Source organism: Methanolobus chelungpuianus, assembly GCF_024500045.1.
Lineage (GTDB): Archaea > Halobacteriota > Methanosarcinia > Methanosarcinales > Methanosarcinaceae > Methanolobus > Methanolobus chelungpuianus.
On record NZ_JTEO01000002.1, the window covers coordinates 228,695 to 286,365 of the forward strand.

A 57,671-nucleotide genomic window follows, 5' to 3' on the forward strand; every position below is an offset into this window, starting at 1 on the left:
GAGTCAATTATCTGTGATCATCTGTGCCACGTTGCGTTTAACAAGCACCTTAGCATTAAGGGCCGGCAGAACAACAACGTCTTCCGCACACAATGTATAATTGCGATTGTCCATAGCCTTGAAAGTAGGCACGTTTTCCAGTATTCGCACAACAACGAATTCCTTATTTATATTACTTTTGGCTATCTGTTCTCTTTCGTCCTTTTCCTGAACCTCGGGAGCAGTGTCCGCAGTGGTACCGGCTTTCCCAGTAAAGGCTTCCGCTGCTGCATCTGAAGCTTCAGGAACATGTGCTGCCCTGCTCTCCCCGGATAGTGTACTCCCTGATGGGATATGTCCTTTTCCCTTCTCCTCTGCCGGGGATATGTGAGGATTGATAACAGGCTCAAGCATCTGCCTGCGCGCTGTGTTGATTGCTGAGAGCACAGCCTCATATACTTCCTTCTCCTGCGGAAGCAATTTCCCTATATCCTGTATGGTGGACTTGCTGGAAAAAGCATTGGTTGTGGCGCTGCCAATTATCTTTTTTATGCGGCGCATGAAAATAAGTTCCACGGAGGTGATAGCGTTCTGGAGCTCGTCTTCCAGTATCTTAGCTTCCACTGAACGCGGGTTCTTCAGCCGTGATATCTCTTCCTCCAGTTCCTTGATGTATTCTTCCACCTTTTGATAGAAGTCTGTATTCATGGACTTAAGGGAAGAGCTTCTTTCCTCTCTCAGGGTATCGGTAAGCTCAGTGCGATCCATATTCAGCCACACCTCTGCATATCAGGTACACAGCCGCATATTCCGGCACTTCCTGCACGCCTTCCTCTACCATGAGATCCTTTCCTTTCATCTGCACAGCAAAAGGCTTGATTGCTTTTATCTTTACCGATTTGTCCCCGAACACCACAGCATCGTTCAGGGGCTCGAAACCTTCAAGCTCGTCCATCTTTAGGGCAGTCACTTTCATCCCTGACTTGCCGTGAAGGGACCCGGGAAGGCGTATGAGGCGCTTTATGTCTGCGGTGACCGGCTCGTCAACCTGAGTATTCCCAAAATTTACTTTTGATTGATCTACAGCTTGGCTTATTAATTGATGAATTACATCTTGAAAATCGTCAACGGGTCCAAAATCCAATCTCCCATATTTAATGATGTCTTGTAAAGCTGCTGAGCTTTTAGATATTCTCTTTAGTTCTTGAAATCTTTTGGATGTGCTTTTCCCAAATCCCTTTAAATCCCTCAGTTCTCGAAACATGTCCTTGTCAGGTTTCGTAGATTCAGATATCAGGTATTGGACAATATAATTTGCAATCCTTTTCCCCCACCCTGCTCCATTATTTCTTAAAATGTATTTATAAGGTACAGCTGTTTTACCTCTGAATGTTTCTGTACCACTTCCATGTTCTCCAACCATCCATTCTTTACTATAGTGCATTTCGGGGCTAATTTTTCCACTAATATAATCAACGATCTCACGCCTTTCAGGGCTTTCAAGGGACAGCACCGAAGGATCGCTGATATGAAAATGATATCCTCTCCCTCCTGAGAATACTGCATGTACGGCGCTCTCATCGAATCCGAAATCATTGATGAGGAAATCCAGCAGCTTGAGGGTTTCTTTTTTTCCTTTCTCCAGCATGTCGCCGTAGGAATTTATCTTGCCTGGGAGATGGTCCGAGTCTATATCGAATATCAGGTCTGCCTTAAGCCAGTTCTTCTCCTTCATCTTCGGGGCTCCCGGATACTCATAGTAGGCCACGGAGTAGTATGCATGGGCAGGCGCCATTCCCCTGAGGTAGTCATACAGTTCCCCCTCTGACCCGAAGTCCCTGTGCCTTTTCATGAAAACGTCGTCTGCACTTCCGAACTCGATGAATCCCCATTCCCTTGAAGTGAACTCCGGCGGCAGTGTGAGTTGCGCCTGTGAGTAATATTCCTGGAATTTCGATACAATGAAAGCCCGTGTTTTATCATCCATATGTACAGTTTTCTCCGGAAGTATGAAATTTTGCAGTAGTCCTAATTGACTTAATCCGTCATAAAACTTATAGTCTTCATTCGCATTATAGTTCCCGCATGAAGCAGGAAATGACAAGTGCAGATGTTGCTGCTCTGGTGTTTGAACTGAGTTCGGGAGAGAACTCTATCATCGATTCAAAGATAGGCAAGATATACCAGCCTGCGCCCGATGAGCTGCGTATCAACCTCTTTGTTTATAACAAGGGCAAGGACAATCTTGTCATTGAGGCAGGCAAACGTGCCCACATGAGCGAGCACATACTTGAGAGCCCCAAGATACCGCAGTCTTTTCCCATGCTTTTGAGAAAACATGTGATGGCAGGCCGCATCACCTATGTGAAACAGTACGATTTTGACAGGATCATTGAGATCGGCATGGTCCGCGGCGGCGTTGAGACAATACTCGTTGCAGAGCTCTTCTCCCCTGGCAATATAGTCCTGCTGGACTCGGAACGCAAGATCATCCTTCCCATGAGGCCAGTGACTTTCAGGGGCAGAAGGATAAGGAGTGGAGAGGTCTACCAGTATCCTGAGGCCCAGCTTAGCCCTGTGGATGCAGGCGAGAAGGACCTGGAGGCCGTGTTCTCGTCCTCGGATTCGGATGTGGTGCGCACCATAGCCACCAGGTTCAACCTGGGAGGCACCCTGGCAGAAGAGGTATGCCTCAGGGCCGGGATCGATAAGAACACTCCTGCGAGGGACATGGGCATTGAAGGTGTTGTACGCATTGCAGGCTCGATGCGGGAACTGTTCTCCCCGCTCACAAAGGGAGAGCTCAGCCCGTATATCGTTAAAAAGGAAATAAAGGGTGAGACCAGGCCGGTCGATGTAGCCCCGTTTGAACTCAGATCACATGCAGGTCTTGAGAAAGAAGCCTTCCCCTCCTTTAACAAAGCCCTTGATGCATTTTTCGGCAAAAGGTCTGCTGAGGGGGTCACCCAGGTAGTTGAGGCTGTAAAGAAGGAAAAGGTGGATGTTTTTGAAAGGCGCCTGAAAAAGCAGGAGGAAGCCATAGAGAACTTCGGCAGGGACGCTGAAAGACAGGTGGAAGTGGCCGAGAAGATCTATGCCCATTACCAGGCTATAGAAACTGTCACCGGTGTCCTCGAGAGCGCCCGGCAGAAGGGTTACTCGTGGGACGAGATAAGGTCCATTCTCAAGAAGGCAAAGGACACGGTCCCCGCGGCAAAGGCCATATCGAGCATCGACCCGGCCACGGGTAAGATGGTGCTTGACCTTGATGGCACGAAGGCCACCATTGACCTGAAGCTGACGATCCCGCAGAATGCCCAGTCATACTATGAGAAGGCCAAAAAGCTGGCCAGGAAGAAGGAAGGTGCATTGAAGGCTATTGAAGATACCAGGGCGGCCATGCAGAAGAGGGAAAAGAAGGCAGTTTCCGACGGCAGGCGCAAGGCCCACATGAAAAAGCACTGGTACGACCGCTTCAGATGGTTCTATTCATCCGAGGGTTTCCTTGTAGTGGGCGGAAGGGATGCGGAAACGAACGAGGAGCTCGTAAAGAAGTACATGGACAAGAGCGATATAGTCTTCCACACCCAGGACCCTGGCGCACCCATGACCGTAATAAAAGCTCAGGGCAAGCCTGTGACCGAACAGACCCTGACGGAGGCCGCACAGTTCGTAGTATCCTATTCCAGCATCTGGAAGTCCGGCCAGTTCAGCGGGGATTGCTACTGGGTCCTGCCCGGGCAGGTCTCAAAGACTCCCGAATCAGGCGAGTATGTGAAAAAGGGTGCTTTCATCATCCGCGGTGAGCGTAACTACTTCCGTGATGTCCCCGTGGGAGCGGCTGTTGCCCTGGAGCTTGGGGCGGAGACACGCGTCATAGGAGGTCCGGTGTCAGCAGTAAGGCAGCACGGGCAGCACGTCATAGAACTGACTCCCGGGAAGTTCAACCAGAACGATATAGCGAAAAAGATCTACAAGGTGTATGTTGATCGGCTCAAGGAAGTCAACTTCGTCAAGCAGATAGCTTCGCCTGACAGGATTGCCATGATGCTTCCCCCGGGTGAGTCCGATATTAAAGCATAATGTCTTTAATATCTCCCTTGCCCATTACTCTATGATTAGTTCTGAATGCCAGGATACTTGATACCAAATTGCTATAATATGATCAGCAGGTGCTGCGATGCGTGTCACAAACAGAAGTATGAGGGGCCGTGAAGGCGAAATATCCGTAACAGCTGAAACTCTTGATGACCTGTGGCATCTGAAGTACATAATAGAGAACGGTGACCTGGTATTTGCCCTGACGAAAAGGAAGGCTGACACCGCAAGTGATAAGCTGAGGCCGGAGAAGGCAGAGAAGGTGAATGTGCGGCTTGGCCTGAGGGTTGAGGGCCTGGAGTTCCACAGGTTTTCCAACAGGCTGAGGATACACGGGGTCATTGAGCAGGGCATGGATGCGGGGCAGCACCATACGTTCAATGTTGAGGAAGGCACGAACCTGTCCATTATCAAGACATGGAAAAAGGATCAGCTTGAGCGCATAGATGAGGCGGAGGCAGCCTCAAAGCGTCCCAAGGTTGTGCTGGTCGCTGTGGAGGAGGGTGATGCGGATATCGGTCTTGTGCGCCATTACGGTATAGAGATGTACTCCCACATCTGCCAGTCCTCAGGTAAGGGGGAGGGTTCCCTCAGGGATGTATTCTTCCACGAGATAGTGGAGAAGCTCGTGACTGCAGCTCCTGGTTCCGAGGCTATAGTCGTTTCGGGCCCCGGATTCACGAAAGAGGATTTCATCAAGTATCTGCAGTCCAAGCAGCCTGAACTTGCTTCAAGGGCACTGGTCGAGGATACCTCGTCCATCGGGATGTCCGGTTTCCAGGAGGTTCTCCGAAGAGGTGCTGTGGACAGGATAACCGAGGAATCCCGGATAGCCAGGGAGTCCACCCTTATGGATGAACTGCTCAGGGAGATCGCTGTACAGGGAAAGGCTGCCTATGGGATAGAAGAGGTCAGGGCTGCCCAGGATTACGGTTCAATAGAGACGCTGCTGGTGGCTGACGAGTTCCTGCGTGAGGAAAGGGAAAAAGGGGATATCGATTCTTTCCTGCAGTCGGTGGAGCATTCCCAGGGAAGGATAGTGATATTCAGTACGATTTTCGAGCCGGGTCACAAGCTTCTCGCACTCGGGGGCATTGCTGCGCTCCTGCGGTTCAGGATATGATCCGGTGTTCATAGCCAGTGGACATACTCACTGCCTGACGGGACTTCCATACTCTGTCTGGTCCCTCTGCATCGTCACCGAGACTTATGTATTTATTTAACAGTGCTTAATAAACTTTTCGGGTAGGTTGTGCATGAATCATTCACAAATGGCGCAGACAGAAGAATTTATCGATTTATATTTATCTCTCTATATTATCTTTTTATAATAAAGAGTTATATTGAGCTTTTTTTTAAATCAGAGCGGCTATTTCATCTTAAGGTCGTATTGAATCCCTATGGTGACTCAAATACGCAAAAGGGCTTATTAAGTCCGCTTCATGTTCAGGTAACGAACAAAAAGGATATATACTACTCTGCCAAAGTCCTTATCAGGAGGTGTAAATGGTAGAATTGGTGATAGACACTTAGTGATACTAATAAGCATAATAAAATTACAGCATTTGCAGGTTGTTTGTTTTACAGACCTTTGATGTCAGTTATATCTGAATTATCAGTAATTGATAGTAATTATTGAAAAATATGTTAGGGAAGTGATTAACTATGGATGGAGAAGTAATTATAAAAGACAGGACTGCAAGCCCGGCAGCAACAGGTTTCTACGGACTGGGTTTCGCAGCAACATTTGCAGGTCTTCTGAACATGGGCATGTTCAGTGACGCACTGGTAGTAATTGCAATGGCAATATTCCTCGGAGGATTCTCCGAACTGATCGCAGGCTGGCAGCTATGGAAGAAAGGAGACACCTTTGGTGGCACAGCGTTCACAATCTTCGGTCTCTGGTGGCTCGGTTTCTCATACATCAACCTTGCTCCTGCAGGTCTCTGGGGTGCTCCGTTGGAAGCTGCAAGTGCAACCTCTATGGGATTCTTCACCCTCATATGGGGCATTATTGCAACCTTACTGACAATAGTCACACTTAAGATCGGTGTAAAAGGGATCATCCTTGTATTCATACTGCTTGACCTGACTTTCTTCAGCCTTGCAGCTGTGTTCTTCGGAGTACTGCCACTGGTCGTTGCAGGAGCAATAACCCTCCTCGTCGGTCTTGCAGCACTCTACCTTGCAACTGCACTGGTCATGGACGAAGTCGGCAAGATCAAGATCTGGTACTAAAAGCAAAGAGCATTGTAAAAGTCCGGCATTCAGCCGGCAATTTTTTTCTTTTAAAATACTATACTGTTATTGGAAGCACTTTGCCCTTTCCGTTGACTCTATGGCCATGAGCTCCTTTCCGTCCATGTAGACGTGAATGACTCCGCCGGATTCCGAGACCGTGATAGCTATGGAGACGGTGTCCCTGCTTATGGCGGCTGCCGAGACGTGCCTCCCTCCAAGGCCCTTGTCCAGCCTGATGTCTCTGGCATCCACATCCAGGTACCTTCCTGCGGCCTCCATCTTCCCGTCCTCGGATATCACGAACACGCCGTCAAGCTGTGCAAACTCCTTTACGGATTCCCAGTTGTTGCGGTTAAGGACATCTCTGTCCTCGTCCCTGTGACCTGCATAAGGGTTGAGGATTATCTGGTGTGAACGGATCATGACTTCCTCTACGTCTCCCAGGATGAACGCCGTGCCCACCTGCTTTCCCTCTCTGCCCATGTTGGCTATATCAAAGGCGATCTTCAGCACTGCCTGCATCACATCAGGCTGAACTCTCTCCTCACAGGTCTTCAAAGCTTTCACCAACGGGTTCTCTCCCAGGTCATGAACGACAATGGCGCTGGAATCTGCAGTTTCTATAATCCCCACAACAAGACCCTCCTTCAGTTCGCCAAGCATATGCTCGACAGCAGATATATTCTCTATCTGGTCTATCCTGCCGGTAGCCTGCTGTGCTATCCTGTCAGTGATCTCTTTGAGCTTCTCTTCCCTGCCCTTACTGGTTGCGACCAGGTGATCTATGATGCTCTTTGGGCGGCGGGATGTAAAGAAGACAGGTACTTCCGTTCTGACATCGTTCTGGTCGACATCACCTGAAATTATAATGGCGGTGGATCCCAAATCCTCAGCAAGTCTGATTGCCGCTTTTACAACTGATCTGATATTGTCCATTTTTCCCCTCAGTGATGTCGTTTTGAACCACTTATATATAATATCTCCCATTATAAATAAAAACTTGTCTCCCAGCGCCAACAATTTAAGTCACTGCATCAAATGAATATAGGTGATTGGTTTGGTGAGGACCTTTATTGCAGTGGACCTTCCGGAGGAGTTGCGTTCAAGGATCGCGCAAATACAGTCCAGATTCGATGATTTCAAGTTTAAGCTAGTGGATCCCTCTCTTGTCCATATTACCATGAAGTTCCTTGGGGAAGTGCCCGAAGAACAGATAGGTGACATTGCAAAAGTTATGGATGGGATCTCATATGCTCCTTTTGAAGTATCCCTTCGTGGAGTGGGAGCGTTTCCCAAGCCAAAGTTCGCAAAAGTTGTCTGGATTGGCTGTGAAGGAAACTTCGATGGACTGCACCGTCTTGTCGAGGAGTCGCTATCGCCGTTTGGTTTCAGGAAAGACGCTCATGACTTTAATGCCCATGCAACTCTGGCAAGGGTAAAGTACCTTCCAAAAAAGAATAAGGAAAAGTTCCTTCAGTTGATCGAGGAGCTGAAGGACATCGAGATCGGAACCATGCAGGCGGATTCTATACGGCTCAAAAGGAGCACGCTTACCCCGGAAGGCCCTCTTTATGATACACTTCACGAGGTCCGGCTGAAGTAAGCTCTCCCAATTATATTCTCTTTCACTGGTTCTCGTATTGTGAGAATCCGCTTGAGCGGATTATCCTCTTATCTGCAGTGATTATAAGGCACTCCACTCCTTCAAGTTTTTCTATCATTTCCATTCCGTCCTCTTCGCCCATGACGAACAGTGCTGTCGCAAAGGCATCAGCATCCATGGCGCTGCCTGCAATAACAGTTGAGCTCATGAGGCTCTGTGAGGGATATCCTGTCCGCGGGTCGGATATATGGGAGACTTTTGCTGCCTCGTTGAAATAGCGTTCGTAGTTGCCGCTTGTTGCAACTGCCACGTCCTCAATGTCCATCACTGCGATCGCCTCTTCACTCTTCTCGGGATTCTGCAGTCCTACTTTCCAGGGAATGCCTCCTGCCTTTGTGCCTATATATCTCCCGTCTCCTCCGGCATTGACAAATCCTGACTCAATCCCATCCTCCAGGAGCGATTCAACCGCCAGGTCCACCGCATATCCCTTTGCCACTCCTCCCAGGGTAAGCTTCATGCCTTCCTCAAGACTTATGTTCCTGTTCTCTATAGTGATGGCAGAATGGTTGACAAGCTTCAGGGTCTCATTGATCTCTTCTTCAGTGGGCGGTGCATTAGTGCTCCCGGGAATGAACTTGCTCTTCCACAGGTCCAGCAGCGGCTGTATGGAAATGTCAAAGGCTCCCTGGCTGCTCTCTGAATAATAGGCAGACCTGTTTATCACATAGGCGAGGTCCGGATTTGCATCTGTGATATATCCCTGTCGGTTAAGCACGCTCAGATCGCTGCTATTATCATAGTTGTTCATAAGGGCATCCACATACTCTATTCTTCCAAATGCCTTGTCAATGGACTCATGTGCCAGCTCCTCGTCATGTCCGAGCACTGTGATAGTGACAGTCGTATCCATTATACTTCTGGTACTGCTATAGGTCTCCAGACTGCCCGGGCCCCCTTGGCCGGAAGAGGGTATATAGTTCATAATAAGTAATGCCATAAAAGCCACTACTATGACAATGGCAACTGTTTTATACTTCATGCCGTATGAAAAGTATAATTAATATATATGCACGACGGTACAGTAAGCTCAATCGAGTTTCTTACATATCGATATTTGTTATACGGTTTATCTGCAGGAAGTAATCATAATGAAGAGCCCGGATGAAAAAACAGGGACTGGTGGCAATTCAAGTAAGGACAGATACCTGATTGTTGCACTTCATCAGTTAATGGAAGAGTATGGCTGGAGAGGTATAGAGAAGCACTTCGCTTCTTCAAGGCACACTATCATATATGTCAAGCCTGGTTCGCCTCTTGATAAAATAGAACTCAGGGCGAATGTCCTTGGTAACCATCTGGATGTGGACTTTTATGGCTACACGCCTAAAAAGGGACTGATGGATAAATTCTTCGACTTCAATGTAAGGGTCGTCCGTAAGTCTTTCGAGATCAGCGCATACGTGTCAGATGAAATGAAAATAACCAGTGAACATAACCTGCGCAATGCAATTGGTATTGTTCTGAAGGAACTCGAGGAAGTGGCTCAAGCGAAAGAGCAGTGAGGTTATTTATGTCTAAATTGAACACGGTTTTAATTGCAATCCTTGTTTTCATGTTTGCCGCAGCCGGCGTATATGCGTACGTTGGTTATAATGGCAATGATGTAATGGCCGTCCATTATATGACACAACAGGAATGGTCTGACAGTTCCTGCGGAGGCTGTCATATTGGGATGTACGACGAGGTTTCCAGGTCATATCATGTGCAGCAAGATCTTGCCCAGTGGACCTCTATAATGGAATACGGAGTGGTTGCCGGAAGCATTCAGGGTGATGCCAGGGCAAGCACATACGGCCAGGTACATCCCGGAGGCGGGTACATGGCGGAATATGGTATGGACATCGACTGCATGGTATGCCATGAACAGAACGGCCTTTATGATTTCCATGCACGTGCAGGAGCTATCAGTGCCGGTAACATTGAAGTGGCGACTGATGCAGCTCTCGATGAGGCAAGAACCCATGCAGAACAGGATCCTCTTTATGTCCTGAGCTACATGCTTGACGTACTTACGCCGCTTCCCATAGTCACTGAGATACACGATCATGTGAACGGTGCTCCAAGGAAGGAACTGTGCGCCAACTGCCATGTAAGCGAGGTTTCCACAACTGCAGTTACATGGACTTCCCCTGATCATGCCCAGTATGATGTGCATGCGAATGTGAGCTGCTATGAGTGCCATGCCACTGAGGATCACCAGATAGGACGCAAGGAACTGCTCAACGCCCCCGAGGAAATGCATGAGGCATTCGAGGGAGAGGTACAGAGCTGTGATTCCGTCGGATGCCATGCAGGCATATCTCATGGTGCGATGACGGATGGGCATCTTGAAACCGTGAGCTGTGAGTCATGCCACATACCGGCTCTTCCCGGAGGTGAGATATCGGGCGAGTCCCCTATAAGGGAATTCAGCTGGGCTAACGGCACTCGTGAAGTGGTGACCCATGATTCTACTTTCACTCCGGTGCTTGCATGGTATGATGGCACTTACTATGACCGTCTTCCTGTTAACGGCAGCAGTGATTCCCCCAATGCCATGCTGAGGCCTTTCAGCGTGATAACCGGCACCTGGTGGGATGAAGGCAACAACCCCGCAGTGGTCGCAGATCCGGACAACAGTTCTGCAATAGGTAATCCGATACTGCCTGCACACGTGCAGAGAGCTGATGCAGATAATGACAGTGCAGTCACAGAGGGGGAGATAAGGTCCTTCGATGCAGACGGTGACGGCGAGGCCGACTATCCCAACGCAGTTCTCAGGACAGTGGAAATGTACTTCCCGGTGAGTCACAATGTTGCAAGCTCTACCACCGGACTCGCCCAGCCGCTCGGATGTGGTGACTGCCATGGCGTAACGGCAAGTGCAATCGACTGGCAGGCCCTGGGATACGAGGCCGATCCGGCAGGAGCTGACAATGATCTGTCCGGTACTGCAATCGATGTGGATATACCCGGCCAGAGACCCACAGAGGTTGAAAGGGAGCCGGCATTCTGAGGTGATCATCGTGGAAAGTAAAAGATTGAAGAAAATCCCGGAACAGGTAGTCATTCCATTAAAACAGCACCGTGGCACGGTCTGCAAGCCTCTGGTGAAGAAGGGCGATCAGGTGCTTATCGGCCAGAAGATAGGAGAGTCAGTCTCCTATAATTCTTCGGATGTACACTCCAGCATATGCGGAGAAGTAGTTGCCATTGAAGACGCCCCCAATCCTGACGGTAACAAGGTGCTAAGTGTAATAATAAAGACCACCGACTCGCAGGAAACGGTTGCTTTCGTGCCTAAGAAGAATCCTTCATCTGAAGACCTTCTCGCCATTATGCAGGATGCAGGCATTGTGGAGCACTACGGTGCACCTACCCACACAGTGATCAGGCCTGAAGGGAAGAAAATAGACCTTGTCCTCATAAATGCCACTGCATCCGAATGGATCGGTGGTAAATATGCAACTCCCAAGGAGTATGCCACCCAGATGCTGGATGCACTGAAGCTGCTGATCAAAGCCTCAGGGGCTGCAAAAGGTGCCGTCGTCCTGAGAAAAGATGATAAGGAATCCATTGAGGCTTTCGAGGGAGTCCAGGTTAATGGAAAGGCCCTCAAAGTAGCCCCTCTTCTTGGTACACGCCGTCTTGGCCACTATTTCAAGGACCAGGGCTCAAATATCATTGTTGCATCCCAGGAGCGGATATATGGTAAGAACATCCTTAGCTTCTTCACTCACAATGTCACAGGGCGCAAGGTTCCCGTGGGCTGCAACCCTACAGACGTAGGGGTTGCAGTATGCGGGGTCAAATCAGCAAAGGCTCTCTATGATGCTGTGCATGAAGGCAAGCCCTATTATGAGACAGTCATAACCCTTGAAGGTGACGTGGACTGTCCCAAGTTCATGCTGGTCAGGATAGGCACACCTTTCAAGGACATCATAGAGGAGTGTAATTTCAATGGAGAGATCGGCAAGATCATTGCGAACGGTGTCATTACAGGTGTTGCACAATATACGGATGAGGTCCCGGTAACCAAGGGAACCACCAGGATCACACTGCTGACCAAAGAACAGGTCCTTCGTGATGAGTCTCTGGCATGTATCCATTGTGCACGCTGCGTGGATGCCTGCCCTGTTTCCCTGCTGCCTACCAGGCTTGCCGTGATGGCTAACCAGGGCCGTTTTGATGAATGCCGCCAGATGCATATCCATTTCTGCATAGAATGCGGCAGGTGTTCGTTTGCCTGCCCCTCGAAGATACACATACTGCAGCTCATCAGGTACGCAAAGAGTGCAATTGATAATGCATACGAGGACGCCGTCCAGAAGGAGTCGTCCAACCTGAAGGTTGGATGCTGCGGAGGTGAGTAACATGGGCTACACAATTTCAGCCCCACCACACATAAAATCAGGTATTAGTTTCAGATCGATCAATACAGCCAAGATACTGGCCCTTGTCCCTGTATCCCTTGCATCAGTGTATTTCTTTGGCATACCGGCCCTTGGTATCATACTTGCGGCCGTGCTGGCTGCGGTCATTACTGAGTTCGGTATACAGAAGATATTCAAGCAGGATGTTACTATAAAGGATGGCCATGCGGCGCTTATCGGACTGATGTTCGCACTGCTGACACCTCCGGAAGCACCCATATGGATAGCGGTAATTGGCGCCTTTTTAGCAATCGCGATAGGTAAGCATGCCTTTGGTGGCATCGGTTCATACATATTCAACCCTGTGCTGGTTGCATGGGTGTTCGTCAGGAGTTCCTGGGGAGGCCACATGACCCCGGCTTCAATACCAAACCTGGGACAACTGTCTGATCTGCTGCTTGAAAATGGTGCCGGGCTGCTTGTAGATGTGTCTCCGGTCCTCATACTGATTGGCGGTGTTTACCTTGTCTATAAAAAGTATGTGGAATGGAGGGTTCCGCTTGTCTTTGCGGTGACAGTGTTCTTCTTCAACCAGACCATAGCATTCCTCAGTGCAGTATTCAGCCTTGTCCAGGAGGGTGTGCTGAACCCATTGATGTACCTGGCGACAATATTCACTTTCCTGCAGGTGACTGACGAGCTGTCCTACGTTATGGTAGGTGTCGTATTTTTCGGCATCCTGTTCCTTGCAACAGACTCCCCGACCTCGCCTGTGACAAAGAACGGGCGCCTCATTTATGGGTTTGCCTGTGGCCTGCTGGTCTCAATCTACGGTTACTTTGGTAACTACGTGGACGGGACACTGTATGGTATCTTCCTGGCAAACGCAATAGCAGCATATATCGAGACAAAGACACTCCCTGCAATGTATGGACGCGAGTCCCTGCTTGAGAAATCTTACAGGCGTGTTGTGAAAAGAATTCCTTCATCCCTGAAATTCGAGGTGATATCAGATGAGCGAATCTAATAAGGAAACAGTAGTCATCATAGGGAAGCTCTTCCTTATATCTGCCATTGCAGCTTTGCTTCTTGCGGTTACCTACATACCCACACAGGCACAGCTTGAAGAGAATATAATCGCTGCCCAGAAAGTGATTCTGGCGAACCTCGTACCGGGAGCTGACAACTTCGATCCGGTAGAGGGGCCTGCAAATGACGCAGGAGAGCGGGAAGTACTATACTACCGTGCAGTGGACGGGTCGGGTAATATCATTGCCTACGCTTTCTTCCAGCAGCAACAAGGTTCCCAGAGCAGGATTGTAGTGGCAGGGGCAGTAGATTCCTCTTTCTCCACTGTGCTGGGAATGGATGTATTGAGCCATGAAGAAACACCAGGTCTGGGTGCAAAGATAACAACACCTGCTTTTAAGGACCAGTTCAGGGGAGTTCCAATGGAACAGCTGTCTCTGTCACGATCTGGCGGCTCTATTGATGCCATTACCGGAGCTACTGTCTCTTCACAGGCTGTGGTCAGTGCACTGAATACCAAGATCAATCAGATAAAGGCTGCAGAGGCTTAGGTGATATAAATGAACGTTTTAGCTGAATTCATGCGTGGAATTACGAGGGATAATCCCATATTCGGACTTGTGCTGGGCCTCTGTCCGACACTGGCGGTCACAACTTCAGTTGAGAATGCAATAGGCATGTCTGCAGGCACGGCTTTTGTGCTGGTATGCTCTAATATCTTCATATCGGCCATGAGAAAACAGATACCATCGGCTGTCAGACTTCCCATATTCATTATAATCATAGCCACTTTTGTGTCTATTGTAAGAATGGTGATGGAAGCTTATATGCCTGCAATGTACGCGGCCCTGGGGGTTTTCATTCCTCTGATAGTCGTCAACTGTATTATTATTGGACGTGCAGAAGCGTATGCGAATAAGAACAGCATATTTCCTTCTTTCATAGATGCGCTTGGTATCAGTGCAGGTTTCCTGCTTGTTCTCATGCTCATCGGCGGTATACGTGAGATCCTTGGAACAGGGCAGATAGTTACCTTTGGTTACACGGTGCTGTCACTTCCGGCAAACCCTGCCGTGACAACCATGATACTGCCGCCGGGCGCATTCCTCACAATTGGTATTCTCATGGCGATAGTCAACTATCAGAGGGCTAAGAAGAGAGCAAGAGGTGGTTAAAAATGGTAGAAAAGGCTTTATTAGCGATATTTCTGGAAGGTGTGTTCATCAAGAACTTCCTGATCATCCAGTTCCTTGGTCTGTGCTCCTTCGTAGGCGTCACCAAAGATGTCAAGAGTGCAGCAGGAATGTCAGGTGCTGTCATTTTCGTTATGGCAATGGCAGCCACGGCATCCTATCTGCTCTATACATACATTCTTGTGCCCACAGGTATGACCTTCCTTGACCTGATTAGTTTCATCGTGGTCATTGCTGCGCTCGTCCAGCTTGTGGAATTCGTGGTAAGGAAGAACATTCCTTCCCTGTATCGTTCACTGGGTATCTATCTTCCACTCATCACGACCAACTGTGCAGTGCTTGGTGTAGTGCTGCTGAATGTGCAGTCCGAGTACAACTTCATGCAGAGCGTTGTATTCGGTATTGCTGCAGGTGTAGGATATACCATTGTCATGCTGATGATGGCCTCTATCAGGGAGCGTTCGACATTTGTAAGCATCCCTTCCTCGATCAGGGGACTTCCGCAGGCGTTCCTTATAGCTACAATGCTATCGCTTGCATTCGTTAATTACTTCTGGGTGATCCCAATATGAGCACTACCACTACTTTCATCATCGAATCAATGGCTATCCTTGGAGGTCTCGGACTTGCCGTAGGCCTGATGCTTATATTCGCATCAAAGAAATTCAAGGTTGAGACCAATCCGCTGGTAGAGGAAATAATAACCATCCTCCCGGGTGCGAACTGCGGAGCGTGCGGTTATGCAGGATGTGCGGACTTTGCTGACCGCGTGGTCAACGAGAACGCCCCTATCACAGGATGTCCTGTGGGCGGTTTCGAAGTTGCAAAAGGCATAGGGGGGATCCTCGGGCAGGATGTCTCGGAAAGCGAGAAACAGTATCCGTTCATCAGGTGCCATGGCGGTCTGAACTGTACCGACCGTTTTGAGTACGTCGGCTTTGAGGACTGCAAGGCGGTAATGATGCTCTCAGACGGTGAGAAAGGATGCAGCTACGGATGTATGGGACGCGGTACCTGTGTGCGTGCATGCCCGTTCGATGCTCTTACCATCGGAGAGGACAGGCTTCCTCATGTGAACAGGAACCTGTGTACAAGCTGTGGGCTCTGTATCAGTTCATGCCCCAATGACGTACTGGTCTTTGCGAAGGAATCCGAGAAGGTGCATGTACGCTGCGTATCCCACGACAAGGGCAAGACTGTAAAGGAAGTCTGTACTGTGGGCTGTATAGGATGTAAGATATGTGAGAAGAACTGCCCCGAGCAGGCCATCACTGTGACCAACTTCCTTGCTGTGATAGATCAGGATAAGTGTACCGGATGTGGGATTTGCGTGGAGAAATGCCCGCAGAATACCATTGAGATAAGGTGATATTGTGACATACGATACAAAACTGGGTATTGAGGAGAACAAGGTTGCAGCGTTGAGCTACGTAGGTATCTGGATAGCTGCTATAATCCTCCTGCTTATTGAAAAAGATAACAGGTTCGTCAGGTTCCACGCAATGCAGTCCCTCATGGTATTCCTGCCTCTGTCGCTGCTCGTGTTCTTCATAGCATGGATACCGTATGTGGGCTGGGTACTGGCTGATTTCATAGGCTTCCCCGCTATGTTCCTTGTAGTCATCTTTGCAATAATGGCCTACAGGGGAATGAAGTTCAAGATACCCTTCATCGGCAGATACGCTTACAGGCTTATCTACGGTTAAGGGCTTTAAAAGGGTGGTACTGCTGATACCAGTATCGCCCCAGTCCTGTTTTCATTTCTTGTCGCTTACGAAAGGTTAAAAAACAACATTCACCTATACATGTCGAAGACTATCTTTTTCTGCCGGAGGGTTTAGAAATTAAAGAAGAGATATGGATTGAGAAATACAGGCCCTTTAAGCTTGATGATGTGGTTGGCCAGACCGAGACCGTTGAAAGGTTGAAATCCTATATCAAGACCAGGAACCTGCCACATCTGCTGTTCTCGGGACCTCCAGGTGTTGGCAAGACCGCAACTTCGGTATCAATTGCCCGTGAGATTTTCGGTGATTCCTGGCGTGAGAACTTCACCGAACTGAATGCATCGGATGAGCGCGGCATAGATGTTGTAAGAACCAAGATCAAGAACTTTGCAAAAACAACTCCTATCGGAGGCGCTGACTTCAAGATAATCTTCCTTGATGAAGCGGATGCACTGACATCGGATGCCCAGTCCGCCCTCAGGCGGACCATGGAGCGCTATACCAACAACTGTCGCTTCATCCTGTCATGCAACTACTCTTCCAAGATAATAGAACCCATCCAGTCCCGCTGTGCAGTCTACAGGTTCCGCCCTCTCTCCGATGAGGCTGTTGCTGAACGTGTGCGTTTTGTGGCCCGCAACGAAGGGCTTGACATAGCCGATGATGGTGTGGACGCCATCAAGTATGTTGCCCAGGGCGACATGAGAAAGGCTATCAATGCCCTCCAGGCGGCTGCACTGATCGCTGATACCATCCACAGGGATGCCATCTACAAGATAACGGCAACCGCGCGTCCGGAACAGGTGCGTGAACTTATTGATACCGCCCTGTCGGGTAATTTCACTGCGGCAAGAAAGCTCCTGAATGCTTTCCTGCTTGAGCAGGGTCTGTCAGGTGAAGATGTTATCGGCCAGATATACAGGGCCATTTTCGAGACCGATATCCCCGAAAAAAAAATGGTGCAGCTTATAGACGTTATCGGTGAGATCGATTTCAGGCTCACAGAAGGAGCGAACGAGCGCATCCAGCTTGAATCCCTGCTGGCCCACTTCGCACTTTCCGGAAAGGAATGCTGATGTCACTGGAAGCACAGGTACTTGAGCTACTGAGCGCTGTACCCCCATGGCTCTCTACTATTATCATTAGCTGCCTGCCGATATTCGAGCTTAGGGGCGCCATCCCGATAGCCCTGGGGGTGTACGGTCTCTCCCCCGTACGTGCCTACATGCTGGCAGTACTCGGGAACATGCTTCCGGTCATCCCCCTGCTGTTATTCCTGGACCCGGTTTCCACACAACTGAGGCGCTATACAGTATTCGATCGTTTTTTTTCGTGGCTCTTTAACCGAACCCGTCGCAATCACGAAGAGCGATTTGAGAAGTACGGTCTGCTGGCGCTGACACTTTTCGTAGCAGTGCCTCTCCCTGTCACCGGTGCATGGACAGGCTGCGCTGCAGCATTCGTATTTGGGATCAAGTTCAAGCACGCCTTCCCTGCCATACTTGCAGGTGTCATGATAGCAGGTTTGATCGTCAGCATAGTAACGCTGACAGGCATAAGCCTGTACGACCTTCTCTGATGTGCGCAGTGTCAGGAACAGAAGGTCATAAGATGGTAAGATGGCTCTGCTATGTGCAGAGCCTGGGTCTCAGAAATAGCAACTAAATCTTTCAAAACGGAATTATTTTCCCAGCATTTCCCGGGCGAGCTTGATATCTTCCGCCTTGACGGTCTTTCTGCCGGCATGTTCTGCCAGCTTTATAGCTTCTCTGGAAACCTCCAGTCCGTAGGATTCAAGCATTTCAGTAAGGGCCATTGCTGCTGATTCGCTGACTCTCTGCGCGCCAGCATTCCTTATTACTCTTTCAATGGGTGCAAATGGTATTATTGTCATAAATATGCCTCAATAAAACTCACATCTTCTAACAAAGCATTCTATATATGTTAATTGGTAAATAAGGTATATAAATATGCTCAATAACCAAATCCTGTTGGATACTGCATTGAAGCCCTGTTTTGCCCGGGTGAAACTGCATCATGTCCGACAGAATAGTTTATTCCGGGAGATATGAAAAATGATATTTAGAGAGCGCCCGTAGCGTATTCAGGGTCGCCTCACAGAGCTTATCTGTTCTTTACTTTTTCGGCAAGATCTTTTCCCAGCCGGTTGCACTCGAACAGATCCTTTTCAGTAGGGGTGTACTGTATTCGCAGCACAGGGTCTATAATTATAACTCCTGCGTTGCGCAGTTTCTCTGCTATCTTTACCGGTGCTTCCCCGCTCCAGCCATAGGAGCCAAAAGCAGCACCTATCTTCCCGCTAACGCCCGCATCGATAAGGCGGTCAATGAATTTTGCGATGGGGTCAAGCATCGTGTAATAGAACGTAGATGAACCTACAGCGATGGCATCGTAAGATGCTGCTTCAACGGGGTCCCATTCATAGAAATTATTTACCTCTGCATCGACATGGCGCTCCCTGGCTCCCTCTGCGATGGCCTCGGCCATCATCCGTGTATTCCCCTGGGTACTAAGGTAAACTACTGCAAGTTTTGGCATGTATGCTCCTCCTCTGTGGAAACTATATCCGGATGACAGATCAGAATCCACTCCATATGAAAAATGTGGTATGATCGTTGATATATCTTTCTTTAGCCTGGCCTGGGGACGGGCGGTTTAACAGCGGGCCATGAACGAATGGCTGGAACAAGTCACTCAATAACAGCCTCATGTCCATAACGGGTTATATTTATTGCTGATAACCCTTATTCTAATACGACCTTCTAATACACCTTTACTTATAAAGGAGGCAACTTATGGATGAGAGAATTGCGCCCCATGTCGAGGAATTAAGCAGGGTGCTTGGAAACAGATATACAGAGGAGATCAGGGCGGAACTGGAGAAACTCCTGCAGTACAGGGTTCCGCTGGATGAGGCTAAGAGGACGATCCTGAACAGGTTCACTTCAAGGTCCCCTGCATCCGTGCAGGTGAAGGACCTTGTTGGAGGAATGAACGGTTTCGATATAATCGGCCGTGTAATCAGCATTGAGAAAAAGAACGTCACAGTGCAGGAAGACAAGAGGAGTGTTTTTACAGGCTCCTTTGGTGACGGAACTGGCATTTGTTCCTTTACCTGCTGGGATGACATGTCCCTTAAGGCAGGAGATGCTATCAGGATAAAGAATGCATACACCAGGATGTGGAATAACAGGCCTGAGCTTTACTTCGGGAAACGCTCGGTGATAGAGAAGCTTCCTGATGATCAGTTACAGGACATCGCGGAAATGTCCCATGCAAAACCCAAGAAGCTACAGGACATCGCGCCCGCGGATGTGATGGCCAGTTCCGAGGTTGTCATAGTTGAGATGTATCACAGGGACATTTCGCTCAAGGGCAAGATGCTGACGATCACCGAAGGGGTCATCGCGGACGAGACCGCAAAGCTACCTTTCACTTCATGGACTCCGCTCAGGGGGGCCGACATAGGGAGCTTTATACATTTTGAGGGTGCAAGTATCAGGATATTCAGGGGACTACCTTCCATCAACTTCAGTGACAATACCACCATAAGCCTGATAGCACAGCCTGAAAAGCTGCCGTTCACGCTGCATTCTGTAAGCAGTGCAGCGGACCCTGTACCTATACTGAACGTACTTGATAAGAGCGGCATCTTCGACGTGACCGTTGCAGGTAATATCATCTCGGTCAGGCCCGGTTCAGGCATCATTGAGCGCTGTCCGGTGTGTAACAGGGTGACGCAGAAAGCAAGCTGCAGGGCTCATGGGCCTGTGGAATGCGTGTCTGATATGCGTATAAAGTTCATCCTCGATGACGGGACTGGCTCCCTTCACGTGATGCTCAATTGCGAGCTTTCAGAGGCTGTTTACGGAAAGACAATGTACGAAGCGGAAAAGATGGCCCGTGAATCCATCTCGAAGGAAGTTGTGTTCGATGATATGAAACGCGTGCTGACCGGGAAGTATATCGCTATCAGGGGCAATTCCTCGAAGAACGAGTTCGGTGTCACACTTGTGGCAAAGTCTGCCTGGTGTCCCGATGCCGACCTGAAGGGGCGCATGGATATCCTGCTTAAAAGGATCGAAGGACAGGTGAGCAATAATGGCTGAGAGGGAAATGGCCTACAGGATATTTGCCTGCGAGTTCAATGATTCCAGGTTCCAGGTCAGTTCCGCTTCGGATGCTCCCGGTCAGGCGGATCTGCACGCCCCTAATTTCCTCGTGACAACAGCGGGTGCAAAGGTGAACCGTCTTTTCATAGCCGGAGTCATAACCGAGGTAGAGGATATCGGGAGCCAGAAAGGAGGCGAAAAGGAACTGTGGAGGGCAAGGGTATCGGACCCCACAGGTACCTTCACAATATATTCGGGCAATTACCAGCCTGAGGCATCGGTGTTCCTTTCCACTGTGGAGGTCCCGTCCTTTGTGACCATCGTTGGCAAGGTCCGCTCCTATGAGCCGGGGGATGGCTCGGTTTTCGTCTCCCTGCGTCCGGAGGAGATAAACCATGCAGATGAGAGCATACGTAACCGGTGGATGGTTGATACTGCGGAGCTGACCCTTGACCGGCTGGACATATTTGACGAGGCTCTGTCATCAGGGCTTAGCGGGACGGACCTGTTAGATCATCTCTCACTGAAGAACGTGCCTTCAAACATCGCAGAAGGAATATGCATAGCCCTTGATCACTATCATACGGACAGGGATTATATCCGCGGTCTGAAGATACAGGTAAGGGACGCCCTGCTATCTATCGGGAGCAGCCTGTCTGCGTCACCAGGTGGTGGCCTGGCTGACATTGAACAGTCCGTAATGGTCATGCTTCATGAAATGAACCAGGGCAAAGGCGTGGAATATGCCGTGCTGGTCCGGGAGGCAGGAGAAAAGGGTATTCCTGCTGAACTGGTTGAGAAGGCCGTGCGCTCTCTCCTTTCCGACGGGAGTCTATACGAACCCAGGGTAGGTTTCTTCAGGGCTATCGACTGAGCCCTGCAGGATATCTCTTACCTGCAGTTAATGTAAGCATGATACGCGCCATGCTTAAATATAGATAAAATTAATTGTGACAACACAGGATTATAAATTCACTATTGAACGGATAAATGCGAGGTTAATCATGCAGCGTGATGAGATCATAGAGCAGGTCAGCTGTTGTATCAAAAACATGAAAGGTGTAGGTGATATCCTTATCCTCACAGATCAGGACCGTGAGATAATCAGGGAACTGGAAAAGAAGGCCGATCAGATGACCCTGATGGGTCTTGGGATAGGCGACAACAAAGGTGTCAAACAGGTCCTTGAGAACGATGTCATATTTGCCTTCACAACTAACATGGACTTCAAATGGCCGGCCGGGCCAAATGTGATCCTCATGCATCACGGATGTGTGGTCGGTGAGGATGTAGACGACCAGCAGAAGCTGGAAGAGTTCAAATGCTGTAAGACCAACCTTGTGATAGGCAATATTGTCATCTACGATACGGGAGTCCTTAAAAGAATGGATGGTAAAAAGGATCCTCTTGTTGTTGTAATGCCACCAAAGCCATGTCCTGAGGTTGATGAGGTCCCCATGGTGTGCAATGCGACACTGGCCTCACCTTCCCCGCCAAGTGACGAGTACATGAAGGAGAGGATGGGTCTCCAGAACATCCACGGCACGGGCACTTTCATGCTCGGATTCGACTTTGAATGCGCCTGCGAGTAAATATGTGATCTCTGTTCCGGGCCAGCAAAGCCTGGATATTCTTTTTATGGCTGCCTGCTGGCGTATCAGGACCGGTATTCATCTCCTTGAAGGCTTATTTTGATACAGCGAACTCTCGAATGAGAATACTCCCGATGAGAATGTTTGCAATATCTCTGGCCGGCATTGCTTAAGAAGGATTCAGGAACAGAGGGCAGATTGAAAATATGATTAAGGCAGAAGTGAAAACGCGATTAAATAAAGAGGCTTCAAGCAGCCCCTTTTACTTTCCCTGATATATCTTCATGGCCTCTTCCACGGATGCATCCTCTACGGTTATGGCGTAGATAGCATTGCACGTCCTGATGGCTTCATCAAGTGGTTTCTGGTGGATGTTCCTGCCGGTTGCATTGCCCTGGGCGCCGCTGACGTGTATCTGCTTGTATAGCTTTTTCAGGAAGGGTTCGCACTCATCGCTGGAGCCGCCTGCACACACGACCTTTGTCCTTCCGGCAGCCATTACTGCTTCCTTGAAGATCTCCTCGGACTTCTGCCCTTCTTTCTTCGGATAGTTGACCTTCACAAAATCAGCATTGAGAGTTGCGCCGACACCTGTGGCACCTGCTATAAGGTGTGGGTCCTTCTCATCAGCAACTGCCGCGCCCCTTGGGTATATCCAGAGTACGGTAATAAGGCCATACCTGTGTGACTCGTAAATCAGCTGGGCTGCCTGGTTGAGCATATCGGCCTCGAACTCGCTGCCAAGGTAGATGGTGTATCCCACACCAAGTATCTTAAGCCCGCTGTTATCACGGAACTCGGCCACCTGCTCTGCATCGTACCACAGGTTGCTGAAGGGATCCATTTGCTCTGTTTCCACTAGATTGGACTTGGAGTTCACCTTGACCAGATAAGGCACATCCGGATAATCCATACCGTATCTTGCAATGAGGCCAAGCTGGGTGGCGAAAACACCGATCTTGCTCCGGGCTGCTATCCTGAAGAGGTGTTCCGGGTCGTTGTCATCCTCGGGGATGCCCTCTCCGAAGAAATCGTCGTTAAGGTGCTCTACTTTCTGGTCACCTGCAAAAAGCATCAGCCTTCCGCTTCCCCTGGTTATTTCCATATAGTTCTTTAAGTATGTTGCACGTGCTGACAGCGGCACATCTAAAGGTATCTTTACGTCTTCTTCCCTAATTGAGACCATTTATATCACTCAAGCTTGAAAATTCTGTTCATATACACTTTTTCTTGCGTAAGTACCTTTAATCATGTTTTTCTATTTTAAATATTGCGTGAGGACCTGAAACGGATTGTCAGGTCAGTGTGAATTCTGCCAGGAGGGACCAATATAGAAGTGGTAAAAATAGTGACTTTTTTATAGTTATCTGACTTCTTACTTGATGCTCATCTATCATACTCTTCGGGCTTACATGTCAAAGAAGCCCTATCCAATCCCTATGCTTTCTTAAGAATGGCACATTCCTTCCACTACATGAGGTAATCAATGGCTACGATCAGAACCACAGAAAGACTTGGACGCAGCCTGGGCTTCTTTCAGACCTTTGCCATAGGGACAGGCACAATGATAGGAGCAGGTATATTCATATTGCCCGGGATAGCAATATCTGCAGCCGGCCCTGCAGCAATACTCTCTTTCCTTTTTGGAGGCGTCATCTCCATGGCAACAGCTATCAGCATGGCCGAGCTGGCCACAGGGATGCCCAAGGCAGGAGGAAGTTACTATTTCATCAGCAGGGCAATGGGAGCGGCTTTTGGTGCGGTCGTTGGCCTGGGAGCGTGGCTCGGACTTGTTTTCAAGGGTTCTTTCGCACTGATAGGACTGGGAGATTACCTATACGTGATGACTCCGGTGCCAGTATTATTGACGGCAGTGGCTGCGGGTTTTATCTTCCTGGTCATTAATTACAGGGGAGCAAAAGGAAGTGCATCTTTCCAGAACCTTATTGTCATATTCCTTATCTTGATAATGGTATGGTTCATAGTAAGAGGATTTTCCATAGCCGAAACTTCTAAGTTCACGCCTTTTGTGCCCTTCGGATATACTTCCATATTTGCAACTACAGGACTCATATTCATCTCGTACTTAGGCATAACTGAACTTGCATCGGTGTCGGAGGAAGTAAAAAATCCTTCACGGAATCTCCCTCTTGCTCTTATTGCTTCAGTAGGGGTGGTGACTCTGCTCTATTTGGGCGTGATGATCGTGATAAGCGGTGTTCTGACCTTTGAAGAGTCTTTGAACACTTACACTCCCCTTGTGGATGTTGCAGAAATGATTGCAGGTGACTACGGTAAAGTGCTGATCGTCATTGCCGGTCTGCTTGCCACTGTTTCCACTGCCAATGCTGCCATACTGTCCTCATCAAGATTTCCTTTTGCTATGAGCAGGGATGATCTTATACCCCGGTGGTTTGTGTCCATCCATCAGAGATATGACACTCCCCATAATGCTATTCTGGCTACCGGGATCGTAATGATCTTGCTTCTATTGCTGTTCAACGTGGAGCAGCTTGCACGGCTGGGAGGCACTTTCAATCTTCTTATGTTCGTATTGATCAATTCTTCTGTAATCATCCTGCGCAATAGGCCCCTGGATGAATACAAGCCCGCTTTTCGTGATCCTTTCTTCCCTTATACCCAGATAATAGGTATCATTTTCAGCCTTGCATTGTTACCGACAATGGGAGCTCTGCCCCTGTTCTTCTCAATAATTGTCATACTCGCAGGGATGCTCTGGTACAAGTACTACGGAAAAGCAAAAGCCTTTCCGAAGTACGATATTTTCGATGTGCTGGAGAATAACACCCAGCCAGTACCACTGGAGTCCGATTCCAATATCAAGATACTTGTCCCGCTGGCAAATCCGAGGCATGAGATGGATCTGCTATACCTTGCAGACAATCTTGGGGATGAGGTCATCGGTCTCAGCGTCATCAAGGTTCCGCAGCAGACCAGCCTGACTGCCGCAAGGGAGGCGTTCCATGAAAAGCGGCTTGCAATAGACGGTGTTCTCAAAGAGAGGTTCGAACAGTTCCCTACCATTGTAGGGCATGAAAGGGAATATATAATAGCTTTTGATCACAGCATCACGAACTCGATCATGGAGCAGGCTGAGATAGAGAAGGTCGATTTCATGATCATAGGCTGGCATGAAACGAACCGCTTCCATCCGTCCATGGGAACTATCGCGAACAAAGTGCTCTCCTTTGCAAAGAACAATATGGTCGTACTGAACGGTTATCTGCCTCCGAAGATAGGGCGCATAGTGATCGCCTATAACGGTAAGGAAAATTCCCAATACGGACTGCATCTTGCTAGGAGGCTGTCAAAGAGCACCGGTGCACCGCTGCATGTTCTCAGGGTTATGAAGACGCATCTCAGGGAAGAGCTTAAAGGTTCCATCATGCAGGACATGGAGGAGCTTGCAAGGGACGATTCCCTGGTCACTATAGTACCTCATGTAAAAGAACACTTTTCGGCTGAGAATGCTATCCTGGACTTCCTTTGCGACGATGACCTCCTGATAATCGGCGACTCTAGCGGCAGGTTCAAGTTCTCTCTGATAGGAAATCTGCCCTATGTGCTTGCCAAGCGATATAAGGGGCCTGTCATGATAGTCCGGAAGCACAAGCCGCTCTCTTCAGAGGGCGTGAACAATATTCTCCTCAAGAGGGTGAAGAGGCTTAAGTTCTATACAGACAGACTGCAGGAAAAGTTAATGCCCTGATGGGCTATGGGCTTGCGATATTTAAGCCTTCTAATACTTTCACCATGCTTGGTGTGAGGTTATATACTACTAATGCCTACATTACATTTGCCTCTCCAAAATGACGCACAAACAAGAGGCCCGAGGTTTGAAAATGAAAGAGATTTCGCAAGAGATTTACAGGAAGTTCCAGGAACTTGGAGTAGAGATTTCCCCCGAGGATATTGAAGACCGGCTTGACAAGATGGTCAGCAAGTTCAAGGTTCCTAAAGAGGAAGCAAGAAGAAGCGTTGTCAACTATTTCTTAAAAGAGCACAACATTCCCAGAAACCAGTTCTATACCGGCCAGTCAGAATCACCCATGATGAAGGTATCCGAGCTGAACACTGATGGAAAGTGGGTCAACATAAAGGGTAAGGTTGTACAGCTCTGGGAAAACACCCATGAGTCCATATCACAGGTAGGACTTATCGCCGATGAGACCGGCACCATCAAATTCACAAAATGGGGAAGTGCCGAGTTCGCTGAACTTACGGAAGGTCAAAGCTATCTTTTCAGGAACGTGGTTGTGAACGAATGGAACGGCAAGTTCCAGATCAACATGAACAAAAGCAGTTCCGCCGAGCAGATCGAGGAGAACATAACCGTAGGCACATCCACTCACGCGTTCACCGGTGCACTTGTCGATATCCAGTCTGGATCCGGCCTGATAAAGCGTTGCCCTCAGTGCAACAGGGCTCTGACCAAGGGTGCCTGCATGGAACATGGTAAGGTCGACGGGGTTTACGATCTCAGGATCAAGGCTGTCCTGGATGATGGCATTACTGCTCAGGATGCTATCATTAAGAGGGATCTTGCGGAAGAACTGACCGGCCTCACACTTGAGAGCGCCATCGCCCTTGCAGCGGATGCCCTTGACCAAGGAGTAGTGCTTGAGGAGATGAGGAAGATGCTGGTAGGAAAATATTACACCGCCACAGGCTCAAAGGTTGAAAGATACCTCCTGGTGGATTCAATGGTCCCGAAATCAACGGTGGATCCTCAGGAACTGGATGAGCTCATAGCTGCTGCGGAGGTGGCTTAAATGGCAGGCTACTCAAGGGAAGTTGCAAGAAGGGTCTTTGCCCAGGAATTCAGGGAATCTACCCTTACGTTCAAGGACGGGGACGACCAGTATGCTCCACAGTACCTCATGACTCCCACAGGAGCAAGGGTAAACAGGATATTCATCGTCGGTACCCTCATTGAAAAGGAAGACATAGGGACAGACTCCGAATACTGGCGTGGCAGGGTGATAGACCCTACAGGCTCCTTCATGATATATGCAGGACAGTATCAGCCGGAAGCTGCCCAGGTACTCGCGGAATGCGAGACTCCTGCCTTCGTTGCCATCGTGGGCAAGCCAAGCACCTATACAACAGGCGAAGGAGATGTGCTCACATCAGTACGTCCGGAATCCATACACATTGTGGACGGCCAGACAAGGGACATCTGGGTGATGGACACTGCAAAGAAGACGCTCACACGCCTCAAAGAGCTTGAAGGTGGCTCAGATTCGCAGGATGTGGAAAAGGCAAAGGAGTACTATGCCCCGGATGTGAAGCACTACTATTCAATGGTTTCACAGGCCCTGCAATCTTTGAAAGAAAGCTACTAGGCCGGCACAGGCAGAACAATTACCTGACGAGATATTATTGATGCAGGAGAACCTGCATCCTTTTTTACTGTCACTTTCCCTTCTCCAGAACCAAAAGAATCATAAGTGCATGACACATTTATTACCATGCAGGTGGTTCAATGAAAACATATCTGTTGCTGTGGTATAGTAGTGAAGGCGCCAGGCCGTCAGAAGTTAACAGGAGCCTGATGTCCCTTGGATTCAAGCCAATTCAGGGAGCTTATGACTACGTATACGACTGGGGCAATAATGTGGAACTGGATGAGATCCTCCGCTTCGGGGACAAGATTCATATGACTCTCAAAGGCACAGGGGTCATGTTCAAAACCGAGACCGTCAACGGTAAGGAATGATCAGGCCTTCCGGGCTTTACACTAATGCACTAGCAGAGGTAATACTAACAAAGGCCCTTATTTCCTGTCCTGGTCAAGTTTCCTGGAAAAATCAATATAGCTGCATGACTGTCCTGTTATCTCGATAATATTTGCACTGACCGAGCCATTCTCTATTATCAGTTCGACTGCACACGGCTCGGACATTCTCGGTTTTGTGGGCGACCCGGGACATATCAGAAGCACATCTGTTCTCTCTATTATCGGCCTGTGCAGGTGCCCGAACACCAGCACGTTTACACCCATCTCGAGTGCAAGGTACCTCATAGGGGTGGTATCAACTATGGAAAGCGCTCCTTCGTGAATGACCCCTATCTTAATCCCTTCCGCTTCAAAGACCAGTCTCTCAGGCAGGATCTGCTGCAGCTCCTTCTCATCTGTATTCCCGTGGACTGCCCTGAGCTTTCCTGTAGCTTCAAGGGCTCTGTAAAAAGAGGTGGAACTGAAATCTCCCGCATGTATTATAATGTCGTAGTCCCCGATAAGGCCTGCAAGATATGGCGGGATACTGTCAGTTTCAAGATGTGTGTCAGATATAAGTAGGAGCTTCATTGGATACTCAGGTCCACAAGTTCATATTCCAGGTTTTCGCTCTCGAGCCTGCTCAGGATGGGAGGTACTTCCTCGTCAATTGCAAGCACCAGGGATGAAAGTCCATGATAGGCAGCCTCGATGACAGATTCCCTTGCGCCGAACATGACATCAGGTTTCAGGCCTATTCTTTTCAGTGCAACAAGGGATTCCACTCCGACAGTTGCAATATAGGACTTGGATCTGGCAAGGGCTCTCAGGCGTTCGATGTCAACGTTCTTTGATCCTCCTCTTTCGACCCTTGGTATCCTGCAGACAGTGATAGCCGCATTCTCGAGGTCGATAAGTCCCAGCAGGTCAGTAACCCCTACATCCTCTCCTTCCTGTGCATCGGAGATGGTCGTACCGGAAGCGTTTGTGGTTTCCTTTGTGCCGACATACAGAAGTCCCTTGCTCATCTTCAGGTAGACCTTGGTGCCTTTCTCAAGGTCCTCTTCCGCTATGGCAGTCCAGGTCGAGACGTGGCTGATTATATCGCTCATGACGTAGCGTGCGTAGCGCTTCATATCATTTGCGTTCTCAAGCACCCACTCGACACCCTGCTTGGTGATGCGGTAACGTACCCTCCCTTCAGAGTAGATATGGCCCTCAGCAACGAGCTCCTTTATGTATTCCGATACTGCCTGAGGTGTCACGCCTATCTTTTCAGCTATCTCTTTCTGCCTAACATTAGGCTGGTGGGCAGCCACTTCTATAAGGATCTGGAACTTAGTGATGCCACTCTTGCTGTGAAGGAGTTCTATCATTCCTTTTCCTCATCTGTCATCTTCAGTCTTTGTCCCATGACAGTCAGGTTCTCGGAACGCCTGGCTACCGCGCGTATGTACAGCGGGCTCTTGTTCAGGGCTCTTGTAAGACTGCTCATGGAATTGTTTCCCTGCTCTACTAATCTCTCAAGTTCTTCTATGGAATCCTTCACTTCTTCATAGGGCATAAAGGTCAGCATAATGATATCGCTCATGTCCTCAAAGGAACACTGGAAGTTGGTCTGGACTTTCGAATAGGATGTCCGGTACTCTTTCTCGGGTGTTTTTCCGGGCTCTGGCATGTGCCACTGGCTTTCAATAAGCCCGCTTTTCTTGAGTACATTGATACTATGTGTGACATCGGTTCCCAGCATTTCTTCGAGATCATCCTTTGTCATCCATAGGTTAAGAAGCGCATCAAATACCTTTTTATGTCTCTTTGATCCAAAAACCTGAAGCAGAGGTACGAGTTCAGAAGGGTCGTTAATAATTCTTGTTCGTTTACTCATTTAGTTACCTCATATGGGGACCAGATCCACACCGAACCTCTCCGTTGTTCATGTGGGTGCTACCTTGCTCAAATATTGCTTGATTAAGTACCTGTTATATTGGCTTTTGAGGAATAAATGTGTTTTGTTTTTAGCTAGTTTTAAAACACAGTTCTATCCCGTCCCTGTTCCACTCAAAACAAGGGGCCTTACGCTTGTGGTCCTTAGTTTTCTCGTTAAGTGCATGCGCTACAATAGGAAGTGCAATGGTAGCGTCTACGAAAACCTGGACCTTTTTTGCCTCTCTTGAGATCTTTCCCCAGGAAACCGCCTCGTCAAAGGTGCATCCTGAGAGTCCTCCCCAATGGGGCGCATCGGTCGTGTACTGTATCGCATACTCATGTCCGGCCACGTCATGTCCCATTATCGATGCAACGACCTCTGTCTGCTGTATGAAGTTCTTCGGCACGCCGCCTCCGACATAGACAACTCCCGTCTTTTCAGATGCCTCGACCATCTGTGTGATCTCGTCCACATCCTTTATCTGATCTATATTGATGTTGTACCCGTTCCTTCTTGCAATGGTGAGCCCGATGCCAATAGAGCTGTCAGACAGGGCCGGGATGAAAATGGGAACGTTATGCTTGTATGCGCTGACTATGATGGAGTTCCTGTTACCTTTCTCAGATATCTCCTTACCCAGCAGCCGGATGAACTCACGGGAGGAATATGTCTTGCCGTCATGCTTCCTGGTGAAATTGGCTACGAAATGATCGGTATTCCTGAACTCTTCCTCATATGCGAATACATCATAGATCCTGTCGATGCCATGTCCCAGGAGCTCGCAGTCGTCTGCTATATGCGAGCCCACGTAGTGCCTGAGCCCGAGGGCCTCATGGCAATCATGGAAGATGTTAGCGCCTGTGCTCACCAGGCAGTCTATGAGGCGGTTCTCTATAAGGTAGGTGATGATATTACGCATCCCTGCAGGCACCATGGCTCCGCTCAGCCCCATGAAGATCGTGACCCCCTCTTCCTTGAACATGTTCTCCCAGGCCTTGACGGATTCGGCAAGCTTACGCCCCTGGAATCCTGTATATTGCATCGCATCTGTCAGTTCACTCAGAGACCGCTCGGTGACTTCAACAGGCATGGTTGGTGTGTTGGTAAAAGTATGTATCCGCATTCGAACCTCCTAGTTTATTGGTGAGTACAGCCTCATCAGCTGCTGTGATAAATTTAAGGATAATCAGTCCCGGACCGGCAAGTTGCTCTCCGGAGAGGCTTAAAGTCCTCTTCATACGCCCGGTGCTATTCCGATCAGTTTTTCCTATATCTCAATAAGGTTCACTTTTAATATAAGTAATTGGTTTTATACCTGCCTCTTGCCAAAATGATTAAGAACTTAAACCGCAAATTATATTCAGATTTGTTATCAATAATGGTGCGAAAAACATGCCCGAAAATCTCTACTCCCATCTAAATGAAATTCTGGAAGGCAAACAGCTTTCCATAAGTGCCATAACCCGTGAGTTAAAAGAAGTCGGGATAAGTGAGCATCGGCTTGTGATGACAGGCTATCTGCGCGCACTCAGGGACCTTAAGAAACTGAATGAAGTTGACATCCCTCCTTCAAAGGTCTACATAAAGATCGACTCAAAGGAAAACACGCTGCCGGACATATATTCTCTCCTGGGCAAGGAGGCAAGGCACCTTGAACAGGAATTCGCTTTACCTGTTGCGGTGTATGTTATCACGAATGTGCTTGACAGGCCTGTCTTCAAGGAAGAACTGCAGAAGGTGGGCTTCAGCTCCAAGAATATAAACGACTGCCTTTCCAGGCCCGGCCATGCCATAAAGGAATCCCGCAATGAGAACCTGAAGGAATACACCGCAAGCATTACGAGGATAACGATCCCGGTCTCGGATTCGGCCTATGAGGCCGACCAGCTCAGCCCTGAACTTCTCAGGCACGCCAATCATCTGCTGCTGAAGATGCTAAAACTATCCGTGGACATAAGCGGCCTGACCCCCAGAACAAAGAAGACCACGATCAATGACTTTGGATAATGCTTTCCACTCTGGGAAATCATAATGACGCAAATAAGGGTTGCCTGCATCCAGATGGATGTCCGCCTGTGCCATAAAGGGAAAAACCTGGAAAAAGCCCTGCAGATGGCAGAGCAGGCCGTACTGGAAGGGGCCGAACTGGTGGTGTTGCCGGAAGTTTTCTCAACCGGTTTTTGTTATGGCAGTATGGAAACTTCTGCTGAAACGGTCACAGGCCCGACTATAAGCGCACTCCTTGCCTTTTCCGGAAAACACGATTGTGTCATGGTGACTTCTATCATTGAAAGGGTACTGCCTGCTAGTGAGGACCTGCGAGGGACCGGCTATTACAACCTGGGACTCTGTATCGAATCCGGCGAGATATGCGGCACTTATCGTAAGACGCATCCTTTCAGCAGGGAGCGGCAATACTTCTCTCCAGGTGACAGCATCTCTCCCATCAGGCTCAGGAAACGTGATCTGATCATCGGCCTTGAGATATGTTATGAGCTCAGGTTCCCCGAGGTCGCACGAAGGCTCTGCCTTGCTGGCTCCGATATACTGATAACTGTTGCAGAGTTCCCCAACCCCAGGCAGCACGTGTGGAGAACACTTGCAGTGGCCCGGTCCGTGGAGAACCAGATCCCTCATATTGCCTGCAACCGCACAGGCGTAAGCGGAGATGCGTCCTTCTTCGGCGGTTCTCTTATAGTGGACGCTTCAGGTGCGATAACGCAGGAAGCAGGTGAAGAGGAATGTGTTCTGGTACATGATATTGACACTGCCGGGACTGTAAAGGTAAGGGAATCCATAACAGTGTTCAAGGACCGCAGAGAGGACCTTTACTGAGGACCATGGGTGCCAGACCTTACTTGTGGAGCATGATCCAGAATACAACGCCTTTTCCGGAAGGGTTATCCTCCACACCTATCTGCCCGTCATGAAGCTCCATGATCCTTTTGGCAATAGCAAGTCCCAGCCCTGTTCCCTTTATGTTAGTTTTTCCCGCACGCCTGAAGCGATCAAATATGTATGCTTTGTCTTCATCCGGGATCCCAATACCGTTATCTGTAACTGACACCTTCCACTGGCTCTCGTTCGAAGCGCGTATTTCCACTTCGATCCTGCTTCCGCTGGGAGAATATTTGATGCTGTTGGAAATGAGGTTGGAAAATACCTCCTCTATTATCCTGTTGGCCTGTGCATGGCAATTACCTTCGGGCCTGAAGACGATGCACATTCCCTTCTCATCAGCCCTTGGCTGTAGTCCCTGCACAACATCTTCCAGGATCGCTCCGATATCCAGCTCCTCGAACTCCAGCTCCTCGACGCTTTCCAGTTTGGCTAGGTTTGCAGCGCTCTCGATGATCTGGATGAGCTTGATGTTGTTCCGTTCTATGACCTTGAGTGTTTCGGTTTTTTTTACGTCCCTTTCGCACTCGATCAAGTACTCCACATAACCCTTGATCACGGTTGCAGGGTTGATGAGGTCATGCCTGAGGATATCGGTGAACAGGTCCTTTAACTCGTTTGAGCTCTTGAGCCTTGCCGAATAACTCTTAAGTTTATCTTCCGCGATCATCCTTTCTCTGATCTCTATCTCAAGCTGCCTGTTTTTTGAATTGAGTTCCCGGGTCTTTTCCTCGATCTTATCCCTTAATATGAAACTCAGTATTATCAATATCAGAAGAAGTCCGCCACCGATACCCACGGATAGTTTCAGCCACACAGGGCTCTCCCAGGTGTACACTCCCGCTGCCTGGCCGTTCCCTGATGATATGGACTGTACTGCTTCTGATATTCCTTGATTGCCGGTCTCCGTCCCAATATACGTCTCAGTTCGGTCTTCGGCAAAGACCGGCTGCGTTGCCATTAAAAAAAGCAGCATTAAAAGAACAAGCTCAAAGATGGCGTTCCTGCATAGTTCCTTATAGGACACTGTTTCTCTGGCTTCTCTCCGGCAGCTTTTATCCATTGTTGATATATAAACATGTTTAATATATATTTATTATCTTTTTTAAATAAGGTAAGAGCATGCCGGAAGAAGTGAGAAAAAGAAAAGAATACATGGTCCTAAGACCATGCCTGGATAGTTCCTTCTTAAGTCTGAGAACTTACTGTTCCAGATATATTGCAGGTCTCAGGGGTGCCGAAAACTTTGACTTGCCTTCGGGATCGAACTCAGGTGCGTCTGCAGAATAGACTTCCACAGGACATCCCAGCTCGTGCATCAGGCAGTCGCGGTTCTCCTGCAGTATGTTCTTCTCGTCAAGGTCGAACTCATGCATCATCTCGAACCGTTCAGTTTTCATACCGGTCATGTCAGGGACGAGCTTCTGCACATACTTTGGTATCTCTTTGCCGTAGGCACGGTTCTCCGGGTCCGCCATAAGGGTCTTGATGAGCTTGCCCGGATTTAGGTCGCCTTCCCTTAGCATGTCGATGGCGGCCTTGAAAGCCTTGGTCTTCCATTGCGGGGAAGTGTAGAGCACCACTTTCTTGGGAGTTATCCTGGTGACCTTGATGATCTCCTCTACGTCGGACAGGGTATTACATACCAGCTCCTCGGCAAGTTCTGCATCATGGTCAACCAAGCGCGGACAGAATATCGGGTACGGTGCAAGTGACACGAAATCATTTTCCATGTGTCCCATTGCAGACCATATCTCCTCGCAGATGTGGGGGGTGAACGGGGCCATCAGCCTGACCCATACATCGAGCACGTCGTACAGCACTGAGCTTCCGCCACGTCTCTGGTACCACTTCACATCATTATAGAGCAGGAAGAATGCGCTCTGGAGTGCACCTCTTGTACGTATCGACGTCATATCGTTGTTGGTATCCCTGACAAACTGCTGCAGCCTGCTGAGCATCCAGCGGTCGATGAGCTTCAGTTCTCCCTCGGCCCCGGGTCTTGCGCCTGATTCTATTATCTCCATTGCAAGCTTGTAGAACCTGTCCACCTGTTTCCTTGCGCTTTCAACTCCCGCGTTCCTCCAGTCAGCATCCTGTGTCTGCTCCGCACTGGATAGGATATACATGCGGGTGATATCTGCGCCATAATCAGTGACCGCTTCCTTCATTGTAAGTATCGGTCCCTTGGACTTGCTCATCTTCTGTCCTTCAAGTGAAACGAAACCGTTCACAGCAAGGGCGCAGGGCCATTTGTCCTCTCCGAATATGGCCACGTGGTGGAAGAGGAAGAACAGCAGGTGGTTTGGCACAAGGTCCTTTCCGGATGAGCGCAGGTCAACAGGATACCAGTAATCCAGGTCAGCCTTCATGCGGGCTATCAACTGCTCGCTGAGTCCTGTATCGGCGGCTGTCTCCTGGACAGTGCCCTTGCCAAGGAGCACGTAGTCAAAGAGCTTCGGCGTGAGCTGCTCGGGCTTTATTCCCTGGGCGAAGAACTTGTTGGTGATATAATAGGACATGTAGATGGTGGAATCGCCCAGTGACTCGATGAGCCATTCCTTATCGAAAGGTAGTTTTGTTCCGAGTCCTTTCTTCCTGGCGCAGGCCTTATCCTTGAGCCAGTCGACCTTATTATTGAACTCGACCCTGATCTCCTCGGGGATGATCTCCATCTTCTCTATGCATCTGTAAACCTTGTCCTTCCATTCGGGACTGGAATAATTAAGGAACCACTGTCCTTTGACCATGTTGACAACACATGGGGTACCGCAGCGGCATACTACAGGCTCGCTGAACTCGTAGAACAGTTCGCCGATGCCCTGGTCCAGCAGGTCCCTTGTGAGCACGTCCTTGATCCTGGATACTGCAATTCCTGCATACTTGCCGGTATTCTCCTTCAGTACGCCTCCATGGAACTCACGGCGGTACACGAGCTTGGTGGCCTCTTCGGCTTTTGGATCCTTCTGGTCCTTAACTCCCAGCTGTTTGACCGCATCGACTGCGGGATATTCCCCGAAGTCCTTGACATCTATGAGGGATATGAGCTCAATGTCCCTGATATTTTCCTTGATGCCGTATGCTGTCAGGTCCCTGTCGTAAAGGTCCTTGAGGGCAAGGTAGTCATAAGGTGCATGCGCCGGCACGCTCATCACAATGCCGCTGCCGTTGCCGCCTTTTACGAAGGATGCAGGAAGTGTGATGACCTCTTTACCGGTGAGGGGGTTCTTTGCCTTGATGCCGATCAGGGAGTCCGAGGGCACATTCTCCACAAGCTCGACATCCCTGTCCGTGTAGGTGAGCTTGTTATAGGCCTCCTTGCTGACAACCCAGAACTCTTCTTTGCCGTTCTTGCTCACCCTGAGCTTGACATGCTCGATGTCAGGGTTGACCCAGAGGTTGGTGACACCGAATATCGTTTCGGGCCTGAGGGTGGCACAGGGCAGTATCAGGCCATTGTGCTCGAACTTGACAAGGGTGAAGTCCACGATGGTGGCTTCCTCGCCATGGAGAATGTCATGATCTTCCACCGGATTCTTGTCATGAGGACACCATTTTACCGGGTGCGCTCCCTTGACGATAAGCCCTTTGTCATGGAGCAGGTTGAACTGCCATTCTATGAACTTCTTGTAAGTGGGATCCGTGGTTGTGAACTTGCGCCTCCAGTCGATGGAATACCCAATGGAGCGCATGGCCTTCTCAGCCTCGACCTTGAAGTAGTCCACGATCTTCTCAGGAGTGTCAAGGGTATGCAGGATGTCTTCCGGGATGCCGTGCAGCCTGGAGTACACGTCCATGGTCTGCGGGTCCCTGTTAGCTATGAGTTCCGCGAGTCCCACGATAGGCGTACCCGTAACGTGGAAACCCATGGGGTAGAGCACATTGTAGCCAAGCATCCTCTTGTGCCTTGCAAGCACATCTCCTATAGTGAAGGTCCTTGTATGCCCTGCGTGTAAGTTGCCGTTCAGGTAAGGGTAAGGGATAGTTATGAAGTACTTATCCCTCTCATCCGGTTCCGGTTCGAAAATCCGGCTCTCACTCCAGCGGCTCTGCCATTTTAATTCTGTTCCCTGCGGATCATAATCCTGTTCCATTGTTCGCACCTTCTCACGCCGGACATAAATCCTTAATGAAGCTTCATTCTAGTTATCAACTGCAGATATTAACTTTATGTATAAAAGGCAACCTTTTCTTGTCTTTTTCGTCTGCATATGTAGGTTTATATTCGTAATAATTACCAACCTAAATAAAATACACGCAAATCCCTCTTATTTTGTGCATTTTACCGATACGCTTATTCAAAGGGAATCCAATTTCAGCCTATGTCATTCCAGATACTTGCAGGCAGCACACACATCAGCAAGGTACCTGAGTTCCTGGACCGGGTATCCTCTGTCGCATCGGCTAACGGCACGGTGATCCAGGCCATGGATGCAGGAAAGATGGCAGGGGAAAGGCATGTGCGTTTTGCTGTGCAGAAGGCCATGCGTGCGTTCGAGGGAAACTACAACTCTGCCAAGGACCTGGGTATCGAGATAATGCGATATGCTTCAGGGAAGAGGCAGATAGAGGAAGCGTTCTCCATGGGTGTGCATGAAGGGGACATGGATATTGTCTTCGTCATTATCGGCGGGGAAGAAGAGGTGGACAGATCTGCTGAGTTCCTGAAGGGTGTCATCAAAGAAAAAGATGTCATGGCCTATTCCTCTTTGAAGAGAGGCCTCGTGATCTCGCAATTCGATATTACTGAAAGAGAGATAGAAGCCGCCGGTGAGGAATTGATACCAGATCTGGTGATAGAGCGTGTCGCTCTTGTTGATGTGCTAAAGTAGTTTAACTTTTAAACAGGGAACACTAATATACTTATCACGAACACTGTTGCTCATATCGCTTGTTTATCAGAGTTATCATAACAAAACCGAAGAATGAAGATGATCCTATGAAAGACGATTGCATGGAAACTATAACTCATCCCAGAATAGCTGAAGAGATGATAAACGGAGCAGGCCCCATTGAGAGTAGCCTGCTTCCCAGGCTGCTGCACGTTACCGAGGCTGCGGCCATTGCGGCTTCTTACCAGATAGGTCGCGGGGAGAAGAACTTCTGTGACCAGGTGTCAGTGGAGGCAATGAGAAGGATGCTGAACTGTCTTGACATGAGAGGCATCATCAAGATCGGTGAAGGGGAAAGGGATGAGGCTCCCATGCTCTTTATCGGCGAGAAGGTCGGCAAATGGGAGGGGGGTGTCGAGGTTGACATCGCTGTGGACCCCCTGGAAGGTACCAATCTTGCAGCCAACGGTATCCCCGGTGCCATCTCGGTCATGGCTATGGCTGAGAGAGGCGGCCTTTTCCACGGCCCTGACATATACATGGATAAGATAGTCGTAGGCCCCCAGGTCGTGAAGTATGAAAGAGAGCATCCGGGTGAGAGGATAGACCTTGATGCGCCTGTGCTGCATAACCTGCGGATCGTTGCAGAGGCCCTTGACAGGAACATTGAGGAGCTTGTCGTTGTCATCCTTGAGAGGTCAAGGCACGAGCAGAAGATAAAGGAAATAAGGGAAGCCGGGGCGCGTGTGAACCTTGTGAGCGATGGCGACCTGATGCCGGGAGTGGCAACTGCCATAAGAGGCTCCGGTGTCCACATGGTACTGGGCGCAGGCGGTTCAGGGGAAGCCGTGCTCACGGCAGCCGCCATAAAGTGCCTTGGAGGTAAGATCCTGGCACGCCTGGTGCTTCCGTCAGTCGCCAACGGGAAGTCCGCCGAGGCTATAGCAAAGGAAAAGGCCGAGAAGATGCCAAGGCTGGAGAAGATGGGTATCACTGAGGAGAACATCAATAATATACTCGATACCGAGAGACTTGCTCCCGGAAAGGATATCATCTTCGCGGCAACTGGAGTGACATCCGGCTCTGTCCTTAACGGCGTCAGCCTCTTCGGTGAAGGTGATGCCCGTGTGAACAGCCTCACTATAGGAAGCTCCGGCGTGGTCAAGTTCACTGACACCATCTACATACACGACAAAGAAGCCAATGTGTTGCGCTTCCGGTAATCCTGAATGAAGGTCCACGTTGCTACATTCGGCTGTTCCGCCAGCCAGGCGTCCGCCGAAATAATGAGGGCTGCCGTCAGGGACAAAGGCTACATCCTTGTCCCTGAGGGTGATGCCGATGTGCTTGTTATCAATACCTGTACTGTCAAGTACGCCACCGAGCAGAAGATTCTCCATATCATCAGGGAGGCAGGTGATGCAGGCAAGGAGGTTATAGTTACAGGCTGCATGCCCGAGGTACAGCTTGAGGATATCCTGCAAAGCAATCCACAGGCGCACATCCTTGGGGTGAACTCGGTATCGAGACTGGGGGACATGCTTGACTCGCTCTGCTCCAGGGAGGAAGCTGAGGCAGGAAGGCGCATGGAGGTATTTCTGGGGCAACCGGAAGGCTTCCAGGGCGTGCCACGCATACGCTATAATCCTAACATCCACATCTGCCAGCTGTCACAGGGCTGCAACTACTCCTGTTCTTATTGTATTGTAAGTGTGGCCCGGGGCAAGCTGAGTTCCTTCGGGCCGGAGGAGATAATTGCAGATATCAGCAGCGCGATCTCCGAAGGCTGTCGGGAGATATGGCTCACATCCCAGGACAATGCCCAGTACGGGACTGACATGCCCGGCAACAATACGCTTTTGCCGGAGCTGATGCGCATGATATGCGGGATACCGGGACAATTCAGGATAAGAGTCGGGATGATGAACCCTTTCTCGGTGCTTCCAATACTTTACGATCTCATAGATGCCTTTGACAATGAAAAGGTGTACAAGCTGTTGCACCTGCCCGTTCAGTCCGCATCGGACAGCGTGCTGCGGAGAATGAACCGCCAGCACAGCATAGAGGAAGCAAACCATGTCATCAGGCAGTTCAGGGAGAGGTTTGCCGGCCTGACACTGTTCACTGACATGATAGTGGGTTTTCCGGGAGAGACCGACGAGGATTTCAGAAAAATCCTCAGGTGGGTGGAAGAGTTCAGGCCTGATAAGGTCAATATCTCCAGGTACACGCCCCGCCCGCATACAAAAGCCTGGGACTTCCCTAGTACTGACTCGCGCATACTGGTAAAGAGGTCCAGCGAACTGCACAGGGTATGCAGGAGCACCAAGCTTGCCTCAAAGAACAATATGATCGGATGGGAAGGCAATGTATTCCTGTCCAAGGAAGCCAAGAAACAGGGCATCATGGCTCGGACAGATTCATACCTGCCGGTTGTCATCCCGCAGTGCGACCTTGAACCGGGTTCTACCTGCAGGGTGCAGATATATGATACCACTCCGGGCTACTTCCTGGGAAGGCTGCTTTGATTTGCATGATACTGACTGTGGTCAGCGGCTTTCCACTTCCTCGCTCTGGTGGACCTTATCAAGTACCTTTTTGTCGTAGAGGTTGACAATATCACTTCTGGTAATGATGCCCAGGAGCTTCCTGCTGTCTTTCCTGGAGACCACGGGAAGCCTTCCTATATCCTTTGCCGCAAGTCTTTTGAGAACCGTATTAAGGGTCTCATCCGGATATGCAACCTCCACATCTTTCGTGGATATCTCGCAGATGGTCCTGTCAAGGTCGTCCTGTTTTACTTTGTCCCTGAGATCCTTGAGAGTCACTATGCCGCAGAGGTCCCCGGTTGGATCAAGGACAGGGAACCCTGCATGGCGGCTTGATTGCATGAGGGATATCAGTGCCTTTACGCTCTTGTTCTCAGAAACGGTCTGTACTTCCCGTTTCATGGCATCCCTGACAAGCAGCGATTCCATGATGTCCACTTCCCTGCCTTTCCTTATATTGAAACCGCGTTTGCGCAAACCCTCCGTGAATATGGACTCGGGATTCCGGGAGCTTGACACAAGGTTGCTGACCACGCAGGCGAGCATGATCGGCAGGATGAGGTTGTAATCCCTTGTAAGTTCAAAGAGGATCAGTATGGCGGCAAGCGGCGCATGGCTTGTTCCTGCAAGGACGGCTCCCATCCCTGCCAGTGCGTAAGCACCTGATTCCGCAGTGATTGCGGGGAAGGCACCATGTATAATGCTTCCGTAGGCTCCTCCGAGCATGGCACCTGTGAACAGCGCAGGGACAATGGAGCCGCCGGACCCCCCGGACCCCATCGTAAAAGAGAATGCCAGGATCTTCAGGACCACCAGTGCAAGCATGAGATCAAGAGCAAGTTCGTTTGACAGGGCATCCATAATAACATCGTATCCTACCCCGAATACCTGCGGGTAGAAGTAGCCGATGATCCCTACAAAAAGTCCCCCAATTGCAGGTTTGAACAAGGGGTTCACTTTCAATGCATCAAAGTACTCGTGCGATGAATGCAGGAAACGCATCAATATGACTGCAAATATTCCTGCCAGTATCCCAAGGCCCAGGTAGAATGCGGATTCATAGAAGGGGCTGACCAGATGATAACTGGAGACCCCTATGACCCTTACCCCGAAGATGGTGTTGGAGACCAGCGTTGCAAAGACCGCTGATATGACTATGGGGATGAAGGTCTTTGCCTCCAGCTCTCCCAGTATGACCTCAACTGCAAAGACAACTCCTGCCAGAGGAGCATTGAATGAAGCTGCAATTCCCCCGGCAGCTCCGCATCCTAGTAGGATACTGACCCTGTTGCCGTGTATTCCGAAGAGCCGGGCAAGGGATGAGCCTATACCTGACCCGGCAAGTACTACGGAAGCCTCCTTGCCGGCAGATCCTCCTGAACCGATCGTTATAACAGATGCCGCAACTTCAAGGAAGGCATTTCGGGGAGATATCTTTCCTCCGCTCAATGTAATGGCTTCGATCACTTCTTCGATATCATAGCGTCGCGTCCTTATCAACAGATTAGCGAACACACCTACGATGAGGCCTCCAAGGGCAGGCAGGAGAATGACATAATAACGAGGGTATCTATAGACACTTCCGAAGAAAAGACTCTCGCTGCTACTCAGGGCATAGTCGTAAAGGACGATAGCAAGGCCGGTGAGGGTACCTACGAGGACGGCAAGGGAATTGGATATCACCGACTCATTTTGGAGCCACTGGTTGATATTTCGTTTTGTCGCCTTTATTATTGCATCCAATTTTGCTCATCTCTATGGGGCCTCTGGAAAAGATACCATTCCATAGCGGTCAGGGTTAAGATAAACTTTTTGCAGGGCTGATCTTGTATTTATTATACTGTATTAATTAATATGAATTTATAAATACTTCTATATTGAATAATTATATAATATAGGACTGTATATTGATATCTAGTGGAGAATGCGGGGGCATTAGTGAGTTCACTGTGTATCCGCATACAATTAACAGTCATAATAAGTGGAGTCTACTCCAGACATTGTCAACCTGGGGTAAAAAATTGTCATAAGGGTGGTATGAATGCATCCCTTCATAAAAAACGTTAGAACTAGTAGTATACGGGTTATTGTCACAATTAGCTTATACATCGCGCTTGTACTATGTGCGATCAGCTTCATCGGTGTCGGTATGGCATCTTCGTCCGGGGAAATCACCTCTGTTGATTTCAATTCGAATGTCACCAGTGGAAATGCTCCTTTGACAGTAGCGTTCACAGGTGTCTCTGAAAGCGCAATAGAATGGGACTGGGATTTTGGTGACGGAAGTACCAATTCGACTGCCCAGAACCCATTTCACACTTATAACTCTGCCGGAATCTACACTGTAACTCTTACAGCTGTAAATGAAAATGGCACCAGCACTGAAAGTAAAACCAATCTCATCACAGTATTAAAAGTGCCTACATACTCTGTATCTTCAGCAGTTGATGGCGGTACGGCAAACATTGGAGTTGACAGATCGACTGCAAAAGAAGGCCAAACAGTTAATGTGACCATCAGTGATATCCAGGCAGGTAAGCAGTTTGCCTATATCAAAGTTACAGGTGAGAATAACCAGGTCAATGCAACCGAGGTAATTCCTGGAGTCAGCTACACATTCAACATGCCTGCAGAAAACGTAACTGTAACTGTGGCTCTTAAGGATACCCCGGTGACAACTTATGGAATCCAAACAGAGGTCATAGGCGGGAATGCAACTGTAACGACTGATCCCGCAACTGCAGCAGAAAAAGGGACCAATGTCATTGTAACTATCAGCAACATTGAACCTGGCAAGCAGTTCAACTCTATCACAGTAAGATCTGGGCCTGGCAAGTCAATTGAAACTAGTGTGCAACCTCCTGAAGAGGTCTATACTTTCACAATGCCTGAAAAGGCAGTAACAGTAACTGTTGTGTTGGAGGATTCACCCGTATCTATAATTACTGTGACTGGCGTCGAAGCAGTTAATCTTCCCACTAAAGAAAACTATATTGAAGGTGAAACTCTTAACCTCTCTGGTCTGCTGGTAAGGCTTATCAGGTCAGATGGCAGCACAGTAGACGTGGCACATTCCGAGTTTGCAGCCAATGGCCTGACTACAATTCCGTCAAACGGTGATACCCTTAGCACTGCAAATACAACAATCACTATCGCCCATGCAGATAGAGCAACTGCAACTCTGACCATAAAGGTTAACGCAGCGCCGGTGCCAGTGACCCAAATTGTCGTGACCGGAAGTGGGAACTCTACTACTGTGGAGAAGGGCAAGACACTGCAAATGAGTGCGGCGGTCCTGCCTGAAAGTGCAAATAATAAGAACGTTGTCTGGTCTGTAGTGAAAGGCAGCGGGACGGCTTCTGTCAGCTCGACGACAGGTCTGCTAACAGGGACAGGAGCAGGTACTGTGACAGTCGTGGCCACCGCCGCAGATGGTTCAGGTGTGCAAGGCGCTCTCAATATAACAATCACTGAAGCGCAGTCCGCAACAACAGCATCGTCGGGTGGCGGTGGAGGAGGCGGGTCCCAGAATACCGGAGAAAAGAACGAGAACATTGAGCTGAAGGACTATTCCATAAAGTATGTCCTGAAAGATACAGAAACACTTTTCGAGTTCGCCAAAGAAGGTAACAGCGTCATATCCCTTGGTTACACTGCCAGCCTTAATGGAGGTCAGACCAAGACCGTCATAGAGATGCTTAAGGGCACTTCCACTCTGGTCAACAAGGCCGCTCCAGGAACTGTTTACAAGAACGTGAACATCTGGGTGGGGGACGGAAAGGCGCCTGCCATGCTGTCCGATGCAAGGATTATGTTCAGAGTGGAAAAATCATGGCTGTCGGAGAACAGGATAGATCCTGCAAATATAAGGATGTGCAGATATAATAGTGGCTCGTGGGCTCAACTGCCAACCAGCATGACTGGCGAGGATGATACCTACGTGTACTATCTTGCAAGAACACCGGGCTTCTCTGCATTTGCCATCTCCAGCATAAGTGAGGCTCAGCAGGCAGCTTCAACAGGCATCCAGCAGGGCTCTTCTTCTCTTCAGGAGGAGGGGAGCACACACATGTCAACCGCAGACAGCAAGGCACCTGGAGCTCCCAATACCGTTTCCCAGGAGGCGCAGTCTGCCGGGTCCTTCATGCTCCTGCTGATCATTGCAGTCACCACGGCCGTTGGAATACTGAGCTACAGGCACAGGGATTATCTCTCACAGGTTCGCATGCAGCTGGGTAATCCCGACGGAAAGCGCTACAGGCGTTTAAAGAAGTATAATTGAAAATACTCCTTAAAGCACATGGCCGGGAGTATGAGTCCCGGCACATTCCTTTTTTATTGAAGTCAGCCATTTATACTTAAGCTGGCTATACATCTATCCTATATATTTTATATTTCTTAGAATATGAATGCTAATCTTTATAACTTTGCATGCAGAGATACAGCTTCTATGGTGGGTTATTCCATGACTTTCACTGTTTCAAGTGACCAAAAAATATCACTTTCCTGCTATCACAGGTTTAAAAAACATGCATTCTGTGTGCTTGCATTCTGCTTGCTGTTTATGGGATCCGTGGTTGCAGGCGCCAGTTCTCTGGAGATAGACTCGATTCCAGATCAAAACGTCTCTATAGGTGACTATGTCGAACTTACTGTCTCTGCCACAGGGTCTGACCCCTCTCTCATAGAGTACGACATTGTGAACAAGCCATCTGATGCCAGCTTTGACCCGGAGACCGGTGAGTTCAGCTGGGTCCCGGAAAGCAGCGGTGAATATGGCATGCAGTTTTCTGCCACGGACGGTAATTCAACAGCTACAGAGGATGTCACTATAGTTGTTACTGCCGCTCCTAACAATGCGCCGGTAATAAAGGTACCGGGCTCTGAGACAGTAGAGGTCGGTCAGTACCTGAGTTTCACTATAGAAGCACGTGACAAGGACAAAGATGAGCTTACATTCTCTATGTCAAGCCCTCCCTCCTCAGGTGCAATCATTGATCCGGCTTCCGGTAAGTTCGAGTGGACTCCGGCTGCAGGTGAGGCGGGTACATACGATGTAGAGTTTGCGGTTTCGGACGGGTCTGAGAGCGATACCGGAAGCGTGACCATCACAGTCACTGAAGCCAGTTCCGGGGAGGATGAACCCGGGAGCAATGCCACACTGGTTATGGCAGCAATAAGCCCTAAGACCGTTGCCGTGAACGACACCCTGCAGTTCACCGTGAGCGCATCTGGAGGAAACGGCGCGCTGCTATTCTCGGCATCATCGCTTCCTTCCGGAGCAGAGTTCGATACTACGACTCAGGTATTCAAGTGGACGCCTTCAGCTTCTCAGGTAGCGCAATATTCATTCTTATTCACAGTTACGGATGGTGTCAACAGTGACACTGGAACGGCCTCAGTTAAAGTCATTGCAGCCGACAACCCCTCGACAGATTCTTCAGGTTCTTCAGGTGATTCCGGCGGCTCCGGTGGCTCCGGCGGAAGTTCGTCCGGCAGCAGTGGGAGTGGTGGAGGAAGTTTCCAGGCCAGTAAAGAGAAGTATGAGAATATAGAGTTTAAAGACTTCTCTATTAAATACGTACTCAGGGATGTAGAGAATGTATTCAATTTCAGCATGGAAAACAACAGCATCAAGTCTGTTGTCATTGTAACCCTGCTGAACGAGGGAGAGACCAAGACTATAATCGAGATGCTTAAGGGCACTTCCACCATGGCGAAAAAGGCGCCTCCTGGTATTGTTTACAGGAATGTGAACATTTGGGTGGGAGACGAGAAGTTCTCCTCCAGCAAATTAAAGACGGCAATGGTGGAGTTCAAGGTTGAGAAGTCGTGGCTTTCGGAAAAGTCCATAGACCCTGCCTCTGTTAAGCTACTCAGGTACTCAGGCTCATGGAACTATCTGCCGACCAGCATAACCGGTGAGGATGAGACCTATGTTCATTATGCTGCATATACGTCAGGATTCTCGGTGTTTGCCATATCCAGTGTGAATGAAAGTGATTTTGCCCCGACAGGAGAGCAGAATGTTTCACAGGATAATGAGAACATCTCTCACTCAGTTGGTGACGAGGAGGGTTCCGCTGCAGTCCCTGTGACGCAGAACGGTAGGTCCTCCAAGTATATCCTGTTCGCGCTGGTGGGCATGGCAGGCCTTGGTGCCATAGGTTACAGGTACAGGGAACAAGCCAACGAAATACTATCCAAGTTGGGCAACTCCGACGGTAAGCGCTACAGGCGCATCAGGAAATAGATATAGGTTTTGCTGCTGGCGGGGGTCAGCCTGTCAGCCCGATATCTGGCAGACCGCAGAAGTTCTGCCGGAATCTCTTTTTAGGAGGTATCTTGCTTATATTATAATTAAAAACATATACATAATAATATTTATCTGAGTATAGTTCGAGATAAGCCATCTATGGTGGGTCACCCGGCTGCTAACTCTATACACAAACTCTTGCATGATGACGAAAGAAGATTGAGAAGCCACATTCTTTTTTACCTGTTCATATCGCTGCTGATATTATCTGTCAATATAGCAGTTGCCAGTCCTCCTGCATTCCAGGTTGAAAATAAGAACATCAATGAAGGCCAGCTTCTCACTTTTGTGGTATCTGCCACTGACCCTGATGGCGACAGAATAGTTTACGCCATTACAGGACTACCCCAGGGAGCATCCTTTACCGACGGGAACGGGGAGAATGCAGGTAAGAAGATATTCTCATGGACTCCGGGATATGATGGTGCAGGTACTTATCCTGTAAGTTTTTCTGCCACTGACGGAACATCCACTGTATATTCTAACATCACAATAACAGTTGTAAATGTTAACAGGGAGCCCATTCTTGCGGTCATAGGCCCCAAATCTGTCAGTGAGAACAGCCAGCTGACCTTCTCACTTTCGGCAACCGACCCTGACAGCAATACTACTTTTAAGTTCTCCTTATCGAACAATCCCAAAAGTGCAACAATTGATTCTGCATCAGGTGTTTTTCAGTGGACACCCACATATGATGAGGCCGGAACTTACCAGGTGGAGTTCATCGTTTCTGATGGGAAGGATCAGGACTCCGAATATGTCACTATCACAGTTAATAATGCAAACCGTCCTCCGGTATTCTCACCTATTGCTGATACAAGTATTAACGAGAACGAGCCTCTTGAGATTATTCTCACAGCCTCCGACCCTGATAAGGATGTGCTGGTGTTCACCAAGAATGTTCCATTCGGTACAATATCCGGGAATAAGTTCTCCTGGAAGCCCACGTATGATAATGCCGGTGAACACTCCATCCAGTTTACAGTAAGAGATGGCGATGCAGAGGTAACCCAGACAGCAAAAGTGACTGTAAACAATGTCAACAGGGCACCGATACTGTACTCAATTCCGGATGTGTCCTCCAAGGTGAATGAGCAGATCACCATACAGTTGGTTGGATACGATGCGGATGGCGATGCCCTTACCTATCATAACGTAAGTGCATTGCCTGCAGGGGCTCAGTTCAATGCAGCAACGGGGACGTTCAAGTGGACTCCTGCGACTATAGACTACAAGAACATAGCATTTAGTGTCGATGACGGTTCGCTCTCATCTAAATCAAGAGGAGTCATACTTGTAGTGGGAGATGCGGTTTCCACTCCCGATATGGCATCAATTACCAACCCGAAGATAAATGAGAACGAACAATTATCTTTTACAATCTCAGCCTCTGACAAGGATGGTGACCAACTGGCTTATTCCCTTGTCTCTTATCCTGTAGGTGCAAGTCTTGAGAGCACAAAAGGTCTATTCACATGGACCCCTTCCTATAATGAAGCAGGCAGGCACATAACCGAATTCAAGGTCTCGGAGACAGACACTATCTATCATTTCTCTGATTATAAAATAGCAATCATTGAAGTTGTTAACGTCAACAGAGCGCCTGAAATAACTTCTGTTCCTGCGGGCATTGTCAATGAGGCTCAGCTTCTGCAAATCCCTCTTGCTGCGACAGATCCCGATGGTGACTCCCTTACGTTCAAGACCAACAAATCATATGGCACCATTAGAGGAAACATGTTCATGTGGACTCCTGGTTACTCTGACGCTGGAATTCACTATATTGAATTCACTGCCTCAGACGGCTCCCTCAGTGCGAGCACAATTGCAGTAGTGATGGTGCATAATGCCAACATGCCACCAAAATTCAGCTCTATCGGGGCAAAGGAAGTAACTATTGGCAGCACACTCGAATTCACAGTGAGCGCCTCTGACGGGGATGGTGATCCTCTGGTATATTCTGCATCAGGGATGCCTTCAGGAGCAAGTTTTGACGATACTTCCAGAGTATTCAAGTGGACGCCGGCTGTTTCACAGAAAGGTACCTATTCTGTAAGCTTCAAGGTAAGCGATGGAACACTCAATGATTATCAAACGATTGCAGTTACGGCAAAAGAACCCTCATCTACCAGTTCCTCGGGCGGCGGTGGCGGTGGTGGAGGAGGCGGTGGCGGAAGCCCTTCGGGCAGCGGTGAGAAATATGAGAACGTTGAGTTCAAGGATTACTCCATCAGGTACGTGATGAAGGACACTGAGACAGTGTACAACTTTACAAAAGAGAACAGCATTATAACACAGGTAAGCCTGGCATCAAGACTGAACCAGGGTCAGACCAAAGTCGTGGTAGAGACACTCAAGGACAGATCCTCTCTGGTCAATAAAGTAGCTCCTGGTCTGGTTTACAGGAACCTGAACATCTGGGCAGGGGATGAGAAACTCTCGCCTGCCAGCCTGTCAGATGCGCATGTTGTTTTCAGGGTGGAGAAAGGCTGGATTGAGACCAGCAGGGTAGACCCGTTCTCGATAAGACTTCTCCAGCATGCCAGCGGTTCATGGGAGCAGCTGCCCACCACCAGGACCGGTGAAGACGAGATTTACGTCTATTATATTGCAAAGACATCTGCTTTTTCAATGTTCGCCATCTCAAGCATGGATGAAAAAGCACTGATTGAAGGTTCCGGTAAAGGAGGGCCGGGTGCACTGCAGCCTGAAGGCGAGGAGAACGGCACAATGTCTGTGGCTGATCCGGACAAGGCCGGGCCGTCTATGGCTGAACAGGAACGGAGATCTTCCTGGCTTCTGTTGCTTACCATCATAGGACTGATGGCTCTGGGAGTAATAGGCTACAGGTACAAGGATCCTCTGAGTAAAGCCATCACACAATTTGGCAATCCTGACGGGAAGCGTTACAGACGCTTTAGACGCTAGCTATTCCTGCTGATCAGGATACATGGTCAGGGAGAGATAGCATTCTCTCCTCCTATCTCTCTTTTCAAGCAATGGTACTAGTTTTACTTAGCAGAGTTTCTATGCTCTTTATTGCTCCTCAGGGGAACTATGTTTGTAACGAGGGGTTGTGGGGTCTAGCTATGCTTTTAAACGGAAAGAGCACCAGACGGTCCGTTTGCCGGAAATCAGGAAGGGACCTGTTGTATATTTTATGCATCCTTCTTGTCGTGGTATCTGCGGGTATGGCAAACGCAGACTCTGATGATGAGAATGATACGGTTTCAACCGATGACAGTGAAGATGACAAGGATACCGATAGCAGCGAGGATGCCGCTGAAACAGAAGATACAACGAGTGCTGGTGATCCTTCGGCAGCTGAACCTGGTGACAATGAGGATGAAACAGGTGAAGACGATCCTGTAAGTAAAGAGGGCAATCCCAATGACACCGGATCAGGAGATACCCAGGCCGGAGATGAAGGCGAAGCAGACCCTGCTGAGTCCGATGATCCGGAAGACAGCACACAAGGCTCCGACGGATCAGCTTCAGATAAGGATACAATAATATCTGCCAATACATCAGCCAGCAACACCAGTGAATCCCAGGACAGCGATGAGAAAAAGGACGAGGATAGTAACGGGGGTAAGAAAGAGAAGGATAACGGCAAATCCAGCGAAGGGTCAGCAGCCGCAGCTCCCGCTGAGCCTGCTCTGAATAACAATGAGATAAGTGAGGATAAACAGGATACTAAGAAATCCTCCGATGATACAGACAAGGACAACGACAGCAAGGCAGACAGTGATAATAAAAAAGATACTGATGCCAAGGCCGATTCTTCAGGTTCCGTTCCAGATACCAGCTCTAAGGATGATGATGCTTCTAAGGATGAAAATGGTAAAGAAAAATCACCCAAGGATGACACTGCTAAAGATAGTTCCTCTAAGGATAATCCTTCTAAGGGTGCTTCAGTAACCAGGGATTCCGGCTCTGTAAGCAGTTCAACAGGAAGCTCAACTGGTACTGCCAGTACTACTGTTAGCAGCACGGCCAATAACAAATCCAAGTACACTGCGGATACTAAGGAAAGCTCAGGCGGCAACCTCACAACAGATCATACAAGCAATGTGAGCAGTCAGGTGAATGCTTCAGTTAACATCTCTTCGAACCTTTCCATTATACGCTCTGAAGATGCGGAATTCCTCAGAGAGTTCCGTGACTCGACGGAGTCCGGGGATAATATTGAATTCAGGGACTACTCTTTTGCTTCTATTGTAAGGGGTCAGGAGGCACTGTTCAGATTTGGATATGAGGAAAATGTTGTTACTTCTGTCAGTTTCATGCCGGCGGTCAGCGGGGGACATGTCCGGACCGTTGTGGAGATCCTGAAGGGCACCTCGACACTTATCAGGGAGCACGCGCCTGGAATGGTGTACAGGAACTTCAATATATGGGTAGGAGACGCTGAGTTCTCTCCGCAGAAGATCACAGATGCAAGGGTCAGCTTTAAGGTGGAGAAGGAGTGGCTCACATCAAACGATATCGACTCCGGGACCATGGTCCTTTATACATATATCAATGGCTGGAACTCCCTGTCTACGGAAATAACAGGAGAGGATGAGGAGTATGTGTACTATACGGCACAGACTCCGGGATTCTCATTATTTGCCATCGCAAGTACAGAAGACTCATATATGCTCACTGGCGACCAGGCTGGTAAACTACCGGCTGCGCGAGAGGACAGTGGCATTGGGAGCAGTGCAGCAGCCTCCGGGAAGAGTGAGGTCCCACATTACAATACTTACAGGAGCGCTGCAATCCTGCTGGTCAGCCTGCTTGTTGCAGGGGCTGTGGGTATGGCAGGTCTGAAGTATATGGCTCGCCCTGCTGGAAATGGTAGTATGGATGATGGTGACAATAGTGATGTTAAAAACTGAGCATGGGTTTGTAGATATAATCCGGTGCATCCAGTTCATTATCCCGTCTCTCCCCATATTTTTATGTATTATCGGGTTTTAGTATAAGCAAGGGAAGAGCCAGGGAACAATATGCTTGACAGAATGTTTGATCCAAATGCCGTAGCCGTTATAGGGGCTTCGAGGAACAAAGGCAAGGTGGGAAGGGCAGTACTTGAGAATCTCATGGCTGCCAGTGACGACATAGATATAATTCCCATCAACCCCAAGGACGAGGAAATACTGGGGCTTCGCGCCTATCCCTCTATCCTGGATGTCCCCCGGGAGAAGAATGTCGAACTTGCAGTTATAGTGATACCGGCAAAGCTGGTTCCCGGAGCCATCGAGCAGTGTGCTCTTGCAGGTGTGAAGAACGTTGTCGTTATCTCGGCAGGCTTCAAGGAGGCAGGCATAGAGGGTGCCCACCTGGAACGTGAATGCGTCGCTTTGTGCGAAAAGTACGGCATCGATATGGTAGGGCCCAACTGTCTGGGTATTATTGATACGGCATCAGGTCTTAATGCATCCTTTGCCGCAAACATGGCATTAAGGGGCAACATTGCCATGATGTCACAATCCGGGGCCATATGTACCGTGACCCTGGACTGGGCCGAGAAGACAAGTGTCGGTTTCTCCAAGTTCGTGAGCCTTGGAAATAAGGCTGACCTTGATGAGAACGATTTCCTCGGTTTCTTTAACAGGGATAAAGATACGTCTGTCATCGCCGCATACCTTGAAGGGATAAAGAACGGGCCGGATTTCATAAAGGTTGCAAGGCAGGTAACCCGCTCCAAGCCTGTAATAGTTGTGAAATCGGGAAGGACCTCGGTAGGTTCCAGGGCAGTATCATCCCACACAGGTACCCTTGCGGGTGCTGATGCTGCATATGATGCAGCTTTCAGGCAGAGCGGTGTGCTGCGTGCAGACTCCCTGGCAGAGATGCTTGACAAATCCAGGGCCTTTTCGGCTTATCCCCTGCCAGCCGGCAGGAACATTGCTATTGTGACCAATGCCGGCGGTCTGGGGATACTGGCTGCTGATGCATGTTCCAATGCAGGGCTGACCATCACATCCCTTGAGGAATCCACTATCGCAAAGCTCAGGGAAGCGCTGCCACCGGCTGCAGGATTGTACAATCCCGTGGATGTGCTCGGGGATGCAAGTGCCGATATGTATGCCTATGCGCTCAGGACCGTGCTTGCAGACAGGAATGTGAACGGAGTGATAGTTCTTGTGTCCCCGCAAGCAATGACCGCTGTGGGAGAGATCGCGGAGAAGATAGTTGATACCGTAAAGAGCTCCGATAAGCCCGTGCTCTGCAATCTGGCAGGCGGTACACGGGTCCAGGAAGGTGAGGATATCCTGCACCGAAATGGGATCCCGAATTATCCGTTCCCTGAGAGAGCGGTCACAAGCATGTATGCATTGTGTGAGTACTATTCCATCAGGAACCGGAGTTACGTGCCACCCGATGAGATGAAGGTGGACAGAATACATGCAGCTGAAGCCATAAGAGAGGCACGCGAGAAAAAGACACGGACCCTTGGCCTTGAGTCTATGGGCATATTGTCCTCATACGGAATTCATGTGGTAGATTCCAGGATCGCGAAAACCCTCCCTGAAGCAGTGAGGATATCCGAAGAGATAGGTTACCCCGTGGTCATGAAGATCGTATCGCCTGACATCTCTCACAAGACCGATGTGGGAGGCATCCGTCTCAACCTGCAGCACGCCGATGACGTGGAGCGCGCTTATAACACCATGATGTCTGACGTGCGCCACTATATGCACAATGCACAGATAGCAGGCGTCCAGATACAGAAAATGCTCAGCGGGGGGAAGGAAGTGATCATCGGGATGAACCGGGACCCTCAGTTCGGACCTTTGCTGATGTTCGGGCTTGGAGGCACCTACGTGGAGTTCCTCAAGGATGTTTCCTTTGCAGTAGCGCCCATAAGCATCGAAGATGCAAAGCACATGATAACATCCATCAAGACATATCCGCTCATTGCAGGCGTCAGGGGTGAACAGCCTTCAGACATTGCGTCTATAATCGACACGCTCATGAAAGTATCTCAGCTGAGCATGGATTTTCCTGAGATAATGGAATTCGAGATTAACCCTCTCATGGTAATGCCGGAGGGCAAGGGCTGTGTTGCAATGGATGTGCGTTTTACCATAGATACAAAATGACAATATGAGCATTCATACACATAACAGGTAACAAAGGACAGGTCGGGAGCAAAAGCATGGCATCGATATTGGTAAGTTCATCTGAGGAATATTCAGGTAAGAGTTCCATCTGCATGGGACTGGGTAAGATCTTCCAGAACAAAGGCTATGTTATCGGATACATGAAGCCGGTCGGAAATCTTCTGATCAATGTGTACGGGTCCCTTGTGGATGAGGATTCGGAAAGCATCAAAAAGCTGCTCGGACTGCAGGATCCCAGTGAGTCCATCACGCCGGTATATCTTACTGACAGCCTCATCAACGACACCTTGACCGGGATCAGGAAGAATCTTGACAGCAGGCTGCGTGAGGCATATGCAAGGATATCAGAAGGTAAGGACATTGTGATTATCGAAGGTACCGGAGGTATCGGAGGCGGTGCGATGTATGACCTCTCTGATCCTGAGATCGCCTCAAAGCTTGGTACGCGGATGCTGCTCGTAACCCGTTTTGATTCTATATATGCAATTGACCGCATATTGTGCGACCTGCGGATAATACGTGACCCGGATATGCTAGCGGGAGTTATCCTCAATGAGGTGCCGCCTGCCATGCTCGACAGGGTGAAGGAACTTGTAGTGCCCTTCCTGGAAAGAAGGGGTATCAGTATCTTTGGTGTTATACCGCAGGATGAGACCCTCCGCTCCATCCCAATTTCTGACATTGTGGATGGTCTCAATGGTGATATCCTTGTGGGGTCTGACAAGCTTGCAGAGCTTGTGGATAACTACCTTGTGGGTGCAATGGAGGCAGGCTCCGCTATAAAGTATTTCCGCAGGACACCTGACAGCGCGGTGATAACCGGAGGCGACAGGGCGGACATACAGATGGCGGCCATCGAAGCCAGGGTCAAATGTATCATCCTGACAGGAAATATGCAGCCAAGCGGCGCCGTCCTTGCAAGCGCAGAAGCTGTAGGTATTCCCGTTGTACTTGTGAGGGGGGATACCATGAGCACGATCGAAAGGATGGAGCACCTGATCGGTCACGCTCACGTGAAACAGCAGGTCAAGCTTGACAGGATACTCACCCTGCTGGAAAACAATGTCAATGTGGAAGCTATAGCTGAGAGTATGGGCATCAAGATCTGAAATAAGAGGTTTCATTCTTCTTATCTGTGAAACCTGAATCAAAAGGCTGATAGGCTACTTCATCATCCCAAGGACATCACACAGCTTGTTGACAGTATCAACTGCCGTTTTCATCCCTTCTTCATCTTCAGATGCGGGTTTTTGAAGTATTCCGCCAAAGTGGCCCCCATCCCCTACAACTATCATGCCGTGGATATGCATCCACTCGTGGATGGACTGTATGGTCTTTTCCTGCCCTCCGTTCCTGGAACCTCCGACAGCCATGGCAGCACCGACCTTATTACTGAGCTGGAAACCCTGTCTCCTGAGAAGCACGCTCCTGTCAAAGAGTGCTTTCAGCTGGGATGTCATCGTTCCGAAGTAAACAGGGGAAGATACGATTATCCCATCTGCAGAGACCAACTTATCGTAAACTGCCTGCATGTCATCGCTTATGGGGCACTGCCCTCTTTCTTTAGCACATGCGTTACAGGCCGTACATGGAGCTATTGAAGACGAGGAGATGAGCACAGCATCGGTCTCAAAGCCTCTTTCCTCGGCAATACCCAACACTTTTTTGATGAGCGTGTCATTATTTCCGTCTTTCTTAGGACTTCCTGAAATTGCCAGTATCCTCATACTATCACCAGGCTGGATTAAATGTCAAGGGATATTAGTTTTTGGATTTACCTATTCACACATCATCTTTAAATGCCGGACCTGCTGTCTTCTAAATAGAAAAGGATATAACCGGCTTTGTTCATTTACAGCAAAATGTGGTAGTTAACTAATTTATATCACATAAAAGCATAATGTATATAGGCTCCGTACATAGGATATATTGCCGGAGAGGACAGAGGCTACTAATTGTGGTGATGGAACTTTGACTGCTAGAGATTATCTTACTATCGATGATTTTGATATGGAAGGAAAAACAGTCCTGGTGAGAGTGGACCTGAATGTGCCCATGGACCCCGAGGATAACATCCTTGACGACATGAGGATAAAGAGCCATATACCTACCCTGAGGGACCTGGAAGATGCAAGGGTTGTTTTGCTCGCACACCAGAGCAGGGCCGGGAAGAGCGATTTCACCACGATGAGACCACATGCCGAGCGCATGTCACGTTACCTTGGAAAAGAGGTTGAATATGTGGATGATATCTTCGGCTCGCATGCAAGATCAAGAATCACTTCCATGAAGAAAGGTGATGTGATATTACTTGAGAACGTCAGGTTCTATGCCGAGGAAAGCCTGGAACGCTCCTCAAAGGCGCACTCCCAGACCCATATGGTCAAAAAGCTTTCTCCGGTGATTGATATTTTCCTCAACGATGCTTTTGCGGTATCCCACAGGTCACAGCTTTCTATCATGGGTTTTACCGAAGTTCTCCCTACCGGTGCCGGAAGGGTCATGGAGAAAGAGATAAGCTCTCTTGACCGGGGTATCAAGGGAGGTGAATGCCCGTGCGTTTTTGTGCTCGGAGGAGCCAAGGTGGACGACTCCCTCAATGTCACTGATAATGTGCTGAGCAACGGCAGCGTTGACCGCGTGCTTCTCACAGGCGTGGTTGCCAATGTCATGCTCGCAGCCTCAGGTGTCAACATAGGCAAGGCAAACATGGATTTCATAGAATCCCAGGGATACCTTGATCAGATCGAGCGCGGCAGGAAACTCCTTGACAAGTTCGATGGCAAGATAGGCCTGCCCATAGATGTTGCGCTTAATGATGACGGTAAGAGGATAGAGGTCCAGGTGGAAGAGCTCCCCTCGGACCAGCTTCCCATCAATGATATCGGGCTTGAGACAATAGTGGCCTACTCCAAGGAAATACGGAATGCAAAGACGGTTGTGCTCAATGGCCCGGCCGGTCTTTCCGAACTTGACCCGTTCGCACTGGGCACCCATGAGATAATCAAGGCAGCCGTGCATTCGGAATATTCCATTGCAGGCGGAGGCCACATCTCCGCTGAGATAAGGAACCTTGGGTACGAGGACCGCTTCTCTCACCTGAGCACAGGCGGCGGTGCATGTATCGATTATCTGGCGGGCATGGTCCTGCCGGGCATCGAGGCCTTAAGAACTGCTGCAGCACGTTACAGAAATAACCCATGAACTGCTAATTACAGAATGTAACAGCAAATGCATACGCCTGAAGAGGGCAAAAATGCAAGCACATGGGAGTGATCGTAATGGAAGAAAGGGAAGAAAGAGCAGCATTGCTCACACAGGAAGAGGGCAGGACGGCTGTAAGGCTGGCCAGGGACACCATAGAAACCTATCTGCGGACCGGTGAGATGATCGACGGTTCGGAGATGCAGCTTCCTGATATATTCAATGAGCCAAGGGGAGTATTCGTGACCCTCACAAAGAAAGGGCAGCTGAGGGGGTGCATAGGGCATCCTTATGCTGACTCAGCCCTGAAGCACGCAATAACGGACTCGGCGATCTCGGCAGGTTTCAGGGACCCCAGGTTCCCGCAGGTGCGCATCGACGAGATGACAAACGTGACTGTGGAGGTGACAGTCCTAACCCAGCCAAGGCGCATGAATGTTCCCCCGAAGGATCTTCCATCATCCATAGAGATAGGCAGGCACGGTCTGATCATCAAAAGCGGTTATCGGCAGGGTCTGCTTCTTCCTCAGGTTGCCCCTGAGAACGAGATGGATGAGGTCGAGTTCCTGAGCCACACCTGTCTCAAGGCGGGCCTGCCTCCTGATGCATGGGCGGCGGGTGCTGAGGTATATTGCTTTGAAGGCCAGATCTTCACTGAAAGGGAGCCTAACGGGGAAATATTCGAGAAGGACATCCGTGAGAAGGCCTGCTTACGGGAGTAGCAGGACCCTGTCACTCTTCTTTTTTAGTAAATGATGTTCCCTTGCCGGCCCAGTACGAGGCGAGAAAAGATCCCGAGACATTATGCCATATGCTGAAAAGTGCTCCGGGGAGGGCAGCTGCAGCTGAGAAATGCTTTATGGCAAGGGCAACGCTCAGGCCGGAATTCTGCATCCCTACCTCGAAGGCTATCGTTCTGGCCTCTATCTCGCTCAGGCCCAGAATCCGGGAAAATCCATAACCGCCTGCAAGCCCAAGCAGGTTATGCATTACCACAACGATGATCACCAGTATGCCTGCGGACACGACGGTATCCCTGTTCAGGGCCATGATGACCGCTATTATGAATATGATAATGAG

At 49.3% G+C, this 57,671-nt stretch carries 51 protein-coding genes (1 of these 51 cut by a window edge); 35 read left to right on the top strand and 16 right to left on the bottom strand.

Features of this window, described 5'->3' with window-relative positions; translation table 11 throughout:
• Positions 1-3: 3 nt before the first annotated feature.
• Both PV02_RS02035 and priS read right to left on the bottom strand, forming a co-directional pair.
• Positions 4-747, bottom strand: coding sequence for a hypothetical protein (locus tag PV02_RS02035; protein ID WP_256621713.1), 744 nt, complete (start codon positions 745-747; stop codon positions 4-6).
• Positions 734-1,966 (bottom strand): DNA primase catalytic subunit PriS, encoded by a 1,233-nt coding sequence (gene priS, locus PV02_RS02040; protein ID WP_256621714.1) that lies wholly within the window; start codon positions 1,964-1,966, stop codon positions 734-736. Before priS ends, PV02_RS02035 begins: the two co-directional genes overlap by 14 nt.
• A 98-nt stretch (positions 1,967-2,064) precedes the next feature.
• Here priS and rqcH point away from each other — a divergent pair, with 98 nt between their 5' ends.
• The 3 genes from rqcH (at position 2,065) to PV02_RS02055 (ending at position 6,315) form a co-directional block, all read left to right on the top strand.
• Positions 2,065-4,062 (top strand): ribosome rescue protein RqcH, encoded by a 1,998-nt coding sequence (rqcH, locus tag PV02_RS02045; protein ID WP_256621715.1) that lies wholly within the window; start codon positions 2,065-2,067, stop codon positions 4,060-4,062.
• A gap of 97 nt (positions 4,063-4,159) precedes the next feature.
• Positions 4,160-5,200 (top strand): mRNA surveillance protein pelota, encoded by a 1,041-nt coding sequence (locus PV02_RS02050; RefSeq protein ID WP_256621716.1) that lies wholly within the window; start codon positions 4,160-4,162, stop codon positions 5,198-5,200.
• Positions 5,201-5,742: 542 nt separating this feature from the next.
• Positions 5,743-6,315 (top strand): acetate uptake transporter, encoded by a 573-nt coding sequence (locus PV02_RS02055; RefSeq protein WP_256621717.1) that lies wholly within the window; start codon positions 5,743-5,745, stop codon positions 6,313-6,315.
• Between the two features lie 66 nt (positions 6,316-6,381).
• Here PV02_RS02055 and PV02_RS02060 read toward each other — a convergent pair whose 3' ends face one another.
• On the bottom strand, positions 6,382-7,254 hold the full coding sequence (locus PV02_RS02060) for a DNA integrity scanning protein DisA nucleotide-binding domain protein (RefSeq protein WP_256621718.1): 873 nt from the start codon (positions 7,252-7,254) through the stop codon (positions 6,382-6,384).
• Between the two features lie 124 nt (positions 7,255-7,378).
• Here PV02_RS02060 and thpR point away from each other — a divergent pair, with 124 nt between their 5' ends.
• Entirely contained in the window at positions 7,379-7,921 is a 543-nt protein-coding gene (gene thpR / locus PV02_RS02065) for an RNA 2',3'-cyclic phosphodiesterase (protein WP_342765616.1), read from the top strand.
• Positions 7,922-7,943: 22 nt separating this feature from the next.
• On the opposite strand, the gene PV02_RS02070 is transcribed toward thpR, so the two are convergent.
• Complete coding sequence (locus tag PV02_RS02070; RefSeq protein ID WP_256621720.1) at positions 7,944-8,963, bottom strand: FAD:protein FMN transferase; 1,020 nt, start codon at positions 8,961-8,963, stop codon at positions 7,944-7,946.
• 109 nt (positions 8,964-9,072) lie between these two features.
• Here PV02_RS02070 and PV02_RS02075 point away from each other — a divergent pair, with 109 nt between their 5' ends.
• The 11 genes from PV02_RS02075 to PV02_RS02125 all read left to right on the top strand — a co-directional run bounded on the left by PV02_RS02075 (position 9,073) and on the right by PV02_RS02125 (position 17,864).
• The gene (locus tag PV02_RS02075; RefSeq protein WP_256621721.1) at positions 9,073-9,486 is read left to right on the top strand and encodes a hypothetical protein; all 414 of its coding nucleotides are present in this window, start codon (positions 9,073-9,075) and stop codon (positions 9,484-9,486) included.
• Between the two features lie 8 nt (positions 9,487-9,494).
• Positions 9,495-10,979, top strand: coding sequence for a methanogenesis multiheme c-type cytochrome (mmcA, locus tag PV02_RS02080; protein ID WP_256621722.1), 1,485 nt, complete (start codon positions 9,495-9,497; stop codon positions 10,977-10,979).
• Between the two features lie 10 nt (positions 10,980-10,989).
• On the top strand, positions 10,990-12,336 hold the full coding sequence (rnfC, locus tag PV02_RS02085) for an Rnf electron transport complex subunit RnfC (RefSeq protein WP_256621723.1): 1,347 nt from the start codon (positions 10,990-10,992) through the stop codon (positions 12,334-12,336).
• Between the two features lies 1 nt (position 12,337).
• The gene (gene rnfD / locus PV02_RS02090) at positions 12,338-13,363 is read left to right on the top strand and encodes an Rnf electron transport complex subunit RnfD (protein WP_256621724.1); all 1,026 of its coding nucleotides are present in this window, start codon (positions 12,338-12,340) and stop codon (positions 13,361-13,363) included.
• A complete protein-coding gene (rnfG, locus tag PV02_RS02095) occupies positions 13,350-13,916 on the top strand; it encodes an Rnf electron transport complex subunit RnfG (RefSeq protein WP_256621725.1) in 567 nt (188 codons plus the stop codon). Before rnfD ends, rnfG begins: the two co-directional genes overlap by 14 nt.
• Before the next feature lie 9 nt (positions 13,917-13,925).
• Positions 13,926-14,540, top strand: a complete 615-nt coding sequence (gene rnfE, locus PV02_RS02100; protein WP_256621726.1) for an Rnf electron transport complex subunit RnfE — start codon at positions 13,926-13,928, stop codon at positions 14,538-14,540.
• A gap of 2 nt (positions 14,541-14,542) precedes the next feature.
• Positions 14,543-15,130: an Rnf electron transport complex subunit RnfA gene (gene rnfA, locus PV02_RS02105; protein WP_256621727.1), complete on the top strand. Its 588-nt coding sequence runs from the start codon at positions 14,543-14,545 to the stop codon at positions 15,128-15,130.
• Positions 15,127-15,927 (top strand): Rnf electron transport complex subunit RnfB, encoded by an 801-nt coding sequence (rnfB, locus tag PV02_RS02110; protein WP_256621728.1) that lies wholly within the window; start codon positions 15,127-15,129, stop codon positions 15,925-15,927. Before rnfA ends, rnfB begins: the two co-directional genes overlap by 4 nt.
• Before the next feature lie 4 nt (positions 15,928-15,931).
• Positions 15,932-16,264, top strand: coding sequence for a DUF4870 domain-containing protein (locus PV02_RS02115; protein ID WP_256621729.1), 333 nt, complete (start codon positions 15,932-15,934; stop codon positions 16,262-16,264).
• 137 nt (positions 16,265-16,401) lie between these two features.
• Positions 16,402-17,361: a replication factor C small subunit gene (locus PV02_RS02120; RefSeq protein ID WP_256622132.1), complete on the top strand. Its 960-nt coding sequence runs from the start codon at positions 16,402-16,404 to the stop codon at positions 17,359-17,361.
• A complete protein-coding gene (locus PV02_RS02125; RefSeq protein ID WP_256621730.1) occupies positions 17,361-17,864 on the top strand; it encodes a COG2426 family protein in 504 nt (167 codons plus the stop codon). Before PV02_RS02120 ends, PV02_RS02125 begins: the two co-directional genes overlap by 1 nt.
• Before the next feature lie 102 nt (positions 17,865-17,966).
• On the opposite strand, the gene PV02_RS02130 is transcribed toward PV02_RS02125, so the two are convergent.
• On the bottom strand, positions 17,967-18,179 hold the full coding sequence (locus tag PV02_RS02130) for a histone family protein (RefSeq protein ID WP_015053134.1): 213 nt from the start codon (positions 18,177-18,179) through the stop codon (positions 17,967-17,969).
• A gap of 230 nt (positions 18,180-18,409) precedes the next feature.
• Entirely contained in the window at positions 18,410-18,844 is a 435-nt protein-coding gene (locus PV02_RS02135; protein WP_256621731.1) for a flavodoxin domain-containing protein, read from the bottom strand.
• Between the two features lie 257 nt (positions 18,845-19,101).
• On the opposite strand from PV02_RS02135, the gene PV02_RS02140 reads away from it, so the two are divergent.
• From PV02_RS02140 to PV02_RS02150, 3 genes are all read left to right on the top strand, one after another.
• Positions 19,102-20,415, top strand: a complete 1,314-nt coding sequence (locus tag PV02_RS02140) for a Single-stranded DNA binding protein (protein ID WP_256621732.1) — start codon at positions 19,102-19,104, stop codon at positions 20,413-20,415.
• Complete coding sequence (locus PV02_RS02145; protein WP_256621733.1) at positions 20,408-21,292, top strand: RPA family protein; 885 nt, start codon at positions 20,408-20,410, stop codon at positions 21,290-21,292. The genes PV02_RS02140 and PV02_RS02145 overlap by 8 nt, the downstream gene beginning before the upstream one ends.
• A gap of 130 nt (positions 21,293-21,422) precedes the next feature.
• The gene (locus PV02_RS02150; protein ID WP_256621734.1) at positions 21,423-22,010 is read left to right on the top strand and encodes a hypothetical protein; all 588 of its coding nucleotides are present in this window, start codon (positions 21,423-21,425) and stop codon (positions 22,008-22,010) included.
• A gap of 262 nt (positions 22,011-22,272) precedes the next feature.
• Here the strand turns inward: PV02_RS02150 and PV02_RS02155 are convergent, their stop codons facing one another.
• Entirely contained in the window at positions 22,273-23,196 is a 924-nt protein-coding gene (locus PV02_RS02155; RefSeq protein ID WP_256621735.1) for a beta/alpha barrel domain-containing protein, read from the bottom strand.
• A gap of 300 nt (positions 23,197-23,496) precedes the next feature.
• Here PV02_RS02155 and PV02_RS02160 point away from each other — a divergent pair, with 300 nt between their 5' ends.
• The 4 genes from PV02_RS02160 to PV02_RS02175 all read left to right on the top strand — a co-directional run bounded on the left by PV02_RS02160 (position 23,497) and on the right by PV02_RS02175 (position 27,750).
• Positions 23,497-25,740 carry an amino acid permease gene (locus tag PV02_RS02160; RefSeq protein WP_256621736.1) on the top strand — a complete coding sequence of 748 codons (2,244 nt, stop codon included), beginning with the start codon at positions 23,497-23,499 and terminating at the stop codon, positions 25,738-25,740.
• Between the two features lie 133 nt (positions 25,741-25,873).
• Entirely contained in the window at positions 25,874-26,803 is a 930-nt protein-coding gene (locus PV02_RS02165; protein ID WP_256621737.1) for a replication factor A, read from the top strand.
• Complete coding sequence (locus tag PV02_RS02170) at positions 26,804-27,376, top strand: RPA family protein (RefSeq protein ID WP_256621738.1); 573 nt, start codon at positions 26,804-26,806, stop codon at positions 27,374-27,376.
• A gap of 140 nt (positions 27,377-27,516) precedes the next feature.
• Positions 27,517-27,750, top strand: a complete 234-nt coding sequence (locus tag PV02_RS02175; protein ID WP_256621739.1) for a hypothetical protein — start codon at positions 27,517-27,519, stop codon at positions 27,748-27,750.
• 57 nt (positions 27,751-27,807) lie between these two features.
• Here PV02_RS02175 and PV02_RS02180 read toward each other — a convergent pair whose 3' ends face one another.
• The 4 genes from PV02_RS02180 to PV02_RS02195 form a co-directional block, all read right to left on the bottom strand.
• The gene (locus PV02_RS02180; protein WP_256621740.1) at positions 27,808-28,341 is read right to left on the bottom strand and encodes a YfcE family phosphodiesterase; all 534 of its coding nucleotides are present in this window, start codon (positions 28,339-28,341) and stop codon (positions 27,808-27,810) included.
• Positions 28,338-29,126 (bottom strand): DUF7839 domain-containing protein, encoded by a 789-nt coding sequence (locus PV02_RS02185; protein ID WP_256621741.1) that lies wholly within the window; start codon positions 29,124-29,126, stop codon positions 28,338-28,340. Before PV02_RS02185 ends, PV02_RS02180 begins: the two co-directional genes overlap by 4 nt.
• Entirely contained in the window at positions 29,123-29,635 is a 513-nt protein-coding gene (locus PV02_RS02190) for an ArsR family transcriptional regulator (protein WP_256621742.1), read from the bottom strand. The genes PV02_RS02185 and PV02_RS02190 overlap by 4 nt, the downstream gene beginning before the upstream one ends.
• 130 nt (positions 29,636-29,765) lie before the next feature.
• Positions 29,766-30,800 (bottom strand): deoxyhypusine synthase, encoded by a 1,035-nt coding sequence (locus PV02_RS02195; protein ID WP_256621743.1) that lies wholly within the window; start codon positions 30,798-30,800, stop codon positions 29,766-29,768.
• A 269-nt stretch (positions 30,801-31,069) separates the two neighbouring features.
• On the opposite strand from PV02_RS02195, the gene PV02_RS02200 reads away from it, so the two are divergent.
• Both PV02_RS02200 and PV02_RS02205 read left to right on the top strand, forming a co-directional pair.
• Positions 31,070-31,684 (top strand): hypothetical protein, encoded by a 615-nt coding sequence (locus PV02_RS02200; RefSeq protein WP_256621744.1) that lies wholly within the window; start codon positions 31,070-31,072, stop codon positions 31,682-31,684.
• A 24-nt stretch (positions 31,685-31,708) separates the two neighbouring features.
• Complete coding sequence (locus PV02_RS02205) at positions 31,709-32,512, top strand: nitrilase-related carbon-nitrogen hydrolase (protein ID WP_256621745.1); 804 nt, start codon at positions 31,709-31,711, stop codon at positions 32,510-32,512.
• A 19-nt stretch (positions 32,513-32,531) separates the two neighbouring features.
• On the opposite strand, the gene PV02_RS02210 is transcribed toward PV02_RS02205, so the two are convergent.
• Positions 32,532-33,638 (bottom strand): sensor histidine kinase, encoded by a 1,107-nt coding sequence (locus PV02_RS02210; protein ID WP_256621746.1) that lies wholly within the window; start codon positions 33,636-33,638, stop codon positions 32,532-32,534.
• Between the two features lie 139 nt (positions 33,639-33,777).
• Positions 33,778-36,669: a leucine--tRNA ligase gene (gene leuS / locus PV02_RS02215; protein WP_256621747.1), complete on the bottom strand. Its 2,892-nt coding sequence runs from the start codon at positions 36,667-36,669 to the stop codon at positions 33,778-33,780.
• Between the two features lie 228 nt (positions 36,670-36,897).
• Here leuS and cgi121 point away from each other — a divergent pair, with 228 nt between their 5' ends.
• From cgi121 to PV02_RS02230, 3 genes are all read left to right on the top strand, one after another.
• Positions 36,898-37,407 carry a KEOPS complex subunit Cgi121 gene (gene cgi121, locus PV02_RS02220; protein WP_256621748.1) on the top strand — a complete coding sequence of 170 codons (510 nt, stop codon included), beginning with the start codon at positions 36,898-36,900 and terminating at the stop codon, positions 37,405-37,407.
• 107 nt (positions 37,408-37,514) lie between these two features.
• On the top strand, positions 37,515-38,630 hold the full coding sequence (gene glpX / locus PV02_RS02225; RefSeq protein WP_305891101.1) for a class II fructose-bisphosphatase: 1,116 nt from the start codon (positions 37,515-37,517) through the stop codon (positions 38,628-38,630).
• A gap of 6 nt (positions 38,631-38,636) precedes the next feature.
• On the top strand, positions 38,637-39,935 hold the full coding sequence (locus PV02_RS02230; protein WP_256621749.1) for a tRNA (N(6)-L-threonylcarbamoyladenosine(37)-C(2))-methylthiotransferase: 1,299 nt from the start codon (positions 38,637-38,639) through the stop codon (positions 39,933-39,935).
• Between the two features lie 21 nt (positions 39,936-39,956).
• Here the strand turns inward: PV02_RS02230 and PV02_RS02235 are convergent, their stop codons facing one another.
• Entirely contained in the window at positions 39,957-41,690 is a 1,734-nt protein-coding gene (locus PV02_RS02235) for a chloride channel protein (protein ID WP_256622134.1), read from the bottom strand.
• 415 nt (positions 41,691-42,105) lie between these two features.
• On the opposite strand from PV02_RS02235, the gene PV02_RS02240 reads away from it, so the two are divergent.
• From PV02_RS02240 to PV02_RS02265, 6 genes are all read left to right on the top strand, one after another.
• Entirely contained in the window at positions 42,106-44,238 is a 2,133-nt protein-coding gene (locus PV02_RS02240; RefSeq protein WP_256621750.1) for a PGF-pre-PGF domain-containing protein, read from the top strand.
• 282 nt (positions 44,239-44,520) lie between these two features.
• Positions 44,521-46,209 (top strand): PGF-pre-PGF domain-containing protein, encoded by a 1,689-nt coding sequence (locus PV02_RS02245; RefSeq protein ID WP_256621751.1) that lies wholly within the window; start codon positions 44,521-44,523, stop codon positions 46,207-46,209.
• Between the two features lie 222 nt (positions 46,210-46,431).
• A complete protein-coding gene (locus tag PV02_RS02250; RefSeq protein ID WP_256621752.1) occupies positions 46,432-49,200 on the top strand; it encodes a putative Ig domain-containing protein in 2,769 nt (922 codons plus the stop codon).
• Positions 49,201-49,361: 161 nt separating this feature from the next.
• Complete coding sequence (locus tag PV02_RS02255) at positions 49,362-51,155, top strand: PGF-pre-PGF domain-containing protein (RefSeq protein ID WP_256621753.1); 1,794 nt, start codon at positions 49,362-49,364, stop codon at positions 51,153-51,155.
• A gap of 111 nt (positions 51,156-51,266) precedes the next feature.
• Positions 51,267-53,366 carry an acetate--CoA ligase alpha subunit gene (acs, locus tag PV02_RS02260; protein WP_256621754.1) on the top strand — a complete coding sequence of 700 codons (2,100 nt, stop codon included), beginning with the start codon at positions 51,267-51,269 and terminating at the stop codon, positions 53,364-53,366.
• Positions 53,367-53,422: 56 nt separating this feature from the next.
• On the top strand, positions 53,423-54,496 hold the full coding sequence (locus PV02_RS02265; protein ID WP_256621755.1) for a phosphotransacetylase family protein: 1,074 nt from the start codon (positions 53,423-53,425) through the stop codon (positions 54,494-54,496).
• Between the two features lie 54 nt (positions 54,497-54,550).
• Here the strand turns inward: PV02_RS02265 and PV02_RS02270 are convergent, their stop codons facing one another.
• A complete protein-coding gene (locus PV02_RS02270; RefSeq protein ID WP_256621756.1) occupies positions 54,551-55,114 on the bottom strand; it encodes a flavodoxin family protein in 564 nt (187 codons plus the stop codon).
• A 244-nt stretch (positions 55,115-55,358) separates the two neighbouring features.
• Between PV02_RS02270 and PV02_RS02275 the strand changes: the two genes are divergently transcribed.
• Entirely contained in the window at positions 55,359-56,591 is a 1,233-nt protein-coding gene (locus PV02_RS02275; RefSeq protein WP_256621757.1) for a phosphoglycerate kinase, read from the top strand.
• A 104-nt stretch (positions 56,592-56,695) separates the two neighbouring features.
• A complete protein-coding gene (locus PV02_RS02280; RefSeq protein ID WP_256622135.1) occupies positions 56,696-57,313 on the top strand; it encodes a TIGR00296 family protein in 618 nt (205 codons plus the stop codon).
• Between the two features lie 10 nt (positions 57,314-57,323).
• Here the strand turns inward: PV02_RS02280 and PV02_RS02285 are convergent, their stop codons facing one another.
• On the bottom strand, positions 57,324-57,671 hold the 3' end of the coding sequence (locus PV02_RS02285) for a bile acid:sodium symporter family protein (RefSeq protein WP_342765617.1). It continues 540 nt past the right edge of the window; 348 of the gene's 888 nt are visible here — the last part of the coding sequence; the start codon falls outside the window, past its right edge — the gene reads right to left on this strand; it ends in the stop codon at positions 57,324-57,326.

What these genes read in the sequence shown, in the direction of transcription:
- PV02_RS02035 (WP_256621713.1), bottom strand. Translation starts at nt 747, where the DNA reads ATGGATCGCACTGAGCTTACCGATACCCTGAGAGAGGAAAGAAGCTCT.
- priS (WP_256621714.1), bottom strand. Translation starts at nt 1,966, where the DNA reads ATGGATGATAAAACACGGGCTTTCATTGTATCGAAATTCCAGGAATAT.
- rqcH (WP_256621715.1), top strand. Translation starts at nt 2,065, where the DNA reads ATGAAGCAGGAAATGACAAGTGCAGATGTTGCTGCTCTGGTGTTTGAA.
- PV02_RS02050 (WP_256621716.1), top strand. Translation starts at nt 4,160, where the DNA reads ATGCGTGTCACAAACAGAAGTATGAGGGGCCGTGAAGGCGAAATATCC.
- PV02_RS02055 (WP_256621717.1), top strand. Translation starts at nt 5,743, where the DNA reads ATGGATGGAGAAGTAATTATAAAAGACAGGACTGCAAGCCCGGCAGCA.
- PV02_RS02060 (WP_256621718.1), bottom strand. Translation starts at nt 7,254, where the DNA reads ATGGACAATATCAGATCAGTTGTAAAAGCGGCAATCAGACTTGCTGAG.
- PV02_RS02070 (WP_256621720.1), bottom strand. Translation starts at nt 8,963, where the DNA reads ATGAAGTATAAAACAGTTGCCATTGTCATAGTAGTGGCTTTTATGGCA.
- PV02_RS02075 (WP_256621721.1), top strand. Translation starts at nt 9,073, where the DNA reads ATGAAGAGCCCGGATGAAAAAACAGGGACTGGTGGCAATTCAAGTAAG.
- mmcA (WP_256621722.1), top strand. Translation starts at nt 9,495, where the DNA reads ATGTCTAAATTGAACACGGTTTTAATTGCAATCCTTGTTTTCATGTTT.
- rnfD (WP_256621724.1), top strand. Translation starts at nt 12,338, where the DNA reads ATGGGCTACACAATTTCAGCCCCACCACACATAAAATCAGGTATTAGT.
- rnfG (WP_256621725.1), top strand. Translation starts at nt 13,350, where the DNA reads ATGAGCGAATCTAATAAGGAAACAGTAGTCATCATAGGGAAGCTCTTC.
- rnfE (WP_256621726.1), top strand. Translation starts at nt 13,926, where the DNA reads ATGAACGTTTTAGCTGAATTCATGCGTGGAATTACGAGGGATAATCCC.
- rnfA (WP_256621727.1), top strand. Translation starts at nt 14,543, where the DNA reads ATGGTAGAAAAGGCTTTATTAGCGATATTTCTGGAAGGTGTGTTCATC.
- rnfB (WP_256621728.1), top strand. Translation starts at nt 15,127, where the DNA reads ATGAGCACTACCACTACTTTCATCATCGAATCAATGGCTATCCTTGGA.
- PV02_RS02125 (WP_256621730.1), top strand. Translation starts at nt 17,361, where the DNA reads ATGTCACTGGAAGCACAGGTACTTGAGCTACTGAGCGCTGTACCCCCA.
- PV02_RS02130 (WP_015053134.1), bottom strand. Translation starts at nt 18,179, where the DNA reads ATGACAATAATACCATTTGCACCCATTGAAAGAGTAATAAGGAATGCT.
- PV02_RS02135 (WP_256621731.1), bottom strand. Translation starts at nt 18,844, where the DNA reads ATGCCAAAACTTGCAGTAGTTTACCTTAGTACCCAGGGGAATACACGG.
- PV02_RS02140 (WP_256621732.1), top strand. Translation starts at nt 19,102, where the DNA reads ATGGATGAGAGAATTGCGCCCCATGTCGAGGAATTAAGCAGGGTGCTT.
- PV02_RS02145 (WP_256621733.1), top strand. Translation starts at nt 20,408, where the DNA reads ATGGCTGAGAGGGAAATGGCCTACAGGATATTTGCCTGCGAGTTCAAT.
- PV02_RS02150 (WP_256621734.1), top strand. Translation starts at nt 21,423, where the DNA reads ATGCAGCGTGATGAGATCATAGAGCAGGTCAGCTGTTGTATCAAAAAC.
- PV02_RS02155 (WP_256621735.1), bottom strand. Translation starts at nt 23,196, where the DNA reads ATGGTCTCAATTAGGGAAGAAGACGTAAAGATACCTTTAGATGTGCCG.
- PV02_RS02160 (WP_256621736.1), top strand. Translation starts at nt 23,497, where the DNA reads ATGGCTACGATCAGAACCACAGAAAGACTTGGACGCAGCCTGGGCTTC.
- PV02_RS02165 (WP_256621737.1), top strand. Translation starts at nt 25,874, where the DNA reads ATGAAAGAGATTTCGCAAGAGATTTACAGGAAGTTCCAGGAACTTGGA.
- PV02_RS02170 (WP_256621738.1), top strand. Translation starts at nt 26,804, where the DNA reads ATGGCAGGCTACTCAAGGGAAGTTGCAAGAAGGGTCTTTGCCCAGGAA.
- PV02_RS02175 (WP_256621739.1), top strand. Translation starts at nt 27,517, where the DNA reads ATGAAAACATATCTGTTGCTGTGGTATAGTAGTGAAGGCGCCAGGCCG.
- PV02_RS02180 (WP_256621740.1), bottom strand. Translation starts at nt 28,341, where the DNA reads ATGAAGCTCCTACTTATATCTGACACACATCTTGAAACTGACAGTATC.
- PV02_RS02185 (WP_256621741.1), bottom strand. Translation starts at nt 29,126, where the DNA reads ATGATAGAACTCCTTCACAGCAAGAGTGGCATCACTAAGTTCCAGATC.
- PV02_RS02190 (WP_256621742.1), bottom strand. Translation starts at nt 29,635, where the DNA reads ATGAGTAAACGAACAAGAATTATTAACGACCCTTCTGAACTCGTACCT.
- PV02_RS02195 (WP_256621743.1), bottom strand. Translation starts at nt 30,800, where the DNA reads ATGCGGATACATACTTTTACCAACACACCAACCATGCCTGTTGAAGTC.
- PV02_RS02200 (WP_256621744.1), top strand. Translation starts at nt 31,070, where the DNA reads ATGCCCGAAAATCTCTACTCCCATCTAAATGAAATTCTGGAAGGCAAA.
- PV02_RS02205 (WP_256621745.1), top strand. Translation starts at nt 31,709, where the DNA reads ATGACGCAAATAAGGGTTGCCTGCATCCAGATGGATGTCCGCCTGTGC.
- PV02_RS02210 (WP_256621746.1), bottom strand. Translation starts at nt 33,638, where the DNA reads ATGGATAAAAGCTGCCGGAGAGAAGCCAGAGAAACAGTGTCCTATAAG.
- leuS (WP_256621747.1), bottom strand. Translation starts at nt 36,669, where the DNA reads ATGGAACAGGATTATGATCCGCAGGGAACAGAATTAAAATGGCAGAGC.
- cgi121 (WP_256621748.1), top strand. Translation starts at nt 36,898, where the DNA reads ATGTCATTCCAGATACTTGCAGGCAGCACACACATCAGCAAGGTACCT.
- glpX (WP_305891101.1), top strand. Translation starts at nt 37,515, where the DNA reads ATGAAAGACGATTGCATGGAAACTATAACTCATCCCAGAATAGCTGAA.
- PV02_RS02230 (WP_256621749.1), top strand. Translation starts at nt 38,637, where the DNA reads ATGAAGGTCCACGTTGCTACATTCGGCTGTTCCGCCAGCCAGGCGTCC.
- PV02_RS02240 (WP_256621750.1), top strand. Translation starts at nt 42,106, where the DNA reads ATGGCATCTTCGTCCGGGGAAATCACCTCTGTTGATTTCAATTCGAAT.
- PV02_RS02245 (WP_256621751.1), top strand. Translation starts at nt 44,521, where the DNA reads ATGGGATCCGTGGTTGCAGGCGCCAGTTCTCTGGAGATAGACTCGATT.
- PV02_RS02255 (WP_256621753.1), top strand. Translation starts at nt 49,362, where the DNA reads ATGCTTTTAAACGGAAAGAGCACCAGACGGTCCGTTTGCCGGAAATCA.
- acs (WP_256621754.1), top strand. Translation starts at nt 51,267, where the DNA reads ATGCTTGACAGAATGTTTGATCCAAATGCCGTAGCCGTTATAGGGGCT.
- PV02_RS02265 (WP_256621755.1), top strand. Translation starts at nt 53,423, where the DNA reads ATGGCATCGATATTGGTAAGTTCATCTGAGGAATATTCAGGTAAGAGT.
- PV02_RS02270 (WP_256621756.1), bottom strand. Translation starts at nt 55,114, where the DNA reads ATGAGGATACTGGCAATTTCAGGAAGTCCTAAGAAAGACGGAAATAAT.